This is a genomic window from Bacillus benzoevorans, from assembly GCF_014207535.1.
In the GTDB taxonomy this organism is placed as follows: Bacteria; Bacillota; Bacilli; order Bacillales; family Cytobacillaceae; genus Bacillus_BD; species Bacillus_BD benzoevorans.
On sequence record NZ_JACHGK010000018.1, the window covers coordinates 1 to 57,671 of the forward strand.

Annotated in this window: 63 protein-coding genes and 1 pseudogene (1 of these 64 running past the window's edge); 57 read left to right on the plus strand and 7 right to left on the minus strand. The window is 43.8% G+C overall.

Translation table 11 applies throughout. From position 1 onward, the window contains the following. The 4 genes from HNR53_RS23100 to HNR53_RS18650 all read left to right on the plus strand — a co-directional run. Positions 1-190: hypothetical protein (locus HNR53_RS23100; RefSeq protein ID WP_221452393.1), on the plus strand; the 190-nt coding region annotated here is incomplete at its 5' end. A 32-nt stretch (positions 191-222) separates the two neighbouring features. Beyond that, positions 223-471, plus strand: coding sequence for a hypothetical protein (locus HNR53_RS18640; RefSeq protein ID WP_184528866.1), 249 nt, complete (start codon positions 223-225; stop codon positions 469-471). Further along, entirely contained in the window at positions 468-848 is a 381-nt protein-coding gene (locus HNR53_RS18645; RefSeq protein WP_184528868.1) for a retropepsin-like aspartic protease, read from the plus strand. Before HNR53_RS18640 ends, HNR53_RS18645 begins: the two co-directional genes overlap by 4 nt. A 162-nt stretch (positions 849-1,010) precedes the next feature. Continuing rightward, the gene (locus HNR53_RS18650) at positions 1,011-1,391 is read left to right on the plus strand and encodes an ACT domain-containing protein (RefSeq protein ID WP_184528870.1); all 381 of its coding nucleotides are present in this window, start codon (positions 1,011-1,013) and stop codon (positions 1,389-1,391) included. A gap of 332 nt (positions 1,392-1,723) precedes the next feature. Here the strand turns inward: HNR53_RS18650 and HNR53_RS18655 are convergent, their stop codons facing one another. Continuing rightward, positions 1,724-2,320, minus strand: coding sequence for an undecaprenyl-diphosphatase (locus HNR53_RS18655; protein WP_184528872.1), 597 nt, complete (start codon positions 2,318-2,320; stop codon positions 1,724-1,726). Between the two features lie 213 nt (positions 2,321-2,533). On the opposite strand from HNR53_RS18655, the pseudogene HNR53_RS18660 reads away from it, so the two are divergent. The 4 genes and pseudogenes from HNR53_RS18660 to HNR53_RS18675 all read left to right on the plus strand — a co-directional run bounded on the left by HNR53_RS18660 (position 2,534) and on the right by HNR53_RS18675 (position 7,918). Further along, positions 2,534-4,221 (plus strand): annotated as a pseudogene (locus HNR53_RS18660) (DUF6044 family protein). A gap of 139 nt (positions 4,222-4,360) precedes the next feature. Beyond that, on the plus strand, positions 4,361-5,665 hold the full coding sequence (locus tag HNR53_RS18665; RefSeq protein WP_184528875.1) for a VTT domain-containing protein: 1,305 nt from the start codon (positions 4,361-4,363) through the stop codon (positions 5,663-5,665). A gap of 188 nt (positions 5,666-5,853) precedes the next feature. Next, complete coding sequence (locus HNR53_RS18670; RefSeq protein WP_184528877.1) at positions 5,854-6,567, plus strand: response regulator; 714 nt, start codon at positions 5,854-5,856, stop codon at positions 6,565-6,567. Continuing rightward, positions 6,545-7,918, plus strand: a complete 1,374-nt coding sequence (locus tag HNR53_RS18675; RefSeq protein ID WP_184528879.1) for a sensor histidine kinase — start codon at positions 6,545-6,547, stop codon at positions 7,916-7,918. The genes HNR53_RS18670 and HNR53_RS18675 overlap by 23 nt, the downstream gene beginning before the upstream one ends. Positions 7,919-7,960: 42 nt before the next feature. On the opposite strand, the gene HNR53_RS18680 is transcribed toward HNR53_RS18675, so the two are convergent. Next, the gene (locus HNR53_RS18680; RefSeq protein ID WP_184529003.1) at positions 7,961-8,608 is read right to left on the minus strand and encodes a DedA family protein; all 648 of its coding nucleotides are present in this window, start codon (positions 8,606-8,608) and stop codon (positions 7,961-7,963) included. A 235-nt stretch (positions 8,609-8,843) separates the two neighbouring features. On the opposite strand from HNR53_RS18680, the gene upp reads away from it, so the two are divergent. The 28 genes from upp (at position 8,844) to spoIID (ending at position 36,918) form a co-directional block, all read left to right on the plus strand. Further along, positions 8,844-9,473 carry a uracil phosphoribosyltransferase gene (gene upp, locus HNR53_RS18685; RefSeq protein ID WP_184528881.1) on the plus strand — a complete coding sequence of 210 codons (630 nt, stop codon included), beginning with the start codon at positions 8,844-8,846 and terminating at the stop codon, positions 9,471-9,473. A 132-nt stretch (positions 9,474-9,605) separates the two neighbouring features. Further along, the gene (gene wecB, locus HNR53_RS18690; protein ID WP_184528883.1) at positions 9,606-10,748 is read left to right on the plus strand and encodes a non-hydrolyzing UDP-N-acetylglucosamine 2-epimerase; all 1,143 of its coding nucleotides are present in this window, start codon (positions 9,606-9,608) and stop codon (positions 10,746-10,748) included. A gap of 201 nt (positions 10,749-10,949) precedes the next feature. Next, positions 10,950-13,307 carry a S8 family serine peptidase gene (locus tag HNR53_RS18695; protein ID WP_281391859.1) on the plus strand — a complete coding sequence of 786 codons (2,358 nt, stop codon included), beginning with the start codon at positions 10,950-10,952 and terminating at the stop codon, positions 13,305-13,307. A gap of 557 nt (positions 13,308-13,864) precedes the next feature. Further along, positions 13,865-14,086 (plus strand): AtpZ/AtpI family protein, encoded by a 222-nt coding sequence (locus HNR53_RS18700; RefSeq protein ID WP_184528886.1) that lies wholly within the window; start codon positions 13,865-13,867, stop codon positions 14,084-14,086. 3 nt (positions 14,087-14,089) lie between these two features. Then, a complete protein-coding gene (locus tag HNR53_RS18705) occupies positions 14,090-14,467 on the plus strand; it encodes an ATP synthase subunit I (protein ID WP_184528888.1) in 378 nt (125 codons plus the stop codon). Between the two features lie 23 nt (positions 14,468-14,490). Further along, complete coding sequence (gene atpB, locus HNR53_RS18710; protein ID WP_184528890.1) at positions 14,491-15,204, plus strand: F0F1 ATP synthase subunit A; 714 nt, start codon at positions 14,491-14,493, stop codon at positions 15,202-15,204. A gap of 63 nt (positions 15,205-15,267) precedes the next feature. Then, positions 15,268-15,480, plus strand: coding sequence for a F0F1 ATP synthase subunit C (atpE, locus tag HNR53_RS18715; RefSeq protein ID WP_184528892.1), 213 nt, complete (start codon positions 15,268-15,270; stop codon positions 15,478-15,480). A gap of 127 nt (positions 15,481-15,607) precedes the next feature. Beyond that, entirely contained in the window at positions 15,608-16,138 is a 531-nt protein-coding gene (gene atpF, locus HNR53_RS18720) for a F0F1 ATP synthase subunit B (protein WP_184528894.1), read from the plus strand. Then, positions 16,135-16,671 (plus strand): F0F1 ATP synthase subunit delta, encoded by a 537-nt coding sequence (locus HNR53_RS18725; protein WP_184528896.1) that lies wholly within the window; start codon positions 16,135-16,137, stop codon positions 16,669-16,671. The genes atpF and HNR53_RS18725 overlap by 4 nt, the downstream gene beginning before the upstream one ends. A gap of 15 nt (positions 16,672-16,686) precedes the next feature. Continuing rightward, positions 16,687-18,195, plus strand: coding sequence for a F0F1 ATP synthase subunit alpha (gene atpA, locus HNR53_RS18730; RefSeq protein ID WP_184528898.1), 1,509 nt, complete (start codon positions 16,687-16,689; stop codon positions 18,193-18,195). A 57-nt stretch (positions 18,196-18,252) separates the two neighbouring features. Beyond that, positions 18,253-19,113, plus strand: a complete 861-nt coding sequence (gene atpG, locus HNR53_RS18735; RefSeq protein WP_184528900.1) for an ATP synthase F1 subunit gamma — start codon at positions 18,253-18,255, stop codon at positions 19,111-19,113. A gap of 105 nt (positions 19,114-19,218) precedes the next feature. After that, complete coding sequence (atpD, locus tag HNR53_RS18740) at positions 19,219-20,622, plus strand: F0F1 ATP synthase subunit beta (protein WP_184528902.1); 1,404 nt, start codon at positions 19,219-19,221, stop codon at positions 20,620-20,622. A 22-nt stretch (positions 20,623-20,644) separates the two neighbouring features. Beyond that, a complete protein-coding gene (locus HNR53_RS18745) occupies positions 20,645-21,049 on the plus strand; it encodes a F0F1 ATP synthase subunit epsilon (RefSeq protein WP_184528904.1) in 405 nt (134 codons plus the stop codon). A 979-nt stretch (positions 21,050-22,028) separates the two neighbouring features. Then, the gene (locus HNR53_RS18750; protein WP_343065358.1) at positions 22,029-22,403 is read left to right on the plus strand and encodes an NADH-quinone oxidoreductase subunit A; all 375 of its coding nucleotides are present in this window, start codon (positions 22,029-22,031) and stop codon (positions 22,401-22,403) included. Continuing rightward, positions 22,394-22,906, plus strand: a complete 513-nt coding sequence (locus tag HNR53_RS18755) for a NuoB/complex I 20 kDa subunit family protein (protein ID WP_184528908.1) — start codon at positions 22,394-22,396, stop codon at positions 22,904-22,906. The genes HNR53_RS18750 and HNR53_RS18755 overlap by 10 nt, the downstream gene beginning before the upstream one ends. 4 nt (positions 22,907-22,910) lie before the next feature. Continuing rightward, the gene (locus HNR53_RS18760) at positions 22,911-24,083 is read left to right on the plus strand and encodes an NADH-quinone oxidoreductase subunit C (protein ID WP_184528910.1); all 1,173 of its coding nucleotides are present in this window, start codon (positions 22,911-22,913) and stop codon (positions 24,081-24,083) included. A gap of 3 nt (positions 24,084-24,086) precedes the next feature. Further along, entirely contained in the window at positions 24,087-25,187 is a 1,101-nt protein-coding gene (locus HNR53_RS18765) for an NADH-quinone oxidoreductase subunit D (RefSeq protein ID WP_184528912.1), read from the plus strand. Further along, positions 25,187-26,194 (plus strand): NADH-quinone oxidoreductase subunit NuoH, encoded by a 1,008-nt coding sequence (nuoH, locus tag HNR53_RS18770; RefSeq protein WP_184528914.1) that lies wholly within the window; start codon positions 25,187-25,189, stop codon positions 26,192-26,194. Before HNR53_RS18765 ends, nuoH begins: the two co-directional genes overlap by 1 nt. A gap of 43 nt (positions 26,195-26,237) precedes the next feature. Continuing rightward, entirely contained in the window at positions 26,238-26,657 is a 420-nt protein-coding gene (gene nuoI, locus HNR53_RS18775) for an NADH-quinone oxidoreductase subunit NuoI (protein ID WP_184528916.1), read from the plus strand. Continuing rightward, positions 26,654-27,163 carry an NADH-quinone oxidoreductase subunit J gene (locus HNR53_RS18780; protein WP_184528918.1) on the plus strand — a complete coding sequence of 170 codons (510 nt, stop codon included), beginning with the start codon at positions 26,654-26,656 and terminating at the stop codon, positions 27,161-27,163. The genes nuoI and HNR53_RS18780 overlap by 4 nt, the downstream gene beginning before the upstream one ends. A gap of 2 nt (positions 27,164-27,165) precedes the next feature. Further along, complete coding sequence (gene nuoK, locus HNR53_RS18785) at positions 27,166-27,480, plus strand: NADH-quinone oxidoreductase subunit NuoK (RefSeq protein ID WP_184528920.1); 315 nt, start codon at positions 27,166-27,168, stop codon at positions 27,478-27,480. 118 nt (positions 27,481-27,598) lie between these two features. Then, positions 27,599-29,470: an NADH-quinone oxidoreductase subunit L gene (nuoL, locus tag HNR53_RS18790; protein WP_184528922.1), complete on the plus strand. Its 1,872-nt coding sequence runs from the start codon at positions 27,599-27,601 to the stop codon at positions 29,468-29,470. Continuing rightward, complete coding sequence (locus HNR53_RS18795; RefSeq protein WP_184528924.1) at positions 29,467-30,975, plus strand: NADH-quinone oxidoreductase subunit M; 1,509 nt, start codon at positions 29,467-29,469, stop codon at positions 30,973-30,975. Before nuoL ends, HNR53_RS18795 begins: the two co-directional genes overlap by 4 nt. A 6-nt stretch (positions 30,976-30,981) precedes the next feature. After that, positions 30,982-32,496, plus strand: coding sequence for an NADH-quinone oxidoreductase subunit NuoN (gene nuoN, locus HNR53_RS18800; RefSeq protein ID WP_184528926.1), 1,515 nt, complete (start codon positions 30,982-30,984; stop codon positions 32,494-32,496). A gap of 339 nt (positions 32,497-32,835) precedes the next feature. Beyond that, positions 32,836-33,072 carry a DUF1146 family protein gene (locus HNR53_RS18805; protein WP_184528928.1) on the plus strand — a complete coding sequence of 79 codons (237 nt, stop codon included), beginning with the start codon at positions 32,836-32,838 and terminating at the stop codon, positions 33,070-33,072. A gap of 511 nt (positions 33,073-33,583) precedes the next feature. Further along, on the plus strand, positions 33,584-34,297 hold the full coding sequence (locus HNR53_RS18810; RefSeq protein WP_184528930.1) for a YwmB family TATA-box binding protein: 714 nt from the start codon (positions 33,584-33,586) through the stop codon (positions 34,295-34,297). Positions 34,298-34,330: 33 nt separating this feature from the next. Further along, the gene (gene murA / locus HNR53_RS18815) at positions 34,331-35,641 is read left to right on the plus strand and encodes a UDP-N-acetylglucosamine 1-carboxyvinyltransferase (protein ID WP_184528932.1); all 1,311 of its coding nucleotides are present in this window, start codon (positions 34,331-34,333) and stop codon (positions 35,639-35,641) included. Positions 35,642-35,892: 251 nt separating this feature from the next. After that, complete coding sequence (gene spoIID / locus HNR53_RS18820; RefSeq protein ID WP_184528934.1) at positions 35,893-36,918, plus strand: stage II sporulation protein D; 1,026 nt, start codon at positions 35,893-35,895, stop codon at positions 36,916-36,918. A 33-nt stretch (positions 36,919-36,951) separates the two neighbouring features. Here spoIID and HNR53_RS18825 read toward each other — a convergent pair whose 3' ends face one another. Next, the gene (locus HNR53_RS18825; RefSeq protein WP_484463086.1) at positions 36,952-37,380 is read right to left on the minus strand and encodes a VanZ family protein; all 429 of its coding nucleotides are present in this window, start codon (positions 37,378-37,380) and stop codon (positions 36,952-36,954) included. A 327-nt stretch (positions 37,381-37,707) separates the two neighbouring features. On the opposite strand from HNR53_RS18825, the gene spoIIQ reads away from it, so the two are divergent. From spoIIQ to HNR53_RS18875, 10 genes are all read left to right on the plus strand, one after another. Next, positions 37,708-38,763: a stage II sporulation protein SpoIIQ gene (gene spoIIQ, locus HNR53_RS18830; RefSeq protein ID WP_184528938.1), complete on the plus strand. Its 1,056-nt coding sequence runs from the start codon at positions 37,708-37,710 to the stop codon at positions 38,761-38,763. 331 nt (positions 38,764-39,094) lie between these two features. Beyond that, positions 39,095-39,367, plus strand: a complete 273-nt coding sequence (gene spoIIID, locus HNR53_RS18835; protein ID WP_184528940.1) for a sporulation transcriptional regulator SpoIIID — start codon at positions 39,095-39,097, stop codon at positions 39,365-39,367. Between the two features lie 462 nt (positions 39,368-39,829). Next, positions 39,830-40,831: a rod shape-determining protein gene (gene mreB, locus HNR53_RS18840; RefSeq protein WP_184528942.1), complete on the plus strand. Its 1,002-nt coding sequence runs from the start codon at positions 39,830-39,832 to the stop codon at positions 40,829-40,831. A 468-nt stretch (positions 40,832-41,299) separates the two neighbouring features. Then, complete coding sequence (locus tag HNR53_RS18845; protein WP_184528944.1) at positions 41,300-42,121, plus strand: flagellar hook-basal body protein; 822 nt, start codon at positions 41,300-41,302, stop codon at positions 42,119-42,121. 48 nt (positions 42,122-42,169) lie between these two features. Beyond that, positions 42,170-43,003 (plus strand): flagellar hook-basal body complex protein, encoded by an 834-nt coding sequence (locus tag HNR53_RS18850; RefSeq protein ID WP_184528946.1) that lies wholly within the window; start codon positions 42,170-42,172, stop codon positions 43,001-43,003. A 13-nt stretch (positions 43,004-43,016) separates the two neighbouring features. Further along, a complete protein-coding gene (locus HNR53_RS18855) occupies positions 43,017-43,286 on the plus strand; it encodes a DNA-directed RNA polymerase subunit beta (RefSeq protein WP_184528948.1) in 270 nt (89 codons plus the stop codon). A 173-nt stretch (positions 43,287-43,459) separates the two neighbouring features. Continuing rightward, positions 43,460-43,894: a 3-hydroxyacyl-ACP dehydratase FabZ gene (gene fabZ / locus HNR53_RS18860; RefSeq protein WP_184528950.1), complete on the plus strand. Its 435-nt coding sequence runs from the start codon at positions 43,460-43,462 to the stop codon at positions 43,892-43,894. 336 nt (positions 43,895-44,230) lie between these two features. Then, positions 44,231-44,581 (plus strand): hypothetical protein, encoded by a 351-nt coding sequence (locus HNR53_RS18865; RefSeq protein WP_184528952.1) that lies wholly within the window; start codon positions 44,231-44,233, stop codon positions 44,579-44,581. A gap of 364 nt (positions 44,582-44,945) precedes the next feature. Beyond that, positions 44,946-45,353: a single-stranded DNA-binding protein gene (ssb, locus tag HNR53_RS18870; protein WP_184529007.1), complete on the plus strand. Its 408-nt coding sequence runs from the start codon at positions 44,946-44,948 to the stop codon at positions 45,351-45,353. 640 nt (positions 45,354-45,993) lie between these two features. Beyond that, entirely contained in the window at positions 45,994-46,335 is a 342-nt protein-coding gene (locus HNR53_RS18875; protein WP_184528954.1) for a YqzG/YhdC family protein, read from the plus strand. A 109-nt stretch (positions 46,336-46,444) separates the two neighbouring features. Here HNR53_RS18875 and HNR53_RS18880 read toward each other — a convergent pair whose 3' ends face one another. Next, positions 46,445-46,927: a hypothetical protein gene (locus HNR53_RS18880; RefSeq protein ID WP_184528956.1), complete on the minus strand. Its 483-nt coding sequence runs from the start codon at positions 46,925-46,927 to the stop codon at positions 46,445-46,447. Positions 46,928-47,236: 309 nt separating this feature from the next. Here HNR53_RS18880 and HNR53_RS18885 point away from each other — a divergent pair, with 309 nt between their 5' ends. From HNR53_RS18885 to HNR53_RS18905, 5 genes are all read left to right on the plus strand, one after another. Continuing rightward, positions 47,237-47,812 (plus strand): biotin transporter BioY, encoded by a 576-nt coding sequence (locus HNR53_RS18885; RefSeq protein WP_184528958.1) that lies wholly within the window; start codon positions 47,237-47,239, stop codon positions 47,810-47,812. A gap of 4 nt (positions 47,813-47,816) precedes the next feature. Further along, the gene (locus HNR53_RS18890) at positions 47,817-49,289 is read left to right on the plus strand and encodes an AMP-binding protein (protein ID WP_184528960.1); all 1,473 of its coding nucleotides are present in this window, start codon (positions 47,817-47,819) and stop codon (positions 49,287-49,289) included. Positions 49,290-49,489: 200 nt separating this feature from the next. After that, a complete protein-coding gene (locus HNR53_RS18895) occupies positions 49,490-50,593 on the plus strand; it encodes an acetyl-CoA C-acyltransferase (protein WP_184528962.1) in 1,104 nt (367 codons plus the stop codon). Positions 50,594-50,815: 222 nt separating this feature from the next. Beyond that, entirely contained in the window at positions 50,816-51,226 is a 411-nt protein-coding gene (locus HNR53_RS18900; protein ID WP_184528964.1) for an FAS1-like dehydratase domain-containing protein, read from the plus strand. Next, the gene (locus HNR53_RS18905; protein ID WP_184528966.1) at positions 51,207-51,548 is read left to right on the plus strand and encodes a MaoC family dehydratase; all 342 of its coding nucleotides are present in this window, start codon (positions 51,207-51,209) and stop codon (positions 51,546-51,548) included. The genes HNR53_RS18900 and HNR53_RS18905 overlap by 20 nt, the downstream gene beginning before the upstream one ends. Before the next feature lie 122 nt (positions 51,549-51,670). Here HNR53_RS18905 and HNR53_RS18910 read toward each other — a convergent pair whose 3' ends face one another. Continuing rightward, positions 51,671-52,258 (minus strand): YiiX/YebB-like N1pC/P60 family cysteine hydrolase, encoded by a 588-nt coding sequence (locus HNR53_RS18910; RefSeq protein WP_184528968.1) that lies wholly within the window; start codon positions 52,256-52,258, stop codon positions 51,671-51,673. 185 nt (positions 52,259-52,443) lie between these two features. Here HNR53_RS18910 and HNR53_RS18915 point away from each other — a divergent pair, with 185 nt between their 5' ends. The 5 genes from HNR53_RS18915 to HNR53_RS23510 all read left to right on the plus strand — a co-directional run bounded on the left by HNR53_RS18915 (position 52,444) and on the right by HNR53_RS23510 (position 56,016). Beyond that, the gene (locus tag HNR53_RS18915; RefSeq protein WP_246439683.1) at positions 52,444-53,163 is read left to right on the plus strand and encodes a TetR/AcrR family transcriptional regulator; all 720 of its coding nucleotides are present in this window, start codon (positions 52,444-52,446) and stop codon (positions 53,161-53,163) included. Positions 53,164-53,256: 93 nt separating this feature from the next. Further along, entirely contained in the window at positions 53,257-54,141 is an 885-nt protein-coding gene (locus HNR53_RS18920; protein WP_184528970.1) for an ABC transporter ATP-binding protein, read from the plus strand. Between the two features lie 6 nt (positions 54,142-54,147). Next, the gene (locus HNR53_RS18925; protein ID WP_184528972.1) at positions 54,148-54,942 is read left to right on the plus strand and encodes an ABC transporter permease subunit; all 795 of its coding nucleotides are present in this window, start codon (positions 54,148-54,150) and stop codon (positions 54,940-54,942) included. A gap of 13 nt (positions 54,943-54,955) precedes the next feature. Further along, positions 54,956-55,759 (plus strand): ABC transporter permease subunit, encoded by an 804-nt coding sequence (locus tag HNR53_RS18930; RefSeq protein ID WP_184528974.1) that lies wholly within the window; start codon positions 54,956-54,958, stop codon positions 55,757-55,759. Between the two features lie 122 nt (positions 55,760-55,881). After that, entirely contained in the window at positions 55,882-56,016 is a 135-nt protein-coding gene (locus tag HNR53_RS23510; protein ID WP_281391860.1) for a hypothetical protein, read from the plus strand. 79 nt (positions 56,017-56,095) lie between these two features. Here the strand turns inward: HNR53_RS23510 and HNR53_RS18935 are convergent, their stop codons facing one another. Next, the gene (locus HNR53_RS18935) at positions 56,096-56,602 is read right to left on the minus strand and encodes a CBO0543 family protein (RefSeq protein ID WP_184528976.1); all 507 of its coding nucleotides are present in this window, start codon (positions 56,600-56,602) and stop codon (positions 56,096-56,098) included. Positions 56,603-56,838: 236 nt separating this feature from the next. Between HNR53_RS18935 and HNR53_RS18940 the strand changes: the two genes are divergently transcribed. Further along, positions 56,839-57,198 carry a Lin0512 family protein gene (locus tag HNR53_RS18940; protein ID WP_184528979.1) on the plus strand — a complete coding sequence of 120 codons (360 nt, stop codon included), beginning with the start codon at positions 56,839-56,841 and terminating at the stop codon, positions 57,196-57,198. A 232-nt stretch (positions 57,199-57,430) separates the two neighbouring features. Here the strand turns inward: HNR53_RS18940 and lepB are convergent, their stop codons facing one another. Then, positions 57,431-57,671, minus strand: the 3' portion of a protein-coding gene (gene lepB / locus HNR53_RS18945) for a signal peptidase I (RefSeq protein ID WP_184528980.1). The gene runs 314 nt beyond the window's last position; the window shows 241 of its 555 coding nt (coding positions 315-555); the start codon falls outside the window, past its right edge; its stop codon occupies positions 57,431-57,433.

Here is a 57,671-nt window from a genome sequence, read left to right on the forward strand (position 1 = left end):
GATAGATGGAGCGCGGAATGCAGGGAAACTTGCACGTTCCGTGCGGAGCAGGGGAAAAGCCGGAGATTGCATCAAACGCTTACCTATTGCTGACGAAAATGGAGCAATGATGGACTATTTCAAGTATTCCATTTTTTGTATCTATAACAGAGGGCATTATTTATGTTGCCATGGGAATGTGCTATGGTAATGATAGGACAATAAAACAAGGAGTGATAAACAATGAAATGGGAAGAGGTTCGTAAATTATACCCAGATCAATATGTAAAACTTACTATCCTTGATTTCTACATGGAAGATAATAAAAAGATTGTCACGGATGTTGCGTTAATTAACGTCATTGAAGATTCTAAATTGGCTACAAAAGAGTTGCTTCATACTAAAGGTAATACCATTGTTTATCATACAGGCTCTGACAAAATTGTAATTGAAATGAGAACCCCAACCGGCTTAAGAGGGATAAGGCTATGAAGTTAGAATTAGTGAATCGTCTGCTTGAAGTGGAAATGACGATTGCGTATAAAGAAAAAACGAAGATAATAGATAAGCTTATAATTGATACCGGTGCGGCGCACACTCTTATTTCATCCGATATTGTTGAAGACTTAGGTATTTACTTTGAGAATGGAGATCCTTTAGTTAGTGCGTATGGAATTGGCGGCGAGGAATATTCTTTCCGAAAACCAGTTGATTTTATTATACTCGGTACGCATGAAATACAAGAAATGAAGTTGGATTTTGGAAATTTAGAGGATTGGGGTATCAACGGTCTCATAGGGCTTGATATCTTAATGAATGGAAAATTTATTATTGATCTAGATAAATTGGAATTAATCAGAAACAATTAATCAAAAAATTAATTCCTCAGCAATTTAGTTATAGCGCATCTCTCAAAGGGGGATGCGCATATTTTCGTTAGGGCAAAAGATTCGAATAACAATGAGCTGCAGCAGTCTATTTTTTGACCCTTTATTAAATTGGTAGAATATATTCTTAAAGGGGCTGACAAGATGAAATTAAATATTTTAGATTCAACCTTTTCCATTGTGAAAATTCCCCCAACAGCAACAATACCATCTTGGGCAACCACGTGCGATATATTTTCTATTACTCGTACAGATGAGGAACTTTCGATTGTATATCCCACCGATTGTTTGCCGATTAATGAAGAGTTTGAGGAAGTTGAAAGTGATTGGAAATATATAAAAGTAGAGGGTGTTTTGGACTTTGGCTTAACCGGCATATTGGCCTCATTAGCAAATCCATTAGCAGAAAATAAGATAAGTATTTTTGCCATCTGCACTTTTAATATGGACTACTTACTTGTTAAAAGCCATTCTATAGAAAAAGCTAGGTTCGTATTAGAGAATGAAGGTCACTCTTTTATTTAAAAAGATTTACATAATGATCCTCCCCGTAAACGGGCTCTCTAAGCGCCTGAAATCCCCAAAACCTAGCGACTGGGGAAAACTAGGGAAACGCGAGAACCGGCCCCGCGTTTTATTGATTTGCTTCGTACCAAATCCAAGGTTGAAATTGAGGAAATCAGCGATGTTTCACCGACAGTGGTGCATAAAACTTTGATGATCCAGAAGAGGTCACTTGTGGAACCTTGTTTAACATTAACTTGCCCGGCGATGCGTATCCCAGTGGGAGTGTTTGTGTTCATATTCTCATCTCCAATTTCTATCATACCGGCCTCCAAAAAGGGCCGGTATTCTTGTTAGTGATGCACAGATTGAATGCGGTCATCCTTTTCAGTCGTTTTCGGAACAAGCGGGATGCGGTTATAAAGATGGATAACGATATTAGCAAAAGGTTCAAGAAAAGGATGCAGTTTATAAACAATAAGACTCACGGCAAGTGAAACGATGATGCTGCCTGCAATATCAAATGGATAATGATGCCCGACATAAATCCGGGAAAAACCTGTTAAGCAGGCAAATAAGAGCATCCCTATGCCAATTTTTCGATGCACGAAAAGCACCGCTAGTGCCAGAGCGAAAGCACCGGTTGTATGGTCACTTGGAAACGAAGCATCCGGGGCATGTGTAATCAATAAATGGACGGTATGGGTCACAAACGGCCGTGGTTCAAAGAAGATATGACCGATGATGAAGTTGATGGATAATCCCAGGGCACAGGTAATGCCCGCGTAAACAACCGTCTTCTTATACTGCTCTTTGCCAAAAAACCACATGAGAAGCAACACAAGGGCACAGATGAGCAAAGAGTAGTTCGTCACACCAACCATCAATCCATCTAAATAAGGGTGATGCCCTGCTAATTGATTAATCGATTTAAAAAGAGTGTAATTCATAGTAGTCTCCTTCTGTTTTGTCAAATGACAAATACCTTTGGCCCAAAGTGGGTATCTAAACTATAAGAAAGGAATCTAAACAAGCGATGAAAAAAACATTAATAATTGATTAAAAAGGGAAAAGCATCTGAATGAAGTGTTACAGTGAAGAAGGTGAAGGATATTTATTAAGATAAAAAAAGAGAAAAGCAGAAAATGATGTGAGGGAGAACGATGAGTAGTTGGAAAAGTTGGAGCAGAGAAAAGAAACAGCTTTTTCTGGCTTTTATTTTATTAATTTTGTACTTATCTCCTCTATTTATATTGGGGGAAAACGCTCATATCAGGGTTCACGATAATCTAGATTCTAACATTGCTTGGTATAAAACGTTAAAAAATAGCGGTCAATTATTTGGCGGGATAAACTCAGTTGTTCCTCAGGTTATCAATGGGATTCCCCGTAACACTTATGGAACGGAATTTAGTGGGATACAATGGCTGCATCACCTATTTCCTTCTATGCTGGCATATGCCATTAGCCAATCCATTACAAGGATTGTTGCCTTTTTGGGCATGTACCTTTTATTAAAAACCTATTTTGTGAGAGAAAAGGATGGGGATTGGATTCGTGTTTGGGTTTCCCTTGCGTTGGCACTGACTCCATTCTGGCCATCCGGGATGCTCAGTACACTTGGTATGCCGCTTGCATTATGGGCCTTTTTACAGATTAGAAGCGGAAAATACTCGTGGAAGGAATGGGTAACGCTTATTCTGCTGCCATTCTACTCTAGCTTTGTTTTAGGATTTTTCTTTTTTCTTGCAGCAATGGGGGGTTATTATGGCTCAGAGATTGGCTCGTGAAAAAGAAAGGGAATTGGACATTCTTTGGCAGCATTGTGATGATGACAGCAATTTATTTGCTGATTGAATACCGTCTCATTTTTTCGTTAGTTTTTCCAGAAGCTCCAACCAGCCGAAATGAGTTCATAAGTTCTACGTTAGGCTTTTGGCACAGCACTCGCTTGGCGTGTAAGAATTACTTTTTAGGCCATACACATGTGATGACCATTCATACTCTTGTCATAGTGCCGCTTTCCTTTATGGTATTATGGGCGATAAGAGGGAAAGTGAACGGATCCTTAGAAAAACGCTATCGTTCTTTATTTATTTTAAATATCGTCTTATCTGTTTGGTATGCATTTTGGTTTTATCAAGGATGGGGACCTTTAAAAGAGAAGTTTCCATTATTGAATACATTCAATTTTGCCCGCTTTCATTTTTTGCGACCGTTAATCATTTATCTGATGTTTGCGGTTGGAGGTTATATACTTTGGCGGAAAGGAGCAGGCTGGCAGAAGTTCGTTAAGATTTGTTTAATATCTCAAGTCATTATTTTATTAGGATTTAATGAAGAAATTCGCTATCGAGTGGCAGGAGAGCCGTCCTTTAAACAATTTTATGCAACGGAGGAATTTGCGGAAATCAATCAATATATTGGAGAACCGAAAGGCAGTTACCGGGTGGCCAGCATCGGTCTGCATCCGGCGATTGCGCAGTATAATGGCTTTTACACCCTTGATACGTATAATAACTTTTATCCTTTGGAGTACAAACATCAATTCAGAAAGATTATAGCTACAGAATTAGATAAGAATTCAAACTTGAAGAAGTATTTCGATACATGGGGTGGCAGATGTTATATTTTTGTGGCTGAATTAGGGAAAAATTATGATTTTCGCAAGGACTCAGATAAGAAAATACGACATTTACAGTTAAACACAAAAGTGTTCAAAAATATGGGCGGTAAATATATTTTTTCAAGTGTGCCTATTATGAATGCCAAGAGCAATGGGCTGATATTTAAGAAGGCATTTGAGCAAAAAGATTCTGCCTGGAGAATTTACCTTTATGAAGTAAAATAATCGTAGTTTAAGGGGAGAGTAACTGTCCGTAAATAGAAAAGAAGGATAACAACTCAGCAAACCGGAGAAATTAAAATAAATAGTAAGGAACTTCCATCTTTACTGACAACGAAAAAAGAATCATAAAGGATGATAAGCAGTGGGGAATATAACAGCCTATATCGATCAATATGGCTATATGGTGCTATTTATCGCATTATTATTAGAATTGATTGCTTTTCCATTACCCGGTGAAGTTCTGATGAGTTATACAGGTTTTCTTGTTTTTCAAGGGCATTTAAGTTGGCTGTTAAGTATTTTAATAGCTGGAATTGGAGCTTGCATTGGAATGACGCTTTCATATTGGGTAGGTTATAAATTGGGAGAACCATTCTTTGAAAAATATGGATCGCGTTTTCATATGGGTGCGGAACGGCTGGAAAAGCTATCCCTTTGGTTTAGCAGGTATGGGAATAAGCTTTTGCTCATTGCTTATTTTATCCCGGGAATTAGACATATTACGGGGTATTTTTCAGGAACTACCCGAATGTCTTTTCGCAAGTACGCAATTTTTGCCTATAGCGGAGCCTTTCTGTGGGTGGGAGTATTTATTACACTCGGTAAAGTCTTAGGTCCGCAATGGGAGACCTTTCACAGTTCGATTAAAAAATACCTCATTATTGGCGGAATAGCAGCTGCCGTCATTTTGCTTATGATCTACTCCTGCAAAAAATACAAAGAAGAGCTCAAAGCGGCCACTATTCGCTTATTAAATCTGACTTTAACTATTTTTCATACCAGAAGACGGGTTGGCTTTCTCTTAGCAGCAACTTCGATCTTGACATTGGGTCTTGTGATTTTAATGATTAGCATGATACAGGATTTTCTTGGAAATGAGTTTACCAACTTTAACAAAATTGTGGTTTTATTGCTTTCCTTAGTTTTTAATACTGAATGGACCGAGACGATGCAAACATTTTTATTGCTGGGTTCAAGGCAGGTCCAATTTGTCCTTCTCGGCTTTACCTTCCTGTGGATTTTATGGAAAGGGGAGAATAAATTCATTGAAATGGCTTCTTTTGCCTTCATTATTTTAGGAGGAGAATTGTTTGAAGAAAGTATAAGGAGAGTTTTCCAACGCCTTGCCCCTGTTCCTGCTTCGTTCACGGATCAGATTTTCCTTAGCTTTCCAAGTGAGCAATCTCTATTGAATTTTGTTATATACGGTTTCACAGTGTTTATCATTGTCCGATTTGTCAAAAATGCCTGGGCACACACGATTGTCCCGATGGCTGGATTTGTGGTGTTAATTCTGATTGCTGTCAGTCGATTGTTCTTTAACATCGAACTTCCAAGCGATATTGCTGCCGGCTACGTCTTCGGGGGAGTATGGCTCGGCGTAAACATTCTATTACTGGAAATATCCCGATTACTAAGAAGACTAGATATCCAGCCAATACATTAACGCGGCCCCCCGGCATTCTTTCTTTTTCCCTAAGCTCTGTTAACGTTTATTGTTGATTTTAGCCATATGTGTATGGAGCAACAACAAGATTTAACAGTGCATTTTTATTAAAAAATGAAAGCAACCGTAGGGAATGGTACAGTGAAATAGAGGGAGATGTACAATTAGTTTGCTGTGGAGGGATATAAGTGAAAGCTCATATTTTAGTAGTCGAAGATGAAATACAAATAGCCCGTGTTTTAAAGATGGAGCTGGAATATGAGGGCTACAATGTGACAGTTGAACATAACGGAAGGGACGGACTGGAAAAGTCCCTGCATAGTGAAATCGATTTAATCTTATTAGATGTCATGCTGCCTAAATTAAGCGGGATTGAGGTGTTAAGGAGATTACGAAAGGAAAAAGAGAATATTCCTGTTATTCTTCTAACAGCGCGAAATACCACCTTTGATAAGGTTGCCGGGCTGGACCATGGTGCCAATGATTACGTAACGAAACCATTTGAAATTGAAGAATTATTAGCAAGAATCCGTTCCTGTCTCCGCCATTATTCCAAGACTGAACAGACGGAGAGGGATGCCCCCCTGACTATACAGGATCTCATTATCAACACGGAGGCACGGGAAGTAATAAGGGCCGGTAAATCTATTATCTTAACGCCAAAGGAATATGACTTATTGGTTTATTTAATGGTAAATAAAAATAAAGTGGTCACGAGAGAAAGCATCCTGCTAAATGTTTGGGGCTATGATTATGAAGGAGAAACCAATGTCATTGATGTGTTCATCCGGCATTTACGAAAAAAGATCGAGGAGGGTTTTTCTACTCCATTGATTACGACGGTAAGAGGGATCGGCTACACAATAAAGGAGAACGCAGATGAGGATCACCTTAAAAATTAATTTATTAACAACCATATGGATGCTTTTTATCTTAATTTTGATTAATATTGTTGTCTTCATTTTATTTATGAGAACGACTGTGAATATGGAAGAGGATAGGGCGTTCCAAAAAGCAGGTGATATTGTAAAAGACATCCGTGCCGATGCAGCATCTGAGCAAATCGAAAGTAATTTGAAAAATAATTTAACGGCCAAATCCTATATTCGCATTCTAAAGCCTGATGGGAAGATCCTTTATGAGGTCACGAATGAAAAGAAACTAGCTAAAAAGGTGAAAGGGAAATTTGTTCAGACCGGGGAAGCTGAGAGAAGAGCATTTAGGATAGAAGAAAAGGAAAAGCAGGTGCTAATTGTTCGAGTTCCCCTAGAAAATGTACCCCATTTAAAGGGAAGTATGGAGATTGGGGAAGAACTGGAAGGTCTGGAAACAAGGAAGGATATTCTGGTGCTGATTCTTGGAGTCAGCACGATATTAGCCGTTATTTTATCATTGCTTAGCGGCAAATGGTTATCGAATATCATTATGCGGCCGATTTCGAATATGATCAATACAATGGAGGATATTGAGCGCAGCGGTGTCCCGCAGAAGATTACGATTCAGAATGATACGAAGGATGAACTGCAAACGTTGGCTAATACGTTTAACCGGATGATTGACAGACTTGAGGAAAACTTTGCCAAGCAGTCCCAGTTTGTTTCTGATGCTTCCCATGAATTAAAGACACCGTTGACCGTCATTAAAAGCTATGCGAATTTGTTAAGACGCCATGGACTTGAAAATAAAGAAGTGGCGGATGAAGCGATCCAGGCCATTCACTCAGAAGCAACGAGGATGCAAAAAATGACCGAAGCATTTTTGGATGTAGCTTCATTAGAAAAAGAAGTGAAGCTGGATATAGATGTGGTCAATCTCGTCGTGTTATGTCAAACCATTTTAAAGCAGTTGAAAGAGGTCTATAAAAGAGATATTACTCTTCATTTCATGCAATCACCTATTCTTATTTTGGGGGATGAATTAAAAATCAAGCAGGTTATCGTTATTTTGCTCGATAATGCGATTAAATACAGCAATGATAGAATTGATGTCTTTTTGGAAAAAAATGACGTACATGCCATTGTCCGAGTGCAGGATTATGGTATTGGGATCCCGGAGGAAGAGATTGAGAACATTTTTGCCCGCTTTTACCGCGTGGATAAAGCGCGAAGCCGGGAAACCGGAGGCTTTGGTTTAGGTCTGCATATTGCAAAAAGGATTATGAAGTTACACAAAGGGGAAATAAAAATGAACAGTAAAGTAGGCGCGGGGACCGAGGTAGAATTGATTTTACCGGCAAGCTTGGAGATCGTATAAGAAAAAACACGGCTTCGCATCATAAAGTCGTGTTTTTCTGTTCTAAATTTGATTAGCTGCCATTTTACTCTTAAAATAGGTGAACACAATGGGCAGAAGTGAAACGACTACGATGCCAATCACGACAATGCTGAAATTATCTTTGATAATCGGAATGGCACCGAAGAAATAGCCGGCAAACAAGGCAATGCTGACCCAAAGTAACCCGCCGATTGCATTATAGGAAAGAAATTTACGATATGGCATCATGCCCACTCCGGCCACAAAAGGCGCAAAGGTCCGTATAATCGGGACAAATCTGGCTAAGATGATCGTTTTCGAACCGTGCTTTCTAAAGAATTCTGTGGTTCTATCCAAGTATTCAGTTTTAATGAAACGAATATTCGATTGCGAAGAGACCTTATTCCTTAGAAAATGCCCAATGGTATAATTCACGGTATCGCCGGCAATGGCAGCCACACAAAAGATCAGGTAAATAGGCAGTAATTTGATCGAACCGACAGCTGCCAGAGCTCCGGTTGCGAATAGGAGGGAGTCTCCGGGTAAAAATGGCATAATAACAAGACCTGTTTCACAAAAGACGACGATAAACAGGATAAGATAGATAAACACACCATAATCATTCATGTAAAGACTGAGGTGCTTATCGAGATGTAAAAAAATGTCAATGATGCTACTCACAAAAAAAATCTCCTTCTATATTAATGTTATCTTGTTCATTCTAGTTTAATCTTTACAATTTAACAAATCATTAAATAGAGATTAACATCGAATTTAAAATTAAACGATTATTTGAACATTTAGCCCGTTGGTTGCTGTAGAGGATTTTTTTCTGTAAAATAAATCGGAGTGAATGAAGGCCTTTTAACTTTATGTAAAATAAACAATAGCAGATTCTTTTAGAACTAATAAAGGAGCGATTTTTGTGGCAAAAGTATATGTATTTGACCACCCTCTCATTCAGCATAAGCTTACATACATCCGGAAGAAGGATACGGGAACGAAGGAATTTAGAGAGCTCGTTGACGAAGTGGCCACTTTAATGGCCTTTGAAATTACACGTGATATGCAATTAGAGGATATTGAAATTGAAACACCTGTATCCGTCACAAAGTCCAAGGTCCTGTCAGGAAAGAAAATCGGTCTTGTTCCGATTTTACGTGCCGGAATTGGTATGGTGGATGGCGTCTTGAAATTAATCCCGGCTGCAAAGGTGGGGCATATCGGTCTTTACCGTGACCCGGAAACATTAAAGCCGATTGAATACTATGTGAAACTGCCAAGTGATGTAGAAGAACGTGATTTTATCGTTGTCGACCCCATGCTGGCAACAGGAGGTTCAGCCATTGCAGCTATTGAATCTCTTAAAACACGCGGGGCAAAACATATTAAATTCATGTGCCTAATTGCAGCCCCGGAAGGTGTTGAGGCATTAAAAGCCGCACATCCTGATGTGGATATTTACATTGCTGCACTGGATGAAAAGTTAAACGACCACGGCTATATTATTCCGGGACTTGGAGATGCCGGTGATCGATTATTTGGTACGAAATAAGGAAAAGAGCTAGTCGTTTGCGAAAAATACAACAGAGGTGAGGCTGCGGGTCAGCCTCACCTCTATGTCTAATGAATGGACAGGGGCTGCGTTCGTTTCAGCCGCCATGAAGCGATAAGAAGGTGTAAAACATTGAATCGACGTATTAAAGTAATGACGATATTTGGGACAAGGCCGGAAGCGATTAAAATGGCGCCGCTTGTCCTTGAATTGAAAAAGCATCCGGAACGGTTTGAAGCTGTTGTTACCGTGACAGCGCAGCACCGGCAAATGCTTGATCAGGTGTTGAATATTTTCAAGATTGCGCCGGATTATGATTTAAATATCATGAAGGAGCGGCAGACATTAATTGACGTGACAACACGAGGACTGGAGGGGCTTGATAAAGTCATGAAGGAAGCATCCCCTGATATCGTGCTTGTACACGGCGATACAACTACGACCTTTGTTGCCAGTCTTGCGGCCTATTACAATCAAATTCCGGTGGGTCACGTAGAAGCGGGTCTTCGGACGTGGAATAAGTATTCGCCCTATCCGGAAGAAATGAACCGCCAGTTAACTGGTGTTATCGCTGATCTGCACTTTTCACCGACAGCCAAGTCGGCCCAGAACCTCATTCAGGAAAATAAACAGCAGGAAAACATTTTTATCACAGGAAATACCGCCATTGATGCATTACATACAACGGTTAAAGAAGAATACGACCATGAGGTGCTGCAGCGTATTGGCAATGACCGCTTAATCCTGCTGACGGCACACCGCCGGGAAAATTTAGGACAGCCGATGAGAAATATGTTCCGCGCCATTAAAAGAATCGTTGATGAGCATGAAGATATCCAAGTGATCTACCCGGTTCATATGAATCCGGCCGTAAGAGAAGTGGCTAATGAAATTCTTGGGGATCATGCAAAAATACACTTGACCCCGCCGCTTGATGTGATTGATTTTCATAACTTTGCCGCCCGTGCTCATTTAATATTAACCGATTCCGGCGGTGTGCAGGAAGAAGCTCCATCGCTCGGAGTTCCGGTGCTTGTTCTGCGGGATACAACAGAGAGACCGGAAGGAATTGAAGCAGGCACATTAAAGCTGGCCGGCACGGATGAAGAAACGATTTATGCGCTGGCAAATGAGCTTCTAACGAATCCGGCCGAGTATGAGAAAATGGCTAAAGCCTCCAATCCCTACGGGGACGGACAAGCTTCGCGCCGAATCGTAGACGCTATTCGCTATTATTTTAAACAGACAGACCAGCGCCCGGATGAGTATCGCTAATTAATGGTTAAGACGTTTAGTGAGTAAAAAGACTGTCTTTTCTTAGGAAGGTGCTGCTCAGGATCTGCTGAAGGGAACAGTCTTTTTTTTTGATAATAATATAGAAATAACTCTGCGGATTGCGCTGGCATTGGTAATCTGTGCCACCTGCATACCCCTATCAAATTAAGCAAAACCTATCGAAAAGGGGGTTTTGCTTTTATGAAACGGATCATTCACTTTGTCCTTCTTCTTATTTTATCTTCCTTATTCACTGGGGTAGACCATGTTCCGCTAGACGCAATTCCCATGAATCGCGTCTCAGCCGGTACGGTGCAAATCTCGGACGCGGCACGAATGCAAACCGCAGCGGCCGCCATCCCGCCGCTCCCAAAACCTGACAGCCGCGAGGAACAAATCGCCATAGCCATAACTGACAAGAATGTGACAGCTGCTGAGGTACAACAAATCATGCAAAAATATCCAAACATCAGCGTAAGAAAAATATTCAGCCATGCCTTAAACGGGTTCTCTGTTCAGGGACCGGCAGCCTCACTGCAAAGACTGGCGCAAAATGAAGCGGTCAACACGGTCACGATTGTCAACCAATACGGAACAGTTCAGCCGCCGGCCACGCCAGCTTCCCCAGTCGCCGCCGGCAGCTTTATCACCAATCAATACCAAAACCATGCAGCGGACAACATGGAACTCATAGGGGCAACAGAGGCCCGCGGGATCCTCAATAGGAAATGGACCGGTAAAGGTGTGAAGATTGGCGTCATTGATACAGGAGTCGACTACAGCCACGCTGACTTGAAAAATAATTACCGCGGCGGACATGATGTGGTAGACGGCGATGTCGACCCGATGGAGACGAGAGGGGTATTCGGCCAGGAAACGCTGCACGGCACCCATGTGGCTGGGATTATCGCGGCAAACGGCCAGATGAAGGGGGTGGCTCCGGAGGCATCCATTTATGCCTATCGTGCTCTCGGCCCTGGAGGAGCCGGCACTTCTGAGCAGATTATAGCGGCAATTGAGCAGGCGATCCGTGACAAAGTCGATATTATCAACCTATCACTTGGTACAAATATCAACGGTCCGGACCTGCCGTTAAGTCTGGCTCTGGATAAAGCGGTAGAGCAGGGCATTACCGCTGTCACCTCCTCAGGAAACTCCGGTCCGAACATCTGGACAGTCGGAACACCAGGAACGGCTTCCAAAGCCATTTCCGTGGGTGCTTCCACTCCGACGCTGAAAATTCCCTACATCATGGACAGGGAGGGGGAGCGGATCAAGCTGGAACCGATGCAGGGCTCTATTTCCTGGGATTTAAACCGTGAATATGAACTGATAGACGGAGGAATTGGCAGAATGGACGAACTCAAAGACTCCAGAGGGAAAATTGTTTTAATGGAGCGGGGAAGTCTTACTTTTTCGGAAAAAGTAAAGAATGCCGCTGATGCCGGTGCCGTTGCCGCCATTATTTATAACAACACAAAGGGTCCTTTGCTCGGAAACCTTGAACAGGTAAGTCCGATTCCGATCATGGGCATCAGCAAAAAAGAGGGAAAACGGCTCCTCAAGGAAATTGAGGAAGGGGATGCCCATATCAACACGATCGTTATGGAGGAAAGGGATGAGCTCGCCGAGTTCAGCTCGCGGGGGCCTGTGACATCATCGTGGGAAATTAAACCTGATGTCCTTGCCCCGGGGGTGGCGATTCAAAGCACGGTTCCCGGGGGTTATATCCCACTCGCGGGAACCTCAATGGCATCCCCGCATGTGGCCGGTGCTGCGGCGCTGATAAAAGAGGCCCATCCGGACTGGGACCCGGAAAAAATTAAAGCTGCACTGATGAACTATGCCCAGCCGCTTCGGAATAAGGAAGGAGAGCTGTATCGTACATATGAACAGGGTGCCGGCAGAATTCGGCTGCAGGAGGCGCTGGAGGCGGACGTGCTGGCTTACCCGGCATCCCTCCAGTTCGGCCGCTTTCAAACAAGCGATATACAGCATGTGCACAGTGCCAAAATGACCATTGAAAATTTAAGCGGAGAGGAGAAATCTTTTTCCATTACAGGTCCGAAGCAGAAATCAGGACTACTCTGGCGTATCCCTTTGCCTTTTACTCTTCAGGCTGGTGAAAAGAAGACAGTAGAAATTCAGCTTTCAGCAGATCCGCTTAGGTTAAAGGAAAAAATTCAGGATGGGGCATTCATCATTCACACGGGAGGAAGGGACATCCGCATTCCCTATCTTTTCGTGCTGGAGGAACCCGATTACCCTAGGGTTATGGGATTTGACTTCGGAGCAGGCGATCGACCCGGGACTTACCGCTATGAAGTTTATCTGCCTGGCGGTGCGGATGAGTTTGGTATTGCCCTGTTTGAACCGGATACGCACCGTTTTATTCAATTTCTCGACTGGAAGCGGAACGTCGCGAAAGGGTTACTGGAGCAGGAACTTCATTCAGAGCAGATGCCGGACGAAGGGTTCTATCTCGTAAAGGTTTTTGCGCGAAAGTCAGGAAAGGAGGATATGCTCGACACATTTCTTTCATATTATATTCACAGTTAATAAACCTAAAAATGGGGTATAATAAAGCATCGTTCGATATAGCCAAATAATAAGTGGGAATTTCACCCATAAATTAGACGGCATATTAGTATAACCTTTTTAAAGAACAGGAACGAGATTTACTGGGATTGTCTATGATCTGTATCACTGCACAATCGAAGGGGGGTGTTCCTCTATTCCCGGAGCAGTCAATGTGACAAAAATCACCGAACTCAAGACCTTTATAGCGCCAATAAAACTGACTAAACTACAAAATGTTACAAACTTGTGAACGTAAGGCGACCTTAATATGTCGAATTTTCAAAACAAACACATTGACATTGCTAAAGTGCTATTGTATGCTATTCAAGGGTATAATGAGAGGGTTTTCAGATAAATTCCAATGGGTTGTCGAAATTTTTTGAAAACATCATTCCCCAAGCCACGAAATTATTCTTTCTTTTCTTTGAGCAAAAGATAACATTCACTCTTCATCACAAATCAAAAAAATGTTATCCTAATGAAGTAACTTGTATCCATCATGTCTCACGATCACGATCACAAAAAAAGGTGGTTTAATGAGTCGCAATCGTCATCCGTTAAAAGCGTACGCTCTCATGTCTGCAATTGTATCGCAGCTGGTCGGCTCCATTTTAGCCGGGATTTTTTTGGGGAGATGGATTGACAGTCATACAGGTACGGAACCGCTATTTCTCATTATAGGAATGCTTTTGGGATTAGGTACAGGCATCTATGCCATGCTGCGCTTAGTGCGGCAATTTTATTCGGGAGAGCAGTAGATAATGACTGAATTGTCGGAAGTGTATGCTAGACAACGGAAATACATATTCTTTATATTGGCGATTTTGGTGCTCGGCTGGGGTTTCACCGATTACCAAACCATTTTTTTAGGGCTCATTCTTGGTACAGCCATAAGTCTCTTTAATTTATGGAATCTGGCCAGAAGAACTGAAAAATTTGGCGAAGCAGTAGTTAAGGGCGGGAGGAAAAAACGATCGCTTGGTATGTTCACGCGTATGGCAGCAAGCATAGCGGGGGTTATCATTGCGATGGAGTTTCCTGAGTATTTCCATGTCCTTAGTGTGGTTATTGGATTAATGGCAGCTTATATTGTCATTATGATAGATTCATTTTTACAGCTTTTTAATGTACATAAGTAGCAAAGGAAGAGAGGTGAAAACTGATGGAACATGGAGAACCAATAGTTAAATTTTTAGGACTATATTTTAACTTAGCAAATGTAATGATGATTACCATTGCGAGTGCGATTGTTTTCCTCATTGCAGTCATTTCCACCCGCAGCCTAGCCATGAAACCAACCGGATTCCAAAACTTCTTTGAATGGGTGATGGATTTCGTCAAAGGAATTATTAACAGCACAATGGATTGGCGCGATGGCGGACGATTCCATATACTAGGAATCACAATCATTTTGTATATTTTTGTCTCGAACATGCTGGGTCTTCCGTTTGCCATTGTATTAAATGGAGATTTATGGTGGAAATCACCAACAGCAGATCCGATTGTTACTTTAACACTGGCCGTTATGGTAGTGGGGTTATCACATTATTATGGTGTGAAACAATTAGGACCAAAAGCATATGGAAAAACATTTTTCAGCCCAATGAAATTCTTATTCCCATTGAAAATTATCGAAGAATTTGCGAATACATTAACGTTAGGTCTGCGGCTTTACGGGAATATTTATGCCGGTGAATTATTGCTTTCGTTATTAGCTGGAGGGTTAGCTTGGACAGGCTGGCTCGGATTTATCGGGGCGATTCCATTAACATTAGCTTGGCAAGGCTTCTCAATCTTTGTTGGTACTATCCAGGCATATATCTTTACAATGTTAACAATGGTTTATTTGTCACACAAAGTGAGTCATGACCATTAAAATAAAACTTGTTCTATATTAATGAACAATAAAATTGAAGACAATACAGGGAGGAACATAGAAATGAATCTTATAGCAGCAGCAATTGCAATCGGTTTAGCAGCGGTAGGCGCTGGTATTGGTAACGGTTTAATCGTAGGTCGTACAGTAGAAGGAATCGCTCGTCAACCAGAAGCACGCGGTCTTCTTCAAACTACAATGTTCATCGGGGTTGCGTTAGTAGAAGCATTACCGATCATCGGGGTAGTTATCGCATTCATGGTTCTAAACAAATAATAGTACGAAACAAACTTAGTGGCGAAGAAGCTAATAACAACTTCGCCATTCCTTTATGCCTTATTAATGAGTTCAAAAGATAGATACTATTGTTTTTTCTACGTTTCGCGAAGGGAGTGAATCAAGGGTGTTAACAAGTTCATTTGTATTAGGTTCAGCTGAAGCTGCTCATAAAGCGATTAATGCTGGGGATGCCGTATTCCAGCTTGTTATGTTTCTTATTTTGTTAGCATTACTTAAAAAGTTCGCATGGGGCCCGTTAATGGGAATCATGAAACAACGTGAAGATCATATTGCAAATGAAATTAATGAAGCCGAGAACAACCGTGTAGAAGCGCAAAAGCTTTTGGATGAACAGCGTAATCTGTTAAAAGAAGCGCGTCAGGAAGCGCAAAACTTAATTGAAAACGCTAAGAAACAAGGCGATGTGCAGCGTGATGAAATCATCAAAACAGCTCGTGCGGAGTCTGATCGTCTAAAAGAACAAGCGAAGATCGAAATCGAACAACAAAAGGAAAATGCTGTTGCCGCTATCCGCGAGCAAGTGGCTTCCTTATCTGTACTAATAGCTTCTAAAGTGATTGAAAAGGAACTAAATGCCAAGGATCAAGAGAAGCTTATTAATGAATATATCCAAGAGGCAGGAGAAGACCGATGAACGTCTCTACAGTAGCGAAACGCTATGCATTGGCTCTTTTCCAGCTGGCAAAAGAGAAACAACTTCTTAACCAAATGGAAGCAGAGCTTCGTATAGTAAAAGAAGTCACAGAAAAGAATCCGGATTTATTTGCGGTATTGAAGTCGCCAAAGCTTTCCAAGGCGGACAAGAAAAAGCTCGTTGAAACAGCTTTTTCCGGCTTAAATCCATTTGTCTTAAATCTGTTAAAGCTTTTAATTGACCGCCATCGTCAAAGCGAAATTGACGCAGTGGCTGATGAATTTATTGGGCTTGTAAATGAAGAAAATGGTGTTGCTGCAGCAACTATTACTTCGGTTCGTGCGTTGACAGAAGAGGAGAGCAAAGCACTATCCTCCTCGTTTGCAGCTAAAGTAGGTAAAAAATCTCTAAAAATTGAAAATATCGTTGATTCCAAATTACTCGGAGGCTTAAAAGTGCGCATCGGAAACCGTATTTTCGATGGCAGTCTGCAAGGCAAGCTCGAACGTTTGGAACGTCAATTGTTACGCTAGATAGGGGGGAATCTCATGAGCATCAATGCTGAAGAAATCAGTGCGCTGATAAAAAAGCAAATTGAAAATTATCAAGCGGAAATTCAAGTGAGTGATGTAGGTACGGTTATTGAGATTGGTGACGGTATCGCACGTGCTCATGGCCTCGACAATGCCATGGCTGGAGAGCTTCTTGAATTTTCAAACGGCGTTATGGGGTTAGCACAAAACCTTGAAGAAAATAACGTCGGTATCGTTATTTTAGGACCATATTCAGAGATTCGTGAGGGCGATGAAGTTCGCCGTACAGGACGTATCATGGAGGTTCCAGTAGGGGAAGAATTAATCGGACGTGTCGTGAACCCGCTTGGACAGCCAGTAGACGGATTAGGTCCAATTAATACAACAAAAACTCGTCCAATTGAACAAGTAGCATCAGGCGTTATGGCTCGTAAATCTGTACACGAACCATTACAAACAGGTATTAAAGCGATCGATGCCCTTGTACCAGTCGGACGCGGACAACGTGAGTTAATCATCGGTGACCGTCAAACAGGTAAAACATCTGTTGCCATCGATACAATCATCAACCAAAAAGGCCAAGATATGATTTGTATCTACGTAGCCATCGGACAAAAAGAATCAACTGTCCGCGGTACAGTAGAAACATTGCGTAAATTTGGCGCATTAGATTATACAATCGTCGTGACTGCATCTGCATCACAACCAGCTCCATTATTATACTTAGCTCCATATGCCGGCGTTTCAATGGCAGAAGAATTCATGTACAATGGCAAGCACGTTTTAATCGTATATGATGATTTAACAAAGCAGGCATCTGCTTATCGTGAATTATCATTATTGCTTCGCCGTCCTCCAGGTCGTGAAGCCTATCCAGGGGATGTATTCTATCTTCACAGCCGCCTTTTAGAGCGTGCTGCGAAATTAAGTGATGCGTTGGGTGCTGGTTCTATTACTGCACTTCCATTTATCGAAACACAAGCAGGGGACGTTTCTGCTTATATTCCAACAAACGTAATTTCCATTACAGACGGACAGATCTTCTTACAATCTGACTTGTTCTTCTCCGGTGTTCGTCCGGCGATCAACGCAGGTTTATCTGTATCCCGTGTTGGAGGATCTGCGCAAATTAAAGCGATGAAGAAGGTTGCCGGTACACTGCGTCTAGACTTGGCGTCATACCGTGAGCTTGAATCATTTGCTCAATTTGGTTCGGACCTTGATAAAGCAACAAAAGCTAAATTAGACCGTGGTGCTCGTACCGTTGAAGTGTTAAAACAAGACTTGAACAAGCCGATCTCGGTTGAGAAACAAGTAGCAATTCTTTACGCTTTAACAAAGGGTTTCTTAGATGATATTCCAGTAAAAGATATTCGTCGCTTCGAAGGTGAATATTACATTTGGTTAGATGCGAACCGTAAAGAATTATTAGACCATATCGCAACAACAAAAGAGCTTCCTTCTGACGACGATTTTGCTGCTGCGATCAACGACTTCAAGAAAACTTTCGCAGTTTCTGAGTAAAAAATCGTTAAATTTTGATTATGACTTTTAAGGCTTTAGCAAGGGTGGTGAGAACCTGTGGCATCTTTACGCGATATTAAAAATCGGATTACGGCAACAAGCAAGATGAGTAAAATTACGAAAGCGATGCAGATGATGTCAGCTGCAAAAATGACTAAGGCTGAACAAAATGCAAAATCTTTCGTTCCTTATATGGAAAAGATTCAAGAGGTAACAACCTCTGTAGCACTTGGAAGCAAGGGTGCAGCGCATCCAATGTTAAAATCCCGTCCGGTCAAGAAAACGGCTTATATCGTTATCACTTCAGACCGCGGACTTGCAGGGGCATTTAACAGTAACGTGCTTCGTGCGGTCAGCCAGGCGATCCTCGAGCGTCATAAATCAACAGATGAATACGTGATCATTGCTCTTGGTCGTGTCGCACGTGACTTCTTTGTGAAAAAAGGCGCCAATGTCATTCTTGATGTGATTGGTCTGCACGATCAGCCTGCTTTTACGGACATAAATAACTTTACATCGAAAGCCGTTGGCATGTTCTCGGATGAGACATTTGATGAACTGTATATTTATTACAGCCATTATGTCAATGCGATTAAATATGATGTAACAGAGAAAAAGCTTCTTCCATTCGCGGATATGTCAGCAGAGGGCGCTAAATTAACTTCTTATGAATTTGAGCCATCTGCAGAAGAAATCCTCGATGTATTGCTGCCGCAATATGCAGAAAGCTTGATTTATGGGGCATTGTTAGACAGTAAAGCAAGTGAACACGCGGCGCGGATGACAGCGATGAAGGCTGCTACGGATAATGCAAATGATATTATTAGTACGCTGTCTTTGAGCTACAACCGTGCACGTCAGGCTGCGATTACGCAGGAAATTACGGAAATCGTAGGCGGAGCCGCTGCGCTTGAGTAGGATAGAACCGTGAAAAGGTACTAAATAATAGAGCCGGACTAATACCCGGCCTCTCGATAAAGATAAGTTCGGAAAAGCTTTAACAGAACTATAGGAGGAAAAAACATGAACAAAGGACATGTCGTTCAGGTTATGGGTCCGGTTGTTGACGTTAAGTTTCCAAGTGGTCAACTTCCAGAACTTAATAACGCATTAAGAATCGACGCCCATGTAGGCAACGTAGATCTTAAATTAACACTTGAAGTTGCGCTGCATTTAGGTGACGATACCGTTCGTACTATTGCCATGACTTCAACTGACGGGGTTACCCGCGGAATTGAAGTAACTGACACAGGTGCGCCAATTTCTGTACCGGTTGGAGATGCAACACTTGGACGTGTATTCAACGTACTAGGTGAAGTAATCGACCTTAAAGAAGAAGTTCCAGCAAGCGTTCGCCGTGATCCGATTCACAGGGAAGCGCCGACATTTGAACAACTATCTACAGAAGTAGAAATTCTTGAAACAGGTATTAAAGTAGTAGACCTTCTTGCTCCATACATTAAAGGGGGAAAAATCGGTCTATTCGGTGGTGCCGGTGTAGGTAAAACCGTATTAATTCAAGAATTAATCAACAATATCGCGCAAGAGCATAGTGGTATCTCTGTATTCGCCGGCGTTGGTGAGCGTACACGTGAAGGAAATGACTTATTCTGGGAAATGACAGAATCAGGCGTTATCAAGCAGACAGCCATGGTATTCGGACAAATGAACGAACCTCCTGGTGCTCGTATGCGTGTAGCCTTAACTGGATTAACTATGGCGGAATATTTCCGTGATGAGCAAGGACAAGACGTGTTATTGTTCATTGATAACATCTTCCGTTTCACGCAAGCAGGTTCTGAGGTTTCTGCGCTATTAGGCCGTATGCCTTCTGCCGTAGGTTACCAACCGACACTTGCTACTGAAATGGGTAGATTACAAGAACGTATCACATCTACAAATAAAGGATCTGTTACATCTATCCAAGCGATTTACGTACCAGCCGATGACTATACTGACCCGGCTCCGGCGACAACATTCGCCCACTTAGATGCAACAACAAACCTTGAACGTAAATTATCTGAGATGGGTATCTATCCTGCGGTGGACCCTCTTGCATCAACATCTCGTGCGCTTTCTCCTGACATCGTTGGGGAAGAACACTATGAAGTTGCACGTCAAGTACAACAAACATTACAAAAATACCGTGAATTACAAGATATCATTGCGATGTTAGGAATGGATGAGCTTTCTGACGAAGATAAGCTGACCGTAGCACGTGCCCGTCGTATTCAAAACTTCTTATCACAAAACTTCCACGTGGCTGAACAATTTACAGGACAACCGGGATCATATGTACCTGTAAAAGAAACAGTTCGCGGATTCAAAGAAATCCTTGAAGGAAAATATGATGATCTTCCAGAAGATGCATTCCGTCTTGTTGGTAGAATTGAAGAAGTAGTGGAAAAAGCGAAACAAATGGCATAATTTCGGACCAGGAGGTTAAAAAATGAAGGCATTTACTGTCAATGTTGTTACTCCTGATGGCCCAGTGTTTGATTCGGAAGTGGAAATGATCATTGCCAAGGCCAAAAGCGGTGAGCTTGGTATAATGGCTGGACATATCCCTTTGGTTGCCCCATTAGAAATTGGTGCCGTCCGTCTGAAAAATGGGGGTAATACTGAACTTGTAGCAGTAAGCGGCGGTCTTTTAGAAGTCCGTCCCGAAAAAGTAACGATTTTAGCTCAGGCCGCTGAAATTGCAGAGAAAATCGATGTAGAACGCGCTTTGGCAGCCAAAGAACGTGCTGAACGCCGTCTGAATGAAATGAAACAAGATACCCTTGATTTTAAACGTGCAGAGCTTGCTCTGCAGCGTGCCCTTAACCGTATTTCGGTTTCTGGCAAAAAGTAATATAGTAAACACCTTCCTTACGGGAGGTGTTTATTTTTTTTACTATATCTTTAGAATGAACAAACTCCTGTATATGCTATTATGGCAAAATATGTAATTTGTGAAATGACAGATTCTCGACACCATACGCCCATTGTCAGCCGCTCCATAACGACAAATTCCTACAAATGTCTACAATTATTTCCCAAGAAATAATAAATCCGAATAATAATCTGCTGCCATAGTTGCCTAGTTTAGTAGAACACGAATATTAATGTTCATTTTGTTATACAACAAAAGTCATATTTAACCTGCCTTCTCTTTATTTCTATATCTAATGGAAAATGAAACTTCTGTACACACACATCTGAATATTTGCTTTTTAGTTCTTAGGTACAAAGCCGCAAATTATTTTTTTAAAGATGCTAAATCAATTCTTTATATGTTACAACTTTATGATAAAATACTTATGGCGGGTTCTGATTATGGATAAGAGGATAAGGCTGGTTTGAATCATGTGAAGGAGCGCTGCTTATAAAAAAGATAAATCACCCTATAACCTGTTCGGGTATAGGATTTGTAATGCAAGAAAAGGGGGGTTGTTATCCGGACTAGAAAAAAATGGCACTTAAATAGAAAATAGAGTAACCACTTATGAAAATCCTCTATCGCTGAGTAAGAAATGCTTATTCTTATTATGATCCGAAAGATCCTGCATATATATACTTAAACGGGTTTCATTGTCCATTTTATCGTTGATTCTTCCTGTGAATGATGTTGTTCCAGGGGATTGCAACGCTCATATTGGGCATAGTAAATCGTGCCCAGCAAATGCAAAATAAAGGGCAAAAGCACTTTTTTGACAATGAAATTTCCTTGAAGAATTAACTCAATTCACTTTGAAGTCAACAGTCGACACAAAATTGTAACAGTGCTATAATGATTACGGTTACAAAATTGAATGTTTTGGAAATTTTTAATAGAATTGGAGGGATTTGGCGTGGAACTTTTAAATTTATACCAAAATAATTATATGGTAGTGGCAATATTTCTAATTCTCGGAATATTACTCCCTGTCGTAGCATTAACTTTTGGTAGATTACTGAGGCCGCACAAGCCTGAAGAAGCTAAGTACACGACCTACGAAAGTGGTATTGAACCATTCCATGATTCCAGGATTCAATTCAATTTAGGGTATTATATTTTTGCATTAATGTTCGTTATTTTTGATGTTGAAACAATCTTTTTGTATCCTTGGGCTGTTGCTTATGACAAACTGGGAATTTTTGCACTGATCGAAATGCTAATCTTTGTCATTATGCTTGTCATTGGACTAGTGTATGCATGGAAGAAGAAGGTGTTAAAATGGAGCTAAAAACAAACGAGTTTACACCAGAGGAAATGGAAGAGATTAAGCGTAATGTGTTTATGTCTAATCTCGAATCGATTAAAGGCTGGGCGAGAAGTAAGTCATTATGGCCTTTATCATTCGGGCTGGCTTGTTGTGCCATTGAAATGATGGCGACAGGAGGAGCCCATTATGATTTTGACAGATTCGGAACAATATTTCGTGCCTCGCCGCGTCAATCCGATGTCATGATTGTAGCAGGGACAGTAACTAAGAAAATGGCACCCATTTTGCGGCGTTTATATGATCAAATGCCAGAGCCGAAATGGGTCATTGCTATGGGTTCCTGCGCAACTGCCGGAGGTCCGTATGTTCATTCGTATTCGGTAGTCAAAGGGGTCGACCAAGTGGTCCCTGTTGATGTGTATATACCTGGATGCCCACCAAACCCGGCGGCGCTCATTTATGGAGTGAATAAATTAAAGGAACAAATCCGCTATGAGGCAAAAACCGGGAAGAAGGTGAAGTAGGCAAATGAGCGGGGAAAAGGATTTAGCACAATTAAAGAAAGATGCTGCCGCAAAGGCAAAGGCTGAAGCGCTTTCAAGGTTAGAAAATGGCGCACCTGCTGCAAAAGACGCTGACGTAGCTGCTAAAAAGGCAGAAGCTGCAGCAGCTGCTAAAGCGGCCGCAGCAGCGAAAGCCAAAGCCAAAGCTTCCGTGGCTGAGAAGGAAAAGGACACAGAAGGAACAGAGGCAGTTGGGGAAGACCGCGCAAGTGAGAAAGCGAAAGCGGCTGCAGCGGCAAAAGCAAAAGCAGCTGCCGCCGCGAAGGCGAAAGCAGCAGCAGCGGCAAAGATGCAGGCAGCCGAAGGATCGGAGCCGGCAAGCGAAACGGACGCCGCAAGTGAGAAAGCGAAAGCGGCGGCCGCCGCAAAAGCAAAAGCAGCTGCCGCCGCAAAGGCGAAAGCCGCAGCTGCAGCAAAAGCTAATGCTGGGGCAGGAGCGGGCGCGGATAGCGACAGTGAGAAAGCGAAGGCGAAAGCAGCCGCCGCGGCAAAAGCGAAAGCAGCCGCTGCCGCGAAGGCTAAGGCACAAGCTGGCACAGATGGTGATGCCGAAAGCGAGAAAGCGAAAGCTATTGCTGCCGCAAAAGCAAAAGCCGCAGCAGCAGCAAAAGCGAAAGCCGCTGTCGGAGGCACGGAAGTCTCTAAAGCAGCTGAGGAAAAGAAACCATCGCCAAATCAGCCTTATTTAGATAAATACGTAAAAGTCATTGAGGATCATCTGGGAAAAGACGTCCTTGAGGACAACTATATTAATGAAATTTCTAAGGATGTACCGACGCTTGTGGTGAAAAAGGAATCCTACTACAAAACAGCAGAATTTCTGAAATATAACGAACAGCTTGGTTTTGACTATTTATCAGAAATACACGGAACCGATTTTCAAACACATATGGAAGTGTATGTACACCTGTATTCTTATAAAAATCATCAGTCAGTAGCCCTTAAAGTGAAGATTGACCGGGAGCAGCCTGTCATTGATTCACTCGTACCGCTATGGCCTGGGGCAGACTGGCCTGAATGCGAAGCCTATGATTTGCTGGGCATTCAATTTAACGGACATCCAAACTTACATCGGATTATGCTGGGAGAAGACTGGGTCGGTCATCCTCTCAGAAAAGATTACGATGTGGAGGTGTAGACGGTGATAAGAACAGAGGAAATGATATTAAACGTAGGACCTCAGCATCCAAGTACGCATGGAGTATTCCGCCTGGTTATTAAAATCGATGGGGAAATCATCAAAGAAGCACAACCGGTCATTGGCTACTTGCATCGGGGTACTGAAAAAATAGCAGAAAACCTTCAGTATACACAAATCATCCCTTATACAGATCGGATGGATTACATTTCAGCGATGACGAATAACTATGTAATCTGTCATGCGGTAGAAACGATTGCAGGCATCGAAGTGCCGGAGCGCGCAGAGTATTTGCGCGTCATCGCTATGGAGCTGAACCGGGTTGCCAGCCACCTTGTCTGGTGGGGGACGTATTTGTTGGACCTTGGGGCAACAAGCCCGTTTATCTATGCATTCCGAGAACGTGAAATGATCCTCAATCTATTTAATGAGCTTTGCGGGGCACGGATGACATTTAACTATATGCGTGTCGGCGGCGTTAAATGGGATGCACCTGAAGGCTGGATTGAAAAAGTAAGAGATTTCGTTCCTTATATGCGCGAACAGCTGAAGGGCTATCATCAGCTCGTTACAGGAAATGAGATTTTCCTTAACCGCGTAAAAGGCATCGGCACATATACGAAGGAAGACGCTTTAGCCTATTCATTAAGCGGAGCAAATCTCCGCTGCACAGGGGTTAAGTGGGATTTACGTAAAGATGAGCCATATTCCATCTACGACCGCTTTGATTTTGATGTACCGGTATTTGATACAGGTGATGCTTGGGCCCGTTACCAATGCCGGATGGCGGAAATTGAAGAGTCGCTGAAAATCGTTGAGCAGGCAGTTGCTCAATTCCCGGCAGATGGTCCGATTTTGGCTAAAGTTCCAAAGATTATTAAAGCACCTAAAGGGGAGACCTACGTCAGAATCGAGTCTCCTAGGGGAGAAATTGGCTGCTATATTGCCAGTGACGGCAAAAAAGAACCGTATCGCTTGAAATTCAGACGTCCGTCATTCTATAACCTGCAAATTCTCACTAAATTGATCGAAGGAGAAAATATCTCAAACCTGATTGCTATTTTAGGGGCGATTGATATTATCCTTGGGGAGGTTGACGGATAATGATCAATGAGTTGCTGCGTTCAAGCCCTAGTTTAGGACATTTTGGAATCTTCTTTTTACTGACTGTAATATTTTTATTCGTTATCTTAGGATTTGTATGTTATGCCGTTTTAGCAGAACGGAAGGTGATGGGTTTTATCCAATTGCGAAAAGGACCGGATCAGCTCGGAGGCCGCTGGGGACTGTTGCAGACGGCCGCTGACGTTCTAAAGCTGTTACTTAAAGAGGATATTATACCAAAGCTTGCTGACCGTCCGTTATTTATTATCGCACCGGTTCTTGCCTTTGCTCCATCCTTTATAGTCCTTGCCGCTATACCGTTTACGGAAAATCTGAAATTCGCTGATATCGGAGTCGGTCTGCTTTATTATATTGCGGTATCCGGTATCACGATCCTTGGGATTGTAACAGCAGGATGGGCATCAAACAATAAATACTCACTGCTTGGCGGAATACGGGGCGCTGCACAGATGATTTCCTACGAAATTCCGCTTGTCATGTCTGTTATCGGCTTGATCATGATGACAGGAAGCTTGAATTTAACGGATATTGTTCATGCGCAGGAAAATGTTTGGTTTATGTTTTCCCAGCCAATTGCCTTTATAGTCTTTATGATTGCAGCAAATGCTGAATTAAACCGGACGCCATTTGACCTGCCTGAGTCTGAAAGTGAGCTCGTTGCCGGTTACAATACCGAATACTCCGGATTCCGTTATGCCTTCTTTATGCTGGCGGAGTACGTGTATTTGTTTGCCATGTCGGCATTAGCAACCGTATTATTCTTTGGCGGCTGGCAGCCGGTGATATTCCTTGACTTTATCCCAGGTGCTGTCTGGTTTGCCTTGAAATTTAGTGTTGTTCTTTTCTTCTGGCTGTGGCTGCGTGCAACATTTCCGCGTGTCCGTGACGACCAGTTGATGGAGTTTGGCTGGAAGGTACTCCTGCCAGTGGCTTTGGCAAATATCTTCCTGACTGCTGTCATCAAAGAAATCATCAACTTGTTCTAAATGCGTGAGGGGAGTGTTCCCCTAAAATTTGAGAGGTGATCAAATGTTTGGCTTGATGAAAGGATTAGGCTACACGATAAAAAATTTGACACGTGAAAAAGTAACCTATGATTATCCGAATAAGCCGATACCGCTTCCGGATCGCTTTCGGGGAATTCAAAAATTTAATCCGGAAAAATGCATCGTCTGCAACCAGTGTGCCAACATTTGTCCGACTGGCTGCATTCAATTGACAGGGAAGAAGCATCCCGACCCGGAGAAAAAAGGAAAAGTGATCGACACATACAATATCAATTTTGAAATTTGTATCTTGTGTGATCTCTGTACAGAGGTCTGCCCGACAGAAGCCATTGTGATGTCGAATAACTTTGAGTTAGCGGAATATACCCGCGGCAAGCTTTATAAAGATATTGAATGGCTTGACCATAATGATCAGAATGTTCGGCAGGTGAATAAACCATGACAGGAGAGTTTCTTGCTTTTATCCTGCTGGCGTTAATCGCCATCACAGGCGGCGTATTGCTGCTTAATTTATCGAAAGTTGTGCACATGGTCATGGCACTCGTTGCCACGTTCTTGAGCATAGCAGGAATTTACATCCTGCTCTCAGCAGAATTTCTCGCCTTTGTCCAAGTCCTGATTTATTCAGGTGCGATTACGATTATCATGCTGTTTGGGATTATGCTGACCAAGCATGATGATAAAGAAGATGTATCACCAGGAAGATTAAAAAAACTGCTGCTATTCCTTGGGATAGCCGGATTTGGCATTGTCTTCTATATGGGGATTTACAATCTTGGTTTCTCAGGCACAGCGGAGGACCTGCATATCAATAACACAGCACAAATTGGTACTGCGATTTATACAAAATACATTATTCCATTTGAATTAGCATCTGTTGTGCTGTTAGTAGCACTAATCGGAGCCATTATTTTAGCGAAAAAAGAACCTGAAGAGGAGGCTGAATAATCATGAGTTCTGTACCTCTTTCGGCGTATCTGGCTCTGGCCTTAATCTTGTTCTGCATCGGTCTTTACGGGGCGCTCACGAAACGCAATACGATCATCGTGTTAATTTCAATTGAGCTTATGCTCAACGCCGTGAATATTAACCTGGTGGCATTTAGTAAACTCGGACCTGTTCCATCCATTACAGGTCAAATCTTTGCCTTATTCGGTATGGCAATCGCGGCGGCAGAGGTAGCAGTCGGAATTGCCATCCTCATCGCACTCTACCATAACCGCAAAACGGTTAAGATCGATGAAATGAACACCATGAAACATTAATAGTGCTTGAATTAAAAAAGGAATTCATGAACAGACTAGCGTGATTTGCCCCGGGAGCCGCGTGCTTAACGGACGAATCACCTATCGTGCTAAGAATTCAAAAGGGGATCTGATATTAATGGAGAGTGCATGGCTGATACCGCTTTTCCCGCTATTATCGTTTCTCATCCTCACGATTTTCGGCAAAAAGCTTAAAGAGGCGAGTTCCTATATTGCGATTCTGCTCGCTTTTTCTTCCTTTATCTACTCATTGCTGGTGCTGTTCGACCGCTTTACCGCACCAACATATAAGGCAGAGGCTGCCTGGCTGAAAATAGGGGATATAACCATTACCGCGGGATTTGAAGTTAATCAATTAAATGCATTAATGCTAGTGATCGTTTCACTCGTCAGCTTTCTAGTTCATACCTATTCAAAAGGGTATATGAAAGGTGATGACCGTTTCTCTGTTTTCTATGCTTATTTAGGTCTTTTCACATTTGCCATGCTCGGTCTTGTGCTATCGCCAAACCTGCTGCAGACGTATATGTTCTGGGAATTGGTTGGTCTTGGTTCCTTCCTCTTAATTGGGTTCTATTTTTACAAGGAAGAAGCAAAGGCAGCGGCAAAGAAAGCCTTTATTATGACGCGGATCGGGGATGTTGGCCTTTTGATCGGAATGATTCTCTTATTCTGGCAGGTAGGCAGCTTCGAATATGATGAAATTTTTAAAGCTGTCGCAGCAAATGTCATCTCACCCGGCATGATTACGTTAACAGCACTGTTGATTTTTGTTGGTGCTGTTGGGAAATCAGGTCAATTTCCGCTTCACTCATGGCTGCCGGACGCCATGGAAGGTCCAACGCCGGTATCTGCATTAATCCACGCCGCAACAATGGTTGCAGCGGGTGTTTACTTAGTAGCGGCGCTGTTCCCGCTTTTTACAGCAAGCAAAACCGCTTTGCTTGTCGTGGCAACTATCGGCGGATTTACCGCAATATTTGCTGCCAGCATCGGGATTGTCCAAACGGATATTAAACGGGTGTTAGCCTACTCGACTGTGAGCCAGCTTGGTTACATGATGCTTGCTCTTGGTTCTGCCGGTTATGTCGCAGGGGTTTTCCACCTGACAACACATGCCTTCTTCAAGGCATTACTGTTCCTCGCTGCAGGTTCAGTGATTCATGCTGTCCATACTCAGGATATTAATGAAATGGGCGGTCTTTGGAAAAAAATGCGCTTCACCGCGCCGCTGTTCTTAATTGGAACAATGGCGATCAGCGGTGTCCCGTTATTCTCAGGATTTTTCAGTAAAGACGAAATTTTAGTGGCCACATGGAATGCAGGACATCCGCTTCTATTTATCCTGGGAGTCGTTACCGCATTCATGACGGCATTTTATATGTTCCGCCTGTTCTTCCTCGTCTTCACAGGCAAAACGCGCGGACAGATGCACAATGTTCACGAATCACCTTCCGTGATGACCATGCCAATGATGGTGCTTGGCGTATTGGCGGTTATTGCCGGTTATATCAATACACCTTGGTTCGGAACATTCCTTGGCGACTGGTTAGTTTCGGGGAACCAGCAGCTGATCGAGGCAAGTGGACATGGTCATGGCCACGAAGGTTCAACATGGATCATGATCACAGCAACCGTTGTTTCATTGCTTGGTATTTATGTTGCATGGCTGGTATACGGGAAAAAATCAATTTCCCGCGATATCAAAATGCCTGCGCTATATGGAACTTTATACAATAAATACTATATCGACGAGATTTATCAATACATCATTGTAACACCAATGAAAGCCTTCAGCCTGTTCCTGCAATACATTGAAACCTTCCTTGTCGAGGGAGTGATGAAGGCCGTGATTGGTATTACTGAAGGTTTTGCCCGCTTAGGGTCTAAGTTCCAAAACGGACAAACTCAGGTCTATGGAGCAGTGGCATTTGTCGGCTTAGCAGTTCTCGTTGTAATTTATGCTTTAACAGGGGGGTACTTAAAATGAGTTTTCTATCCTTCTTAGTCTTTTCCCCTCTGATTGGGATTTTGCTTTTGCTATTCGTTCCGAGAACGAAAGAAAACACGATTAAATTTCTCGGTGTTTTAGCAACACTGCCAGCACTTGTGATGGCCCTCATTGCTTTTTTCCAGTACCGGAGAGGCTTTGATCTAACCCAATTACAAGAAAGTGCAGACTGGATTGCTTTTAAAAATCCAATCGCTTACGGCGATTTATTTACGATTAAATATGAACTCGGCGTCGACGGACTATCGCTTGTGTTAGTGCTGTTGACTGCTGTCGTCGCGGCACTGGCTGCGATTGCATCGATTCATATTAAAAAGGAATGGAAAGGATACTTCATGCTGTTCCTGATTCTTGAAGTCGGGATGCTCGGTGTATTTAGCGCCGGAAACTTAGTATTATTCTTCCTATTCTTTGAAGTAACTTTAATTCCAACCTTCTTCCTGATTGGAAAATGGGGTTATTTTGAAAAAGAAAAAGCCGCTTTCAGCTTTTTAATCTATAACGGCTTAGGCTCAGCGATTCTCTTAATTGTTTTGATCGTGTTATTTGCCCGCACCGGTACGTCTAATATTGAAGTACTGCGCTCGCTTATGGCATCTGACGCACCGCAGCTTGTAGCACCAATATCTGAAGGGTTAAAAATGGGGCTGTTTATTGCCTTGATGATTGCCTTTGGTGTGAAGCTGCCGATTCTGCCATTGCACAGCTGGATGGTCAAAGTGCACGTACAGGCACCGCCGTCCGTTGTTATGATTCACTCAGGGATTCTGCTTAAAATCGGGGCATACGGAATAATCAGATTTGGTCTTGGCATTTTTCCGGAGCAATTCGCTAAAGTTGCCGGCCTGATTGCCCTCCTAGGAGTCATCAACCTGTTATACGGGGCATTCCTAGCCTTTATTCAGGATGATCTGAAAAAAGTACTGGCCTATTCGTCCATTTCCCATATGGGGATCGTTCTCATCGGACTTGGAGCACTAAACGAATCAGGGATCCAAGGGGCGATTTTCCAAGTCGTATCACACGGCTTAATCTCAGCACTGCTCTTCTTCTTAGTCAGTGTACTTTATGAACGCACGCAGACGACCGAGATTCAAAACCTTGGCGGCATGGCAAAAGGAATGCCGATTACCGCCGGATTTTTACTGGCTGCAGGGATGGCCTCATTGGGTCTGCCGGGAATGTCAGGATTCGTCAGCGAATTCATGTCTTTTGTTGGTTTGTTTAAAGAAATGCCGGTTCTCGCCGCAGTGGGGGCGATTGGGATCATCATAACCGCCGTCTACTTATTGCGCGCCATTCTGAATATTACGTATGGCCTGGCGCACCGGGAATGGGTCGGAACCACCGATATGCAGCCTTTGGAATACGTGCCGGCTGTTGTGCTGACCGCATTCATTGTGCTGATCGGGGTAGCGCCGAATCTGTTAGGCGAACCGATTCAAGCAACGATTGAAGTCTTAATGCACGGGATAGGAGGGTGATGAAGGATGGATCTCGAGACACTGTTATCTTTTAACTGGAATATTATGACGCCGGAATTCATCATTCTTGGCCTTACAGCTGTCCTTACCCTGCTTGATTTATTTATGCCAAAGGGTCAAAGCCGAAAAATCCTTGGCTGGATCAGTTTAGCAGGGATTTTGGCCGCCATTGTGGCACTGCTCGGTTTATTGGGCACCGAAGCAACATCGATTCTTTACGATACATTCAGACTGGATGCTTTTGCTTCAGCCTTTAAGCTGTTACTGCTAGTTGGTTCAGCGATGGTTATTCTTCTTGCTATCAGCTATGAGCCGAAAGAAGGGATAAAGGAATACAGAGGAGAGTTTTATTATCTGTTCCTTACCGCTTTGCTTGGTGCGATGGTGATGACATCAAGCAGCGATTTGATTACATTATTTATCGGGCTTGAATTGCTCTCGATTTCTTCCTATATATTAGCAGGGATCAGAAAGCGAAATCTGCAGTCCAATGAGTCGGCAATGAAATACGTGATCAACGGTTCGCTTGCGACAGCGATTATGCTGTTCGGGATGAGCTATGTCTATGGCTTAACCGGCACAACCAATATTGCGGATATGCGCGGGATGCTGATGACATTAAATGATACGCAAATCATTTATTTATTGGTTCTGGCTTTCTTTATGATTACCGTCGGAGTTTCCTTTAAACTTGCGGCTGCTCCATTCCATATGTGGGCACCGGATGTTTATCAAGGGGCACCGACACCCGTTACAGCGTTTTTAAGTGTTGTATCGAAAACAGCCGGCTTCGTTCTGTTCATCCGTCTATTAGTAGCTATTTTTGGAAATGCAGCGACAGCCGGACAAGGCTCAGCGCCAATCCTCCTGGAGATGCAGAATTACATCGCGGTTATTGCCGGCGCCACGATGATTATCGGAAACCTTGTGGCTCTAAGACAGCGGAATATTAAACGCCTGTTTGCCTACTCAAGTATCGCCCATGCCGGTTATATTTTAGTAGCGATTTCCGCCCTGTCTGTCTTTATGTTTGACTCGATGTGGTTCTACCTGATGGCATATTTGTTTATGAACATGGGAGTCTTCGCGATTATCCAGCTATTAACGGAAAAAGAGGGTTCAGAGGATATCAGCCACTTTGCCGGTCTGTACCGCAGGTCGCCGCTTTTGGCTGTGGCCATGAGCATTATGATTCTCTCTCTTGCCGGGATCCCGGGTACAGCCGGATTTATCGGTAAATTGAACATTATTACAGGTGCCACAGTTGTTCCGGAACCGCACTATGTTCTTGTTTCCGTTATGATCGCCACAACGGTTATCTCGTATGTGTACTATTTCGGCATCATGACGCAAATGTTCTTCCGCCCTGCGGAAGCAACAGAAAAAATAAAAATTCCAGCCGGCGTCGGCATTGTCCTCATCATCTGTGTCATCGCCACCGTCTGGTTTGGAATCCTGCCAAACACAGCATTCGACTTCCTGCAAAACAACTTCCACGAGTTTGCGGATTTTATGCAGTGATGCGGGGAAAGGAAAAGGGAAGCTCTTTGGGGCTTCTCTTTTTTGTGTGAAAAGGCGGATTCAGATCACTCCGGTTCGCTTCGGAAAAACAACTCGATGCACCCTCAAAAATCAGGATGAGTGTCCGAAATATATAAGGGACACTATATTGGCGTACTTCAGGGGGGATTTTTGCGAATAAAGGATCGCTTTTTCCACTAAAATGGAAGTATTTTTGCAAAAGGCAGAAAAGGTCGAAATTTATTTGTAATAATTGAAACTTAATTGTTGCATAAAGAGTAACATATGGAGGACAATTTAGGTAAACAATGGTAAAATAGAGATTAAGTTGTAAAGGAGATGATGGCAATATACGCAGCCAATTCTTTAGTGAGCATTATCTCGCATCTTGTCTTTATTGCTTTAGCATGGTGGGCATTACAGGCAGTCAATTTTGAAAAATTTTTACGGCCAAACCGGGTATTTCAAGCGAGGATCCTTTTGATCTTGTTATCCATTATTGTTGGTTCCCTCGTGAGTAATTTTTTCCTTGATTATCTATTTTGGTCACAGCAGCTGCCGCAGGTCTTTTCTTAGAAATATAGGACTTAGTACATGTTCCATTGTTGCTAGGATTGAAGTAAAATTCAATTTGTTATGTCCTTTACACGGCAGTACAGCTTAGAGTTTTTCAGCATAAATAAAAGAGCAAACCAATGTCATACCGCAGCAGACTTTTTTCTTGCAAGTATGGAAAGCTAAGGAGGGAGCGGTGTATGGTTGGTTATTGCTTATGGCGTCTGCGGCCTTAAGGGGTAAACCACGTTAAAATGTGAAAAGAAGGCTCAAACGCACGGACCTTTATAAAAATAGATAGGCCGGAGCGAATGGCTGATGATGGTCTGGCAGATTGAAGCCCCAAAGGAATTCTAAAGGGGTAAGGTTTGCTTTCATCTTAAGTATCACATAAGCGTCATGAAAAGAGATATGGTACATAGGGACAGTAATTGTGTAGTTCTGTACAAACTGAATTGTCAAAAAGTGACGGCCCGTTCGAAGTATGATCCTCGCAACCTTGGTAACAATGGTACTAAGGAGAGGATGAACGGTGAAAAAGTTCTTATACGGATTATTCAGTTTAACAGTACTCAGTTTTATTATATTCAATATCGCCAGTGCGAAAGGGCAGTCGAATACAGATATAGAAAAAATGGCTTCTATTTTGCAGCGCGAGAATATTTTCATCAATCAATGGTCTTTATATGCGAGGCAAAAGCTGGAAACATCCGGGGAAGAGCAGAAAAGAGCATTGGCAGATGAGTTCCCGGATTTAAACTGGAACATTTCTCAAGGTGAAGAAAAGTGGGAAGCGACTGCTTTTTTTTCAAAAAGAGAAGATGTTCAAGAGTCGATTCGGCTCCTTTCATCCGGCAAGGAATCCTACCTTGTTTATGAGGTAAAAGGGACCGGTTGGAACGAGGAAACAGAGAAGCTTTTGCAAGGAAAAGTCCAAAAGACAATCTTCGACATTTTTCATGAAAATGTCACTATTTTTTCTTGTCTAATGGGTGAGTTCGATGGTAAGCTTAATGAGTCTTTGGGCACGAATGTAAATGCCTTGTTAGCGGCTTTCGATGCGCGTGAAATCGAGAAGCTGGAGGAATCATCTTTTGTTTCAGCAACAGCTTATACTCCGCTTTTTAGCGGCTCGATTAAAGGAAAATCTGAAGCCATGAATTTACAGGTTGGTTTAAGAGAGGAAGGATTGGGCGGGAAGACGACCATTGTAGTTGGAACACCAATCATTACGATTGAATATTAATATAGAGAGAATGGACGCGGAGGGGAATAGACTTTGGAAAAAATCATCGTCCGTGGCGGAAGAAGGTTAAGCGGCACCGTCAAAGTCGAAGGAGCTAAAAATGCCGTTTTACCTGTTATCGCTGCATCATTATTAGCAAGTGATGGAAAAAGTATCATTCGGGATGTTCCTACGCTCTCCGATGTATATACGATCAATGAAGTCTTACGTTGTTTAAATGCCGATGTGGCATTTAAAGATAACTGTGTGACAGTGGATGCATCTAGAGAGTTGCAAGTAGAGGCACCATTTGAATATGTGCGAAAAATGCGTGCGTCTGTCCTAGTAATGGGATCATTATTAGCAAGAAACGGCCGTGCCAGAGTGGCGCTGCCGGGTGGATGTGCAATTGGCTCCCGTCCCATTGATCAGCATTTGAAAGGCTTTGAAGCCATGGGTGCAAAGGTCAAAGTTGGGAACGGCTTTATTGAAGCAGAAGTAGAGGGCCGTTTACACGGAGCAAAGATTTACTTAGATTTCCCAAGTGTGGGCGCTACAGAAAACATCATGATGGCAGCTGTTCTTGCCGAAGGAACAACTGTGCTTGAAAACGTCGCAAAAGAGCCTGAAATTGTTGATTTAGCGAACTTCCTTAATAAAATGGGAGCGAAGGTAAGAGGTGCCGGTACCGGTACGATCAAAATTGAAGGTGTAGACGTGTTATTTGGCGCTGATCATGCGATTATTCCTGACCGTATTGAAGCTGGAACCTTTATGGTGGCAGCTGCGATTACCGGCGGTGACGTTCTCGTTCAAGGCGCCGTGCCTGAACACCTGACTTCTCTTATTGCCAAAATGGAAGAAATGGGTGTAACGATAATCGAAGAAAGCGATGGCGTTCGTGTTATCGGTTCAGATAATATGAAGGCTGTTGATATTAAGACGATGCCGCATCCTGGATTCCCGACTGATATGCAGTCGCAAATGATGGCATTGCTGCTTCAAGCCAAAGGGACTTCGATGATTACAGAAACCGTTTTTGAAAATCGCTTTATGCACGTGGAAGAGTTCCGCCGCATGAATGCTGATATCAAAATCGAAGGACGTTCTGTTGTGATGAATGGACCAGTAAAGCTGCAAGGTGCAGAAGTGTCCGCTACTGATCTGCGTGCAGCCGCAGCCTTAATTCTTTCCGGTTTAGTGGCTGAAGGTGTAACTCGTGTCACAGAATTAAAACACCTTGACCGCGGATATGTTGATTTCCATGAGAAATTGGCGGGCCTCGGTGCAGACATCGAAAGAATCAGCGAACCAGAAATGGAAGAAATCATCTACAATCAGCAAAAGCTTGACATGAATGCCTAATGGCGTGAACGCCCGGCAGGTTTGTCTTATTCGTAATAATATATGCAGAAAAACCGCCGGACTTGTGCGTAAAATGCGCAGGTCCGGCGGTTTTTTTTTATTTTGTGCTGGACTTTCACCACAACCGCCATTTTTAGTCATAAAAGCTTGTCCGCCTCCATATGAATGAAATGAGAAGGGGATTGAATAGTCCTTATTTGGTCTTGGGCGAATTTGATCATAGCCAACACTTTATAAAAATGGAGGCAGCCATGAAAAAGATAAAACCGATCATGCTTCTAGCCGCGGTACTGATTACTGTCACATTGATTGTTCCAGCTATATTGGTGCTGCCATTTCATGGGGAGAAAGTGAGTGGTACTTTGGAGGAGAATCTACAGCAGCCCAAGCCGCAGGCTGAAAATACAGCGGCACAGCCAGCAGTGGAGGTGGCTGTCTATCGAACGGCAAAGCAAATGGTTGAAAAAATTCCACTGGAGCAATATGTTGTCGGTGTCGTAGCGTCGGAAATGCCGGCAGATTTTGAAAAAGAGGCCTTGAAGGCGCAGGCACTGACAGCACGCACGTATATTGCCAAGCAGCTGATGAGCAATGAAAAAATGAAGCTTCCGGGTGATGCGATTGTCGCGGATTCAGAGCTTTATCAGGTGTATAAAAGCGACAATGAACTGAAACGGGTCTGGGGTTCTGATTATAGCTGGAAAATAGAAAAAATTCAGGAGGCCGTCCAAGAAACGAGCGGACAGATTCTGACCTATAATGGAACGCCGATTGATGCAACCTTTTTCTCCACGAGCAACGGCTACACCGAAAATTCTGAGGCCATTTGGTCCAACTCTGTCCCTTATTTGAAAAGTGTAGCAAGCCCCTGGGATAAAAACTCACCGCGGTTTAACGGTCAGAAGAACTTTACAGTAAAGGAATTTGAGTCCCTGTTAGGGGTGAAGCTCTCCGGCAGTTCGACAATTGGCAAGGTCATTGAACGGACAGCCGGCAAGCGGGTGGCGAAGGTCGATATCAACGGGAAGGTCGTGACTGGGAAGGATATCCGCGAAAAACTGGGACTCATGTCAACCGACTTCACTTGGGAGCGGAAGGGCAGTGATATTATCATCCATACAAGAGGGTACGGCCACGGGGTTGGGATGAGCCAGTACGGCGCAAACGGAATGGCGAAAGAGGGAAAAACCTACGCGGATATTGTCGCGTATTACTATCAGGGAATTGAAATTGGCGGAACGGATACATTGATGGCGGCAATTACGGCGAAGAAATAAGTAATGCGGGACAAGGGGACAGGTACCTTGTCCCTATGCCAGCTTATGCAGCAGTCTCCCCAGCCGCTGAAAACGTTTCTTCTGATAAGCGCCGTACATCACCCAGGAAGCCGCAAGCACACCGATGACGTCTTTTACCAAATCAATCAGCGTCGCCGAGCGGGCCGGAACAAAGGATTGATGGATTTCATCGGACAAACCATATAATGAGGCAATAAGGATACAGACTAGATTAAGCTTTCGCGTCAATCCCCGTATCGTCAACAGCGCCAGCACCAATAAAACATACAAAATCGCAAACTCAACCAAATGCAGCGATTCCTTAATCCCGCCATCCCACTCCGCATTCGGCAACTCCACCACCGCATCCACCGGCATACCCGACAACTTCCAAATCAAAGCCATATACAAAAAAGGCAAAACTCTTAACAACCATTTCGACATCACAAAAACCCCTCTCATAACAAATGGTGCCTGGCACCAAGGAAAGACAAATGTCCATACTGAGTGGACAGAATATAGGTTGTCCACCGCATACATACAAATGTCCATTATTGGTGCCAGGCACCAAAAACGTCCCCCAAAGAATAAAATAGGGTCAAAAAAAACGCCGACCCCCAGAGGGAAGCAACTTCCCGGAATCTCCGATCCCCAGGATCCCAAAAAAGCATCCCAAAAACTATGAATAATTATAAACCAACTAACAAATAATAAGCAGTAAAAAAAATTTTTCCGAAAATGTATATATCACCGCTAAATTGTTCACAATGATTGCAGAGGTGATGACAAATGAGAGAGGAAGAAAACAATAAGTCTTCTCAAAATTCAAAAGTAAAAAGTATCTTTAAAAAGCGTTGGGTGTTTCCGGCTATTTATATCGCAAGTGCGGCCATTATTTTAATCGCGGTTCTTTGGTTCCAAAACAGCAGCACAGACAATGCTATTGATTCAGATAAATTCGGAATGAATAGTGCAGAAAAGCAAAAGAACTTTGATGACCTGGCTGTTGAAGTAAACCGTACAATGGAAAACGTTACAATGCCGCTTACAGCGAAAGACCGCGAAGCAGCCGTGATTCAAAAGAAATTTTACGATGATCAAGCTTCTGAAAAAGAACAAGAAGCCGCTCTTGTCGTTTACGAAAACCAATACCATCCAAACACAGGTGTTGATATCACCGTAAAAGACAACGAAAGCTTTGATGTCGTTGCCGCTCTTTCCGGAACGGTTACAAAAGTCGAAGAAGATGCACTTTTAGGAAATGTCATTGAGATTGAACACGAAAATGGAATCGTGACACAATATCAATCTGTGAAGGACTTCCAAGTGAAAGTTGGCGAAGATGTCGAGCAAGGACGCGCGATTGCCACTGCCGGTAAAAGCATGATCAATGAGGAAGCTGGCGTACACGTCCACTTTGAAATCCGCAAAGACAGCATGCCGGTAAATCCTGAAGATTTCTTCGATAAGCCAATGAGCGCACTGGAAGAAACAACAGACGAACCAACAGTCAATGAAGAAAAGGCTGCAGGCAACCATGAAATGACAGAAGAAAATGCTGAAGGCGAGAAAGAGCCGGCAGCGGATAAGCCTGCTGATGACAGAAAAGGTAAGACAGAAGAAGGCACTTCTGAGAAAAAAGAAGAGACTCCTTCTAAATCAGAGGACAAACCGACATCTTCTGACAAACAAGAAAACCCAGCTGATGACAAATCAGGTGCTGCTGACGACAAGCAAGCAACTGAAAAGAAAACATCAACTGACAAAACAGAGGAAAAGGATCAAAAAGATACACCGTCTAATAATGATGCAAAAGAAGAACAAACGCCAAACAAAGATGCCTAACCAACGCGATTCTTTATATATGGTGTCAGACACAAAAATAGTGTTTGACACCATTTTTTTTGCTATTTCCTTGTCCCTATTGTGGAAAATGTGCATAAACTCCCATCCAGGCTAATAAACTGTTACAAACCTATATAAAGAGAATGTATGAGGTGAGGAATCGTTTGAACTCAAGTGTAAATAGTTATGTACCTGTCTAGATCCTGTAAGGGGGGAAAGCCTAGGCTTTCTGCCGCGTGGATGTAAGCCCATGCGGATTCAAAATAGATAATTTGCCAAAAGCGAGTCTCATTTCACGCTTCTCACATCCAATTTAGGGAGGGCGAGCGGTGTGCACGATTACATCAAAGAGAGAACTATCAAGATTGGAAAGTATATCGTGGAGACGAGAAAAACAGTTCGTGTCATAGCGAAAGAGTTTGGCGTATCCAAAAGTACAGTCCACAAAGACTTGACAGAAAGACTTCCTGAAATCAATCCTGAGCTGGCAAATGAAGTGAAAGAAATATTAGATTACCATAAATCCATCCGTCACCTTCGCGGCGGCGAAGCAACCAAACTGAAGTACAAGAAAGAAGAATATGAAGAAGAGCCGGTAAATTAACCGGTTTTTTACATAAGCTGTCATGCGGTCAGCTTACGGGAAAATAAGGCTGGCATTTTCCCGTTACATAATCGAACGAAACAACTGCGGTCTTGGACCGTAAAACATATGATACGTAAGTCCTGCCTTTATTCGGTATATTTTATTTTTTTGACAATTTGTCGACTTTTTTTACAAAAAAGTCCCTTTTTCTCGACAAAAAGTTACTTGTAATCATCTAAGTATGGTAGAATAAACAATTAGAATGGATCCTGTGTGACCGAATTATGCGCATTTTTTTGAAAATTATCTACAAAGAGAAGCGTTGGCATTTTACAGGATAGTTGAGTCGGAAAATAACATCTGTGCTGGGGTTCATCCCTTTGGTGCTTTAAGAAGAATATTCACGTCCATGGGTAATAAAGCATGCTGACGATAAAAATAAAAACATCCGACCAATAGGATAAGGAGGAAAAACGAGCAATGTTCGCAAGGGATATTGGGATTGACTTAGGAACGGCTAACGTATTAATTCATGTAAAAGGCCGTGGAATTGTATTGAATGAACCATCCGTTGTTGCGATTGATAAAAACACCAACCGGGTGCTGGCCGTGGGTGAAGAAGCCCGCCGTATGGTCGGACGGACACCGGGGAATATTGTTGCCATCCGCCCGCTGAAGGATGGGGTCATTGCTGACTTCGATGTGACGGAAGCGATGCTGAAGCATTTTATCAATAAACTGAATGTTAAAGGATTCCTTTCTAAGCCGCGCATTTTAATCTGCTGCCCGACGAATATTACCAGTGTAGAGCAAAAGGCGATTAAAGAAGCAGCTGAGAAGAGCGGAGGCAAGAAGGTTTATTTGGAGGAAGAGCCTAAGGTAGCAGCCATTGGAGCCGGAATGGATATTTTTATGCCAAGCGGAAATATGGTCGTCGATATCGGTGGCGGTACAACCGATGTGGCCGTGCTTTCAATGGGGGATATCGTAACCTCTTCATCGATCAAAATGGCCGGTGATAAATTCGATAATGAAATTCTTCATTATATTAAACGACAATACAAACTTCTTATCGGGGAACGGACAGCGGAAAATATTAAAATTAATATTGGAACCTGTTTCCCTGGCTCTAGAGTAGAAGAAATGGATATCAGGGGCCGCGACATGGTTTCAGGTCTGCCGCGTACCATTACTGTAAATTCAGAGGAAATTGAAACCTGTCTTCGCGAGTCTGTTGAAGTCATTGTTCAGGCGGCGAAAAGCGTGCTGGAGCGGACTCCGCCGGAATTATCTGCGGACATCATTGACCGCGGTGTAATCTTAACAGGAGGCGGTGCGCTGCTTCACGGCATCGACATGCTCCTAGCCGAAGAATTAAAGGTGCCTGTACTGGTAGCCGAAAATCCAATGGACTGCGTAGCGATCGGAACCGGCATGATGTTAGACAATATCGACAAACTGCCAAGAAGAAAATTTATCTAAGCAAATGAAAGCCCGCTGCAGGGAGCAAAGACTCCTGCAGCGGGCTTTTTTTGGGTCAGGGGGACAGGTCCCTTGTCCCATTCTTATCACCGCATGGAATAAAGAGGAAGGTACTATTTCTACAACAAGCGCCATCTTTCTTAAAAACTGACTATATCTTTTCGACTTTTTTTTCTATAATAAAAGAAGGTATGTATAAACTTCATTCAGCATAAGTCTTACATCTTCTAAAGGTAAGGGTGTATGCAATAAAGTTATCCAATTCAGTTGGGGTTCAAAAAACTCTGGCTGAATGAAGTTAAGCCTCCGGCGGATGCCTCGATTTTTCAAAGGAAATTTTTCGAGCGAGCTCGAAAAAAATCGGGCGCAAATTCGACGGGGCGAATTTGATTATTGGAATATCATAAAAATTTTATATAAATGTGGGACGGTTTATTTTTCAGATAAAAAGAGAAATGAGGTGGGTGCATGCTCAGAGGGTTTTATAATGCTTCATATGGGATGCTGTCGCAGCAGCGGAAGACGGAAATGCTGGCCAATAATTTGGCCAATGCGAATACGCCTGGGTACAAGGCGGATCAGGCTTCACTTAGAGCATTTCCTGAGATGCTGTTAAAGCGGTTTGAACAGGAGAACACTGGAGAATTCAGCTTGCCGCTGCAAAAAACAATCGGACCGCTGAATACAGGTGTCTATTTACAGGAAACGATGCCGAAGTTTCTTCAGGGCGGAATCCAGGAAACCGAATTAAACACGGATGTGGCTCTGTTGGATCTCAACCTTCCGCTAAACCCGGAAACAGGAAGTCCGGGGTCTGTCTTTTTTACAATAGAGAACGCGAAAGGCGAGACGCGCTATACAAGGAACGGGAATTTCACGCTCGACAACCAGGGCTTTTTGACGACGGCGAGCGGGCTGTATGTGCTTGATAGGGATGGTGCGCGGATTCAGCTTTCCAGTGAGGAGTTTACCCTTGATGAGGCTGGCAATATCACGGATGCAAAGGGCAAGACGGCAAGAATCGGCGTGGCGTATTCGGACAACCCGATGAGCCTGGTGAAAGAAGGTGACGGTCTGTTCCGCGCGCAAAATGAACTGCCGGATGCTTACGGTGTGGATGGTGTGCTGTTTAAAACGGAGCAGGGCTTTCTGGAGCAGTCCAATGTCGATACCGCACAGACAATGACGGAAATGATGACAGCCTACCGTTCGTTTGAAGCGAACCAAAAAGTACTGCAGGCCTATGATAACAGCTTACAAAAAACGGTTAACGAGGTCGGAAAGCTATAATGAATTAGACAAAATTCGTGGCGTCACAGTGAATTTGGAGGTGATAAGGTGAATCGGATTATGAATACGGCGTCCAATACGCTGGGGCAGATTCAGAAGAAAATTGATGTAATTGGGAATAATATTGCCAATGTGAATACGACGGGGTTTAAAAAGCGCGATGCCAAGTTTACGGACTTGCTGGTGCAGCAGCTGAATAATCAGCCGAATGCCTCGATGGAAGTTGGGCGGCTGACGCCGAATGGAATTCGTTCGGGTACTGGAGCGAAGCTGGCCCAGGTTCAGATCATGATGGCACAGGGGTCTTTAAAGACAACGGACCGGGAGCTGGATGTGGCGTTTACGAAGGAAGGGCAGTATTTCCGTGTCTATGATGCAAAGACGGAGGACATCATGTATACGCGCGACGGGACGTTTTATTTGTCGCCGCTTTCGGAGACGGAAATGATGCTGGTGACAGGTGCCGGGAATCCTGTGCTGAATGAGAACAATCAGCCAATTTTCCTTCAAGGAGAGACGAAGGAAATTCAGATTGACAAAAATGGTCATGTTCTTGTGATAAAAGCAGACGGCAGCGTGGCGCAGAATGTTAATCTTGGGGTAACGCGAATCGATAAGCCACAGTTTCTTGAGCAGAAAGGCGGAAATTTGCTTGGGTTTCCAATCAATGCCGATGAACAGAGCAGGGGAGCGGCCGTTACAAATATGAACGCGGACAGTCCTGGTGAGATCGCCATTCAGCAGCGGGCGCTCGAGCAGTCAAATGTGGATTTAGCCAAGGAAATGACAGACTTGATGAATGCGCAGCGGTCCTATCAATTCCAAGCGCGTTCTATGAGTATTGCGGACCAAATGATGGGTCTCATAAACGGAATGAGATAAAGGGGAAAAATCGATGGCAATGAATGAAGCACAAACCAGCCGTGAGTTGTTAAGAAAACAAAAGAGTGAGAAGAAAGATAAAAAGAGAACGGAAAAGAAAATAAAAAAACAGGTTCGCTTAATTCCAATCTGGCTCAAATTCTTGATCGTGTTTCTGCTGATGATTGTTTTTGCGCTTATTGGAGCGATGGTTGGCTACGGTGTACTTGGAGAGGGAGCTGTATTGGACGTATTTAAACCTGCAACATGGACGCATATTTATGATTTGATTCAGAAGAAATAGAGCGGGGGCCGGGGGGAATGACCCTGGCCATCCAGCCGTGACCAATGGTTGAAACTGCTTATCTGAGCGGTTATACTTTTCTTTGACATACATGTAAATGAATGGCAGCATTCTGTGCTGCTTTATTGCTTTCAATTGCTGGGTCTTAGGCCAAATAAGGAGTGTACATAACTATGGAACTAAATATTGATCAAATTAAGGAAATCATTCCGCATCGCTATCCGTTTCTATTGGTGGATAAAATCACGGAATTAGAAATTGGAAAGCGGGCTGTCGGTTTGAAAAATGTGACGGCGAATGAAGAGTATTTCAACGGACATTTTCCGCAGTATCCGGTTATGCCGGGCGTTTTGGCGCTGGAGCACGCGGCGCAGGTTGGGGCGGTGGCCCTTCTATCGATGGATGAATACAGAGGTGCCATTGCTTTGTTTGCCGGTGTGGACAAGCTAAGATTTAAACATCCGGTACGGCCAGGGGATACGATTGTCACCGAAGTGGAGCTGCTGACGGTTAGACGCGGCATCGGAAAAGGAAAAGTTCTTTCGAAGGTCGATGGAAAAGTATCGCTGGAAGCGGAAATCATGTTTGCGATTCAAAAAAATAATTAATACGTAAATGGGGATGGTTCTTTTCAGAGCCATCCTTTATTTTTTTGGATGTGTTAAAGGTTAATGTTGATTTTTATGTCCCTTGTTGATTGGAGTGGAAGGCACGAAGACTCCCGCGGGAGAGAAGAGACAGACGAGACCCCGCAGACACGAAGTGTCGAGGAGGCTCGTCTGTCGCCCGCAGAACCGTGCGTGCCTGGAACGGAAATCAACAATCAAGTTTAAAAGACCTTTTTTTTAAAAAAATAATGCAATAAAATCAGCCATTGGGACAACCTAACTAAAGACCAAAGGAAGGTCTTTACAAATTAAAAGCAGCGAAAGGGGATTTATCGTATGAAGAAAAAGTTATTAACCGTAATAGGTGGGTCTTTGTTATCCATAATGTTATTAGCGGGATGTAATAATAATGATGATAACGATCAGAACCCACCACCGGAAGATAATGGCGTCACAGATCACAATGATGTCAATGATCACAACGGCAACATGAACAATGACAACGACTTGAATAATGACAACAACGATGATGATAACATCCTAGACAACAATGTGGGGAATGACAACCATACCAATGACATTAATACTGACAATGATGGCGATCCGGCTACTGACGAAAATACGCCGCAAGAGGACATTATCGAAGACAAGCTAGACAGAAACGATCCGGATAACAAAGACAGATAACGGAAAAGAGGCAGGGGATTTGTTCCCTTGCTTTTTTTGATCCTCATAGAGGCCTTGGGTCCGTTGTGCGAAACCGCCCTCATAAGATGTTCCGCACAACGAAAGCAAAAACAGCCTCAACAAAACGCCGCCCCACAGGGGGAAGTGAAACTTCCCGGAAAATCCGCTCCCCACTCACCTAAAAAAATCCTCCCGATTTGGAAATTTCAAGATATTTGTGGATAAATACTAAAAAATAACAGAAACGATACCCTGAATTTAATGTTTAAGCGATTAAGTCTGCTATAAAGACCATTTTTTCCGATTTTACATCAATGAACCATGGAAGTATGATAAACACATCAGCAAAGAAAGGAGAAAAATGATGATAAATCAGGTTACGCTCGTGGGCAGACTGACGAAAAATCCGGATTTACGGCTAACGCCGGATGGTTTGTCAGTCGCAAGCATTACCCTTGCCGTAAACAGGCAGTATCGCAACCAACAAGGTGAAATAGATGCCGATTTTGTCCAATGCAAGCTATGGAGAAAAGCAGCTGAAAATACCGCAAAGTATTGCCAGAAGGGCTCGCTGGTAGGAGTTACCGGCAGAATTCAAACCCGCAACTACAACAATAGCGAAGGGCGGAGAATTTATGTGACTGAAGTAGTCGCCGAAACGATTCGCTTTCTTGGTACGAAGCGGTCAGACGATATCATCCACCATGTTGAACCAGTATCAGTCATGGAGACGGTACAGGAGCAGAATGACGTTAGATTGCAGGAAAACTAATCCCATTGTGCTAGGTGAGGTGGAAAAATGACGGTTAACCTTAATAATGAACAAAACCTCGAACTTCTTCTGGAAAATTTGATCAGAGTGCAGGCTAAGCTAATTGAAAAAGTGGACAGCTTGAACAAACGCTTAATTCAAATTGAACAAACCCATCATATGACATCACATCAAGACATTTTATCTATAAATAAAAGGCTCAGTTAAAGTTTAGTGTTGATGAATCAGCAACAAGATTTAACAAAGCCAAATAAAAAAGTAATGCGTGGAAATGAAAACGTTCTCGGATAAAAGCGAGGTATTTTGCGATTTCGCTTTAAGGATATTTTCCTGGCGAAGGACAAAAATATACAATGAATATCCATATCTTTAATGGTCAACTTCTCCGAAAAAAATCCCTCCTTAAAAAGAATCAATGACCTCCTCTAGACCATCCCCATTTTGAAACTGGCGGCCTCCTACCGCCGGTTTTTTTGCTGTCTGCGGAATTTTGATACGCCGATGTCTTGATTGCGTCACCTGCTCTCCTTCACCAAGTTCGGAGCGTCAAAGTGACGATCGGAATTTGTCAAATGGTATGAGCGAAGAATAATTCCGCCCGCTTTTGCAGAGCTTAATGAAAAAAGAGGTTTGAAACAAGATGAGATTATTTCTAGCGCTTCCGATCGTTTTCGCTTTATTGTTCATTGGCAGTCCCGTATCTCCCAGTTTGGCGGGTGAAGTTGTCCAAACAGAGCGGCCGATACCGCCGTATGCAAAATGGGGACAGATTGCGATGTCACGTGTGCAGGAAAAGTATCCGCAGGCCCAAATCGTGGATTATCTCCATATTGGCAGGGAAAAAGGAGCAGCCACTTCCACGGAAAAGTTCAAGCTTTGGCTAAAACAAAACAACAAAGAATTCGGTGTTTTTGTAGACATTACCTTTGATAATGGCACAGAAAAAATTATCAATATCAGATACAGGGAAACAACACGGTGAAGAAACGCAGGATTCCCGCGTTTCCCTAGTTTATTAAAATAATGGTAGATCCACACCAATTATGGGGGATATGATGGAAACGGCAGAACCATCTCCCTGTTTTTTCCTGCTATAAAAAGATATGCAAAATCACAAATCCGAAAAAGATAAAGGCCATTGTGTAATGAAATTTTCTCCGCTTTCCCGTTGCTTTTCGATGCCGCAGCAGACCGCTGTATAAGAGAACAGCGAGGAGGCTGAGTGACAGGGCACCAGCGAGGATCTTCACATTCCCCAGCTCGCTGCTATGCGCATTCACCATCATCGCTCCGTGAATCACAATGAGCAGGGAAGCCGTAATCGCAAGCGGAATATGATATTTCATCATCGTTTTTGAAATCTTAGCCAGGCGCACCTTTACATTACGCACTTTGCTTTTCCGAATAAGGAGAAACACGAAATACATGTTGACGTTGATTAAAAATAAAACGAAGGCCGTCTGCGCAGCCATTTTTCCAAGCAGTATATAAAGTGAATCATAGCCGCGATACAAGCTCCATAGAACGATTGCAATCACAGTTAAAATATTGACCAACAGCCATCTGGCAATCATTTCACCACTCCTCAATTTCCTTGGAATAAACCTGGATCCCCTAGTTCCAATGATAGACGGCAAACCCAATATCCTCCATACTATACCAAAAACCAGAGCTAAAAGAAACGCGGGGATGGTTTTTGTGTTTCCCTGTTTTATTGAAGGGGCGGATTACGACGGTAATAATGGAAAATATTATGAAAACGGGAGAATCGTCCCCCTGTTTTTATGTTAACTGAAGGTAAAATTGAGTTGACATATTAGGGGTAGTCACGGTAAATTTATGTCAACGTACTTTATATTTTAGTTAACTAGGGGAGAGTTATTATGAAGATTAAAGAAATGACCTATGTGGCTTTGTTTGCTGCGATTATGGGGGTTTTGGGACTGCTGCCTCCGATTACACTTTCGTTTACTCCCGTGCCGATTACGCTGCAAACACTTGGAGTGGTCTTAGCCGGGGGAGTTCTTGGAGCACGGCTGGGTTCCTTAAGTATGATTGTCTTTTTACTATTGGTAGCCGCTGGCATGCCGCTTTTATCCGGCGGGCGCGGAGGGATCGGGGTATTTTTCGGTCCGAGTGCCGGTTACTTGATCGGGTATCCGCTTGCTGCTTTCTGTATCGGCTTTATTTTTTCGAAAATTCGCACACTTAAGTTTAGACATATTATAGGCACGAATCTGACGGTTGGGATTTTCACTGTTTATTTAACAGGAATTCCAGTGCAGGCATTGATGATGAATCTGCCGCTATTGGAAACAATCAAACTGAGTCTTGTCTATCTGCCTGGAGATATTATTAAGGCCGCGATTGCCTCCGTTCTCGTTTATCGATTACAAAAGTATCCGATCATTTACCGCAATTTTGCGAAAGCCGTTCCGCCGCAAGTGAAGGAGGGATAAGGCCGTGATTACTTCGCCGTATTCACGCCATGCCCTCACTTTTCCGGAAAAAACAGCCATTCGAACGAAAGAGGATGCGCTTAGCTATCGTGAATGGGATGAGGCCGTAAGGAGAACCGCGGCCTGGTTTCAATCACTTGGGTATGAAAATAAATGCGTCTGTCTCTATTTGCCAAATGGAATTCCGTTTCTGCAAGTCTTTGCCGGAGCAGCGGCAGCCGGCTGGACAGCGGTTCCGCTTGATTTGAAGTGGAAGGCGGAGGAGCTGTCTAAGCGCCTCGAGCTTTCTGATCCTGCTGTTTTGATTACAACGGAAAGTCTTTTGCCAAAAGTAAACGTGCCGCAGGCAAATATTCGAATCTGGGAGGAGTGCGCTGGGGAAATCGCCGGAACTGCACCAATGGCGGACGCCGGCAGCGAAGACTTGCCGTTTTACCTGGGCTTCACTTCAGGTTCAACCGGATCCCCGAAGGCCTTTATCCGCTCGCATCTCTCTTGGATCGAGAGCTTTGCCTGCACCCGCCGCGAATTTCAAATTCATGAAAACGACCATGTACTGATTCCGGGGCCGCTGATCCATTCCCATTTTTTATATGGAGCCATCAGCACCTTATTCATTGGCGGCACATTGTACTTGTTAGAGAAATTTTCCCCTGAAAAAACCCTTTCCGTCCTGAAGGAACAAGCCGTTTCCGTGCTTTATTTAGTGCCGACGATGGCAGAGGCCTTGCTTGGAAAAAACACAGTAGTGGAGCAGGATCTGAAAATGATCTCTTCGGGCGCCAAGTTCGAAGCGCACACAAGAAAAAGAATTCGGGGGATGTTCCCGAACTTGACCTTGAATGAGTTTTATGGTGCCGGCGAGCTGAGCTTTGTTTCTTTTTCGAATGATGAAAAAAAGCCGAATTCGGTTGGCCGGCCGTTTCATAATGTCAGCGTGCAAATTCGGCGCGAAAACGGGGAAGCCGCAGCTGTGGATGAAATCGGCAAAGTTTATGTGCGCAGTCCGATGACGATTATCGGCTATATGGAAAAACCAGGAGAGAAGCCCCAGCCGATTGCCGATGAAGAGGGCTGGGTAACGGTGCATGACATGGACCGGCTTGATGAAGAGGGCTGTCTCTATGTGGCCGGCCGGGAAAATAATATGATCCTGTATGGCGCGCTGAATATTTTCCCGGAGGAAATAGAGGCCGTTTTGACAATGCATCCTGCGGTCGAAAAGGCGGCGGTGGTTGGCTTGAGCGATCCTTACTGGGGGCAGATTACAGCAGCGGCTGTGCAGGGAGATGCCGCCGTGCTTGAGTTGAAGCGCTTGTGCAAAGCCCATTTGGCGTCGTATAAGGTGCCGCGAAAATGGTTCTTTATCGAGGAAATGCCGTTGACAACGAGCGGGAAAATCGCCCGCGGGGAACTGCGGATGATGTTGGAAGAGAAGCAGAGGGCAGATTTGACAGCAGCGAGAGGGCAGAATTAAAGGCATTTTAACGGAAAGCATGTCCGCTCTCCGTTCCATATAGGAAGCTAAAGGCGTAAATCGTCGACTTCTAGAGATTTATCGTCAACTTTTACAATATATCATCGACTTTTATTCATATATCGTTTTTTAGAAAAAACAGACCAGTTCCCCCGATTGCGGGCTGTGCCAAGGAAAATAGAAAGGAGACATGCCATAAAATGAAGCAGGCAGTCATTGTTGCGGCAAAAAGAACGCCGGTTGCGCGGCAGAATGGAGCGCTCCGCCACTTGCCGGCGGAGAAGTTGGCAGCGCCGATTCTCACGGCTCTCAGCTCAGGCGTAGAGGAGCGGGTGGATGACGTGATTCTCGGCAATGTCGTTGGACCCGGCGGCAATATCGCACGCTTATCAGTTTTGGAAGCAGGTCTTCCATTTTCCGTACCGGGAGTGACGCTTGACCGGCAGTGCAGTGCCGGTCTCGAGGCCATCCGCATGGCGTGTCTTTTTATTCGTGCCGGCGCTGGCTCCTGCTATGCGGCGGGCGGCGTTGAGAGTGTCAGCACTTCGCCGTTTCCAGAGCGGGCGCGCTTTTCTCCTGACAGCATTGGCGATCCCGATATGGGTGTTGCTGCCGAATATGTGGCAGAGAAATTTGCCATCACGAGGAACATGCAGGATGAATATGCCTTGTTAAGCTGGCAGCGGGGCCGTGATGCCTTTTTGACCGGGCTTTATGAGGATGAGATTCTTCCGCTTGCCGGACTGAGCCAGGATGAGGTATGGCAGCGCGAGCGGAATATGGAGAAATTGGTGCAGCGGGCGGGTTCAGCTTTTGTGAAAAATGGCACAGTGACGGCGGCTAATAGCTGCGGGATCCATGATGGGGCGAGTGCTGTCCTGGTGATGGAAGAAGGTCTGGCTCAGGAATTAGGCTACAAGCCAGTGCTGCGCTTCGTTGACAGCCAAGTATCTGGTGTGCATTCGTATTATCCGGCTTACGCTCCGGTCCCGGCGATTGGGGAATTGCTGCAAAGAAATGGGCTTACGATCGAGGATGTAGACTTGTTTGAAATTAACGAAGCCTTTGCTGCAAAAATTGCTGTCTGTGCTCAGGAGCTGTCCATTCCGTATGAAAAAATAAACGTCCGCGGCGGGGCGCTGACCATTGGTCATCCATATGGCGCATCGGGTGCTGTTTTAGTGACAAGACTATTCTATGAAGTTCAGAGGCGCCCGCAGGCAAGATATGTGGTGGCAGCCATCGGCAGCGGCGGAGGCGTAGGAGTTGCGGTATTGTTTGAAGCCGTTTCTGAGCGGGGGTGAGTCCTTCATCGGTGGTATGAAGGACAAAAATGAATGAGCGTGCTGGAAAAAGGTCTTCATCAGCTATCCTCCCTTGAAAACCAGAGTGATGCCCCGAACAATTGCTGGCGCGGAAAAAAGAACCCCCCACTGGTTCTAACGAAATTCGGGGTATCACTGTGTTTTTTAGAGGAGCGGGATATGCCGCTGCAGCCTATTGTGACTATAACCTGAGGTGATGAAATGAAGACAGAGCGTTATGCCTTTATTTTTACAAAAGAAGAAGTGCGTCAATATAGCGAATTATCATGTGAGCAAAATCCAATTTATCATAGTCCGCAAGCCGCCCAAGAGCTGGGGTACGAGGGAATTCCTCTCCCGCCTGCGATGCCTTTTGCTGCCTATCGCCATATTGAAATACCGTGGACACTGAAGGGGCCGGTGATTCACCGGAAGCAGGAGTGCAGGCTGCATCAGGTGATGTACACGGACCAAATTTATACCGGCAGCGTCACGCTGACGAATCATTCTTCGCGTCATAACCGGACGTTTATCCAGCAGGATTTGGAAATCTATGATGAGCAGGAAAACCTTTGCTTTACTGGAATCTCTCATTTGATTGCAGGTGGTTTGAATGAAAACCATTCACTTTAAAGTGTCAGAAAAGGACATCGAAGGCTACGCCGCGCTGTCCGGCGATTTCAATCCGATTCATTTCGACCAAGAATATGCGGCAGCACATGGCTTTGCGCACACAATCGCTCACGGCATGCTGACGATGGCAAAGGTATGGAGCGTCGTTGCAAACGAATTAGGGCTGGGGCCGCGGCACATCCAATACAGCCTGTCCTTCCAAGCCCCGGTCTACGCCGGCGCGCAAGTAGAACTGACGATCATTGAAAAAGAACAGACAATCTTTATAACCGGTAAAAGCAAGGGGACAACAGTCGTCAAAGGACATATTAAAATTGAATAAGGCACGAAAAATCAGGGCGCCACAGTGACGTCCTGATTTTGCTCTCTAATAAGTAACACAAAAACCATCTCTGTGTTCCATTTGGAAAATATTGGGGAAATGGGAGAGCCGTCCCCCTGTCTTTAAATAATTTCAAACAATGGCTTAACATTCGCATCATCCGCGATATGCTCCGGGTAGATAAAACCTTTTGCATCGCGCTGGAATTTAACATCGAGCTGCTTAAAGCATTCGTCGACGAATTCTGAACAAATATATTGTTCATCATCTTTGTGCCGGCCTATACCTAAGCTAATCCGTGCGACAATTTCGGCTATGCCGCTTTTATCATACTGGCAATTAAGCAGATCAATAGCTTTGCCCACCATCCTGGACAGCTTTACTTTTTCAAAAAGAGGATCATTCAAAGCCTCGTGCCGCGCAACAAATAATTTACCGTTGTACTTTTGCTTGGAGTTTTCATAATTGAAAAGGTAATGAGACAGCGGCACGGCCCTGACACCATCATCTTCAACACTTTCAAAAGCCACTACCCGATCATTCCAGTGACAGAGCACACCGACATGGCTAAACATGGAGTTCGAGGCTTTTCTAATCAGCTGGCTGACAAGATAATCACCGCTGCTAAAAAAAATATCTCCCGTCTGTATTTCCTTCCGTGCCCGATCATAGGTAAGTTGATGAATCCCGATAAATTTCGTCGTTCCCACTCGTAAGATACCCCCATAAATAAAATGTGCATCAAATAAGCCAGCCAGAAAGAAGCTGAGCAAAGGTGATAATCGTTAACCATTCTGACTGTGAGAGTATATTCATTTTGATCTAAAAAAAGAAACGAGAGAATCGTTTTTTTTTTGTAAATGGAAAATATTAGGGAAACGGGAGAGCCGTCCCCTTGTTTATCTTGACCGATTTGGTCAACGGGATTACAATTGAGTTGACTGATATGGTCAATGGCTTGGGTATACTAAGGGCAAAGGGGGCGTTTAGGATGTTTGCCAAGTTTTTGCGGCTGGATTCAGAGAAACAGGACCGTATCGTCAATGCTGTGATGAAGGAATTTGCTCAGAAAGGATATGAGCGCGCATCGACTAATGAAATGGTGAAAGAGGCGGGGATTTCGAAGGGGCTCTTGTTCCATTACTTTCAGAACAAAAAGCAGCTCTACTTGTTTCTCGTTGATTATTGCTATGACATGGTTGTGGCTGAATTTTATAAAAAGATAGACTTGACTGAGCCTGATTTTTTCAAAAGAATTCGCGAGGCGGTTCACATCAAAATGGAAATGCTGACCCAATATCCGGACATTTTTAAGTTTATGGAAGAGGCGTTTTTGGAGGATGCCGCGGAGATCAAGCCTGAGCTGGAGAAAAAGAAACGGGAAATGACCGACATCAACATGGGGAAATTTTTCGAAGGAATCGATTACTCCAAGTTCCGCGCTGATGTGGATCTCAAAATCGTCTTAAAAATTATTACCTTTACCTTTGAAAAAATGAGTGAAGAGGTGCTTTATAAAGCAAAGTTCGCGCCGGGGCACGAAATCAATTATGCAGAAATCAGGCAAGAGGCCGAGCAGTATTTTGACGTTTTAATTAAATGTTTTTATCACTGATGAGGTTTTAACGGCGGACGGGTTTTACATCCAAAGGAAGCCGGACCGCCGGCCAAAGCCTCACCACCATCCATTTAAAAGGGGGCCATGACAATGAATGCAATCGAAATCAGCCATCTGACAAAGAATTACGGCAAAGCAAGAGGGATTACCGACGTCAGCTTTACGGTTGAGGAGGGGGAGATTTTCGGTTTCATTGGTCCGAACGGTGCCGGCAAATCGACGCTGATTCGCACGCTGCTGTCGTTAATATACCCGACGAGCGGCAGCGCGAAGATTTTCGGCAAGGATTGCCTGAAACACGCGCCGGAAATCAAGAAGCAAATCGGCTATTTGCCATCAGAAGTGTTTTACTATGACAATATGAAGGTTATCGACCTATTAAAATATTCAGCTAGCTTTTATAAAAAAGACTGCAGTAAGCGGATCAAAGAATTGGCCGAGATCATGAATCTTGATTTAACGAAAAAAATCGATGACCTCTCGCTCGGCAATAAAAAGAAAGTCGGGATCGTGCAAGGTCTGCTCCATGAACCGAAGCTGATCATCCTCGATGAACCGACGAGCGGCTTAGACCCGCTGATGCAGCAAAAGTTTTTCGACCTGCTCAAGGAGGAAAATCAAAAGGGAGCGACGATTCTGTTCTCATCCCATATTTTGACAGAGGTGCAAAGGCTGTGTAACCGTGTTGCCATTATTAAAGAAGGCCGGCTCGTGGCGGTGGAAAAAATCAGTACGCTGCAGGAAACCAACTATAAAAAGTTCAAGGTCGAAACGAAAACGGCACTTGGCGCGTCTTACTTCCAGCTCGACGGCGTGACGAAATTAGAAGTGCATGGCAGCACAGTCAGTTTCCTATTTAAAGGCAACATCAACACCGTTTTGCAACAGCTCGCGCAGATTGAACTGGTCAACCTATGGATTGAAGAACCCGACCTTGAGGAGATTTTCCTTCATTATTATGAAACGGAGGCGTAAAGGGCGATGAACATTTATCTGCATGAATTAAAGGCTTATCGGAAATCAACGCTGATTTGGACGATTTCCTTAATTGCGATTGTGTCTCTTTATATGTCGTTTTACTCTGCATTCGCTGCGGATGCCGAGGCCTTTACGAAAATCATGGAGGGATATCCGGAAGCGGTGCGGCAGGCGTTGGGCGTCAATCTGGGTGCTTTTTTTACCATCCTCGGCTTTTATTGTTTCCCGTTAACCTTTGTGACGCTGTGCGGGGCGGTGCAGGCGATGAATCTCGGCACCTCCATTGTCAGCAAGGAGGTTCATGATAAAACAGCGGATTTTCTCTTAACGAAGCCGGTGACGCGGCAGAAGGTACTCACAGCGAAGTTCCTGGCTGCCCTTACATCGCTCGCCATCACGAACATTCTCTATTTGGCGGCAGCAAGCTTGGTACTGTTCCAGGTCAAGACGGATGATTTTAGCTATAAAGTATTTCTGATGCTGTCACTCACGCTGTTTTTCGTGCAGCTGATCTTTTTGGCTATCGGGATTGTGATTTCTGTTTCTGTGCCGAAAGTGAAATCGGTATTGACGGTGTCACTGGCGACCGTCTTTGGTTTTTATTTTCTCGGCATGCTGAGTGATTCCGGGGAGTCCGCGAAACGCTATCTTTCGCCGTTTAAATACTTTGACACGAGCTTTATTTTGCAAAATAAAGCCTATGAAGGACCGTTTGTAATTGCAGGTGCGCTGATCATTGCGGGAGCTGTCGCGGCAAGTTTCATCGTCTATCTTAAACGGGATATCCATGCTGTGTAAGGGGGTGTGAATCATGAATATTTTTCTAAAAGAATTAAAGTTTCAGCGGAAATCGCTGGTTCTGTGGTGCCTCGGCGTGATTCTGATGATCATCGCGGGGATGGCAAAGTTTGATGCCTATTCAGCGCAAGGGCAGTCGATAAATGAGCTCATCGGCGATATCCCGAAATCGATCCGGATTGTCCTCGGCTTTGGCGAGGTCGATGTCTCGACAGTTGCCGGTTATTACACGATTCTCTATATTTATATGCTGTTAATGGCGGCGATCCATGCCGCAATGCTCGGGGCGGCGATTATTGCCAAGGAGGAGCGCGACAAGACGTATGAGTTTCTGTTGGTGAAGCCAGTCTCACGCAACACCGTGGTCACGGCCAAATTAGCAGCGGCGCTGACCAATATCGTCATCTACAACGTGGTGAACCTCGTGTCGTTCATCGTGATCCTGGGAGGCTACAACAATGAAGGTGCCGATATGAATGGAAAAATTGTCCTCACGCTTGTAGGAATGTTTATTTTACAGGTGCTGTTCATGGTTCTTGGCAGTGCTCTTGCGGCGGTAAAAAGAAAAGCCAAAAGCGCGGCATCCCTGGCGGCTGCGATCATGCTCCTCACCTACATGCTCTCGGTAGCCATCGACCTAAACGAGGGTCTTAAGGTGCTAAAATACGCAACGCCATTCAAATACTTTGAAGCAAAATATCTCATGTTCGGCAGCGGTCTAGACGTCGGCTATATCCTATTATCAGCTGTCCTCATCACCGCCTTAACCATCATCACCTACAAAGCCTACAGCAAAAAAGACCTGCAGTCACACTGAAACAAGGGGACGGTTCCTGCGTTTCCGTAATATCTTCCAAATTTGGTGCAGGCTGGTCTGGAGAGAATGAATCCTTCTTTTTCGATCATACTAAGATACGAAAAAGGAGGGGGACGCGATCTATGGATAAACGATATAACACGAATGATGATGCAAGTGCAGAGTTGAAGAAGGCCCTTAGCAAAAGTACACCGCGAAAATATCCGAATATGAGCGATGCGGAGATGCAGTTGAAGATTCAAGGGAAGAAAAGTTAATCGGGTGCTTGCCAGGCACTATCCAGAAAACTGGATGGTGCCTTTCTATCTGTACAAGACTTGCTCATTTCATCAGGTCCTATTTCATATCATCTAAATTCACATTAAAGATACTCAATAGGGACAGGATAATGATGAGCGATAATACCCATGCCGCCAGGGGTTTTTTATAATGGATAGGCAATAGGAGGAAAATGATAACGGTAAATAGAATAGACCAGCTAAAATTCCAGCCATTATGGTAAGTAATAAAACCGAATTCATGGTTAATAAATTCAGCCAGCGAAAAAATGCCCAACCATAATAAAAACCATAACGAACGTTTTCTCCATCCTTCGGGAAAGCGTCCTAAATAGATTAATACGGTGGCAGAATAAGTCACGGCCATCGATAAAAGGGTAATCGTTGTATGGTTTGGCAAAATGAGATCATGAAATAACCACATGGATTTATTATAGAGCAGGAAGTCATATAATAGATCTCCAATAATAAGGAAGAGGATGGTCGGATAATACTGGTGCCAGTTCCGCCAATCCCCCCATTTACAGCCTGCTATTAAAAAAAGTAAATTAATGAAAATATACATAATATCACCTTCGGGACGAATATTGTTATTCTTCCCAAAAAGGGGATAAAATATCAATTTAAATAAACGCGGAGACGCTTCTCGCGTTTCCCGATTTTATTCCCGTAATGGTATGTATAGGTATTCTTGTAAAATAATATGAAAACGGTAGAGCCGTCCCCGTGTTTCACTTGTTTCATCAGCCGCGCAAAAGGGATAGAATAGAGAAAATAGGAACACGAAAGGATGAATCGATCATGGAAAAGATTATGTTTATTGAAACAGGAATGGGTATCGATGTGCACGGGCAAAATATCACGAAAGCCGCCATCCGGGCGGTACAAAATGCGATCCACTTTAATTCGATGCCGGGACTAGCCTCTGTGCTGCCTGATAACGATTTTAATAATATGAAAGTGAATGTCAAACTGGCGTTACCTGCGGAAAAGGAAAATCTTGATATCGCTGCGGTAAAAGCCGTCCTGCCATTTGGGACCGTAACCGTCGAAGTGATGGACGGCGGGATGCTGACAACAAGCGGGGTAGTGTTAGCGGAAAAAGGCGATAAGAACGATTTGATGTACATTGTCGTCGCATCAGTCGAAGTCGGCTATTAATAGAAAGGCTGTGTTAAAGGTCAATGTTGACTTTTTGTCCCTTGTTAATTGGAGTGGAAGGCACGAAGACTCCCGCTCAGAGAAGAGACAGACGAGACCCCGCAGACACGAAGTGTCGAGGAGGCTCGTCGGTCGCCCGCAGAACCGTGCGTGCCTGGAACGGAAATCAACAATCAAGTTTAACAGAGCCAATAGAAAAAGGACGGCACGCCGCCGTCCTTTTTCAATATCATTATTTCACAATCTTCATATCCTCTAAAGGCCAGTAAATCACATTGGTATTGCCTACTACTTTGTCTAACGGGACCACTCCAATATGACGGCTGTCTTTGCTGTTTCTTCTGTTATCTCCCATGACAAAAATGGTATTTTTAGGCACTGTTTCATAGCCCCAAAGCTCCTTTAAGGTAAAATCTTCTGTGAGGAGGGCATCTTTACCGTACAATGCTTTCATTTCCTTTTTGCTTTCGTCT

Coding starts and splice junctions, on each gene's coding strand:
- HNR53_RS18725 (WP_184528896.1), top strand. CDS start 16,135: ATGAACGTCTCTACAGTAGCGAAACGCTATGCATTGGCTCTTTTCCAG.
- HNR53_RS18700 (WP_184528886.1), top strand. CDS start 13,865: ATGAGTCGCAATCGTCATCCGTTAAAAGCGTACGCTCTCATGTCTGCA.
- HNR53_RS18880 (WP_184528956.1), bottom strand. CDS start 46,927: ATGATTGCCAGATGGCTGTTGGTCAATATTTTAACTGTGATTGCAATC.
- spoIID (WP_184528934.1), top strand. CDS start 35,893: ATGAAAAAGATAAAACCGATCATGCTTCTAGCCGCGGTACTGATTACT.
- HNR53_RS18905 (WP_184528966.1), top strand. CDS start 51,207: ATGAAAACCATTCACTTTAAAGTGTCAGAAAAGGACATCGAAGGCTAC.
- HNR53_RS18805 (WP_184528928.1), top strand. CDS start 32,836: ATGATGGCAATATACGCAGCCAATTCTTTAGTGAGCATTATCTCGCAT.
- HNR53_RS18645 (WP_184528868.1), top strand. CDS start 468: ATGAAGTTAGAATTAGTGAATCGTCTGCTTGAAGTGGAAATGACGATT.
- HNR53_RS18705 (WP_184528888.1), top strand. CDS start 14,090: ATGACTGAATTGTCGGAAGTGTATGCTAGACAACGGAAATACATATTC.
- nuoN (WP_184528926.1), top strand. CDS start 30,982: ATGGATCTCGAGACACTGTTATCTTTTAACTGGAATATTATGACGCCG.
- ssb (WP_184529007.1), top strand. CDS start 44,946: ATGATAAATCAGGTTACGCTCGTGGGCAGACTGACGAAAAATCCGGAT.
- fabZ (WP_184528950.1), top strand. CDS start 43,460: ATGGAACTAAATATTGATCAAATTAAGGAAATCATTCCGCATCGCTAT.
- HNR53_RS18695 (WP_281391859.1), top strand. CDS start 10,950: ATGAAACGGATCATTCACTTTGTCCTTCTTCTTATTTTATCTTCCTTA.
- HNR53_RS18780 (WP_184528918.1), top strand. CDS start 26,654: ATGACAGGAGAGTTTCTTGCTTTTATCCTGCTGGCGTTAATCGCCATC.
- HNR53_RS18865 (WP_184528952.1), top strand. CDS start 44,231: ATGAAGAAAAAGTTATTAACCGTAATAGGTGGGTCTTTGTTATCCATA.
- HNR53_RS18885 (WP_184528958.1), top strand. CDS start 47,237: ATGAAGATTAAAGAAATGACCTATGTGGCTTTGTTTGCTGCGATTATG.
- HNR53_RS18760 (WP_184528910.1), top strand. CDS start 22,911: ATGAGCGGGGAAAAGGATTTAGCACAATTAAAGAAAGATGCTGCCGCA.
- mreB (WP_184528942.1), top strand. CDS start 39,830: ATGTTCGCAAGGGATATTGGGATTGACTTAGGAACGGCTAACGTATTA.
- atpB (WP_184528890.1), top strand. CDS start 14,491: ATGGAACATGGAGAACCAATAGTTAAATTTTTAGGACTATATTTTAAC.
- atpA (WP_184528898.1), top strand. CDS start 16,687: ATGAGCATCAATGCTGAAGAAATCAGTGCGCTGATAAAAAAGCAAATT.
- HNR53_RS18855 (WP_184528948.1), top strand. CDS start 43,017: ATGGCAATGAATGAAGCACAAACCAGCCGTGAGTTGTTAAGAAAACAA.
- spoIIQ (WP_184528938.1), top strand. CDS start 37,708: ATGAGAGAGGAAGAAAACAATAAGTCTTCTCAAAATTCAAAAGTAAAA.
- atpE (WP_184528892.1), top strand. CDS start 15,268: ATGAATCTTATAGCAGCAGCAATTGCAATCGGTTTAGCAGCGGTAGGC.
- nuoK (WP_184528920.1), top strand. CDS start 27,166: ATGAGTTCTGTACCTCTTTCGGCGTATCTGGCTCTGGCCTTAATCTTG.
- nuoI (WP_184528916.1), top strand. CDS start 26,238: ATGTTTGGCTTGATGAAAGGATTAGGCTACACGATAAAAAATTTGACA.
- HNR53_RS18875 (WP_184528954.1), top strand. CDS start 45,994: ATGAGATTATTTCTAGCGCTTCCGATCGTTTTCGCTTTATTGTTCATT.
- HNR53_RS18930 (WP_184528974.1), top strand. CDS start 54,956: ATGAATATTTTTCTAAAAGAATTAAAGTTTCAGCGGAAATCGCTGGTT.
- HNR53_RS18755 (WP_184528908.1), top strand. CDS start 22,394: ATGGAGCTAAAAACAAACGAGTTTACACCAGAGGAAATGGAAGAGATT.
- HNR53_RS18650 (WP_184528870.1), top strand. CDS start 1,011: ATGAAATTAAATATTTTAGATTCAACCTTTTCCATTGTGAAAATTCCC.
- HNR53_RS23510 (WP_281391860.1), top strand. CDS start 55,882: ATGGATAAACGATATAACACGAATGATGATGCAAGTGCAGAGTTGAAG.
- HNR53_RS18900 (WP_184528964.1), top strand. CDS start 50,816: ATGAAGACAGAGCGTTATGCCTTTATTTTTACAAAAGAAGAAGTGCGT.
- HNR53_RS18675 (WP_184528879.1), top strand. CDS start 6,545: ATGAGGATCACCTTAAAAATTAATTTATTAACAACCATATGGATGCTT.
- HNR53_RS18935 (WP_184528976.1), bottom strand. CDS start 56,602: ATGTATATTTTCATTAATTTACTTTTTTTAATAGCAGGCTGTAAATGG.
- HNR53_RS18920 (WP_184528970.1), top strand. CDS start 53,257: ATGAATGCAATCGAAATCAGCCATCTGACAAAGAATTACGGCAAAGCA.
- HNR53_RS18745 (WP_184528904.1), top strand. CDS start 20,645: ATGAAGGCATTTACTGTCAATGTTGTTACTCCTGATGGCCCAGTGTTT.
- HNR53_RS18845 (WP_184528944.1), top strand. CDS start 41,300: ATGCTCAGAGGGTTTTATAATGCTTCATATGGGATGCTGTCGCAGCAG.
- nuoH (WP_184528914.1), top strand. CDS start 25,187: ATGATCAATGAGTTGCTGCGTTCAAGCCCTAGTTTAGGACATTTTGGA.
- nuoL (WP_184528922.1), top strand. CDS start 27,599: ATGGAGAGTGCATGGCTGATACCGCTTTTCCCGCTATTATCGTTTCTC.
- HNR53_RS18655 (WP_184528872.1), bottom strand. CDS start 2,320: ATGAATTACACTCTTTTTAAATCGATTAATCAATTAGCAGGGCATCAC.
- HNR53_RS18925 (WP_184528972.1), top strand. CDS start 54,148: ATGAACATTTATCTGCATGAATTAAAGGCTTATCGGAAATCAACGCTG.
- HNR53_RS18895 (WP_184528962.1), top strand. CDS start 49,490: ATGAAGCAGGCAGTCATTGTTGCGGCAAAAAGAACGCCGGTTGCGCGG.
- HNR53_RS18940 (WP_184528979.1), top strand. CDS start 56,839: ATGGAAAAGATTATGTTTATTGAAACAGGAATGGGTATCGATGTGCAC.
- atpD (WP_184528902.1), top strand. CDS start 19,219: ATGAACAAAGGACATGTCGTTCAGGTTATGGGTCCGGTTGTTGACGTT.
- HNR53_RS18795 (WP_184528924.1), top strand. CDS start 29,467: ATGAGTTTTCTATCCTTCTTAGTCTTTTCCCCTCTGATTGGGATTTTG.
- HNR53_RS18640 (WP_184528866.1), top strand. CDS start 223: ATGAAATGGGAAGAGGTTCGTAAATTATACCCAGATCAATATGTAAAA.
- HNR53_RS18825 (WP_484463086.1), bottom strand. CDS start 37,380: ATGAGAGGGGTTTTTGTGATGTCGAAATGGTTGTTAAGAGTTTTGCCT.